Source organism: Pseudomonas sp. BT-42-2 (assembly GCF_025847435.2).
GTDB lineage: Bacteria > Pseudomonadota > Gammaproteobacteria > Pseudomonadales > Pseudomonadaceae > Aquipseudomonas > Aquipseudomonas urmiensis.
In genome coordinates, this window is record NZ_JAOYTM010000016.1 from 1 (window position 1) to 55597 (window position 55597).

Sequence of the window (55597 nt, forward strand, 5' to 3'; positions counted from 1 at the left end):
GGCAAGCCCGCTCCCACAGGTACCGCGCCGTTCTTCCGGCTGGCGGTGAACCTGTGGGAGCGGGCTTGCCCGCGAAGGCTGCGCAGCAGCCCCAATACCTCCGCCTCATGAATGAATCTCGTGATCATCTCAAATTATATGAGTTTGTCTCACGATGCTCGTGCCGCCAAACTTCCCTCATTGAATTTCCACTCTAAGGGACAAGGCACATGGCACTGGCACACAACCTGGGTTTTCCACGCATCGGCCGCGATCGTGAGCTGAAAAAAGCCCAGGAAGCTTTCTGGAAAGGCGAACTCGACGAAGCCGGCCTGCGCGCCGTAGGCCGCGCGCTGCGTGCCGCCCACTGGCAGGCGCAAAAAGACGCTGGCATCGAGCTGCTGCCGGTCGGCGACTTCGCCTGGTACGACCAGGTACTGACCCACTCGCTGACCTTCGGCGTAATCCCGGAGCGCTTTCGTGGCCAAAACGGCGCCAAGCCGACCCTGCACACCCTGTTCAGCATGGCCCGTGGCGCCGTGGCGACAGACCGCAGCGACAACTGCTGCGGCGGCGCCCACGCCCAGGAGATGACCAAGTGGTTCGACACCAACTACCACTACCTGGTCCCGGAATTCACCGCCGAGCAACAGTTCACCCTGAGCTGGGAGCAGTTGTTCGAGGAAGTCGCCGAAGCCAAGGCGCTGGGCCATGCGGTCAAGCCGGTGGTGCTCGGTCCGCTGACTTACCTGTGGCTGGGCAAGACCAAGGGCACTGAGTTCGACAAGCTGGAACTGGTCGACCGCCTGCTGCCGCTGTACGACGAGATCTTCAACCGCCTGGCCGCGCAGGGCGTGGAGTGGGTGCAGATCGATGAGCCGATCCTGGTGCTGGATCTGCCACAGAACTGGAAAAACGCCTACGAGCGGGTCTACAACATCCTTCAGCGTGCGCCGCTGAAAAAGCTGGTCGCGACTTACTTCGGTGGCCTGGAAGACAACCTCGGCCTGGCGGCCAATCTGCCGGTCGATGGCCTGCACATCGACCTGGTGCGCGCCCCCGAGCAGTACCCGACCATCCTCGACCGCCTGCCGGCCTACAAGGTGCTGTCGTTGGGCGTGGTCAATGGCCGCAACGTCTGGCGCTGCGATCTGGAAAAAGCCCTCGACGTGCTGCGTCATGCTGCCGAGCGTTTGGGTGATCGGCTATGGGTCGCGCCGTCGTGCTCGCTGCTGCACAGCCCGGTAGACCTGGCCAGGGAAGACCAGCTCGATGCCGAGCTGAGAAGCTGGTTGGCCTTTGCCGTGCAGAAGTGCCAGGAAGTCGCTGTGCTGACCAAGGCCATCAACCAGCCAGGCGCCGCCGACGTGCACGCCGCACTGGAAGACAGCCGCGCCGTACAGGCCAGCCGCGCTGCCTCGCCGCGCATTCACAAACCGGCTGTGCAGGCCCGTCTGGCGGCGATCAAGCCGGCTGACAGCCAGCGTCTGTCGGCCTTTGAGCAGCGCATCGTCAAGCAGCGGGCGGGGCTGGACCTGCCGGCGTATCCGACCACTACCATTGGCTCGTTCCCACAGACTTCGGCGATCCGTCTGGCGCGTCAGTCGTTCAAGCAGGGCAAGTTGACCGAGGCTGAGTATGTCGAGGCCATGCACAGCGAAATCCGCCACGCGGTGCAAATCCAGGAGCAACTGGGGCTGGACGTGCTGGTACACGGCGAGGCCGAGCGCAACGACATGGTCGAGTACTTCGCCGAGCAGCTCGACGGCTATGTGTTCACCCGCTTCGGCTGGGTGCAGAGCTACGGCTCGCGCTGCGTCAAGCCGGCGGTGATCTTCGGTGACCTGAGCCGCCCCAAAGCCATGACCGTAGAGTGGATCAAGTACGCCCAGGGCCTGACCCGCAAGGTCATGAAGGGCATGCTGACTGGCCCGGTCACCATGCTGATGTGGTCGTTCCCGCGTGAAGACGTCAGCCGCGAAGTGCAGGCCCGGCAGCTGGCGCTGGCGATTCGTGACGAGGTGGTGGACCTGGAAGCGGCGGGCATCAAGATCGTGCAGATCGACGAAGCAGCCTTCCGCGAAGGCCTGCCGCTGCGCAAGAGCGCCTGGGCCAATTACCTGGAGTGGGCCACCGAAGCCTTCCGCCTGTGCGCCTCGGGGGTGCGTGATGAAACCCAGATCCACACCCACATGTGCTACAGCGAGTTCAACGATGTGATCGAGTCGATCGCGGCGATGGACGCTGACGTAATCACCATCGAAACCTCGCGCTCGGACATGGAGCTGCTGGAGGCGTTCGAGAAGTTCGACTACCCGAACGAGATCGGCCCTGGCGTGTACGACATTCACTCGCCGCGGGTGCCGAGCCGTGAGGAGATGGTCAAGCTGCTGCGCAAGGCTGCGCAGCGCATTCCCGCTGAGCGTCTGTGGGTCAACCCCGACTGCGGCCTGAAGACCCGTGGCTGGCCTGAGACTGAGGCGGCGTTGGTGAACATGGTCGCCGCTGCGCGCGAGCTGCGTGGTGCGGCGGTGGCTTGAACAGGTAGTTGAGCAAAACAACGGGACGCGCTGCGTCCCGTTTTGCGTTGTGCGGGCTTAGATCGATTCTGAACTGGGGGTTGTTGGGGCCGCAACGCAGCCCCAAAAATCACTCGCGCTCGATCGCCAACGCCACGCCTTGCCCGCCGCCAATGCACAAGGTCGCCAGCCCCTTCTTGGCATCGCGCTTGATCATCTCGTGCAACAGCGTCACCAGCACCCGGCACCCCGAAGCCCCAATCGGATGCCCCAGGGCAATCGCGCCGCCGTTGACGTTGACCCGCGCAGCATCCCACTCCAGCGATTTACCCACCGCCAGCGCCTGAGCGGCAAACGCCTCGTTGGCTTCGATCAAGTCCAGATCGCCCAGCGTCCAACCGGCCTTGGCCAGGCAACGCTGGGTCGCCGATACCGGCCCGATGCCCATGATCGCCGGATCGACCCCGGCACTGGCATAACCGGCAATTTTCGCCAGCACCGGCAGGCCCAGCGCCTTGGCTTTGTCCGCACTCATCAGCAGCACCGCCGCAGCGCCATCGTTGAGACTGGAGGCATTGCCCGCCGTCACGCTGCCATCCTTCTTGAATGCCGGGCGCAGTTTGGCCAGCGACTCGGCCGTGGTGTCAGCGCGCGGTTGTTCGTCACGGTCGACCACTTTCGGTTCGCCTTTTTTCTGCGCCAGCACGATCGGGGTAATTTCATCTTTGAAGCGCCCAGCCTCGATGGCGGCAATCGCCTTGCGCTGGGATTCAGCGGCAAAGGCGTCCTGCTGCTCGCGGCTGATGTCGAACTTGTCCACCAGGTTCTCGGCCGTGATGCCCATGTGGTAATCGTTGAACGCATCCCACAGGCCATCGCTGATCATGCTGTCGATCAACTGCCCATGGCCCATGCGCTGGCCGCTACGCGCCGATGGCATGACGTAGGGCGACAGGCTCATGTTCTCCTGGCCGCCCGCAATCACCACCTCGGCATCGCCACAGCGAATCGCCTGGGTGGCCAGGTGCAGTGCTTTGAGGCCCGAGCCGCAGACCTTGTTCAGGGTCAGCGCCGGTACTGCGAACGGCAGGCCGGCCTTGACCGCCGCCTGGCGTGCGGGGTTCTGCCCGGCGCCTGCGGTCAGCACTTGGCCGAGGATCACTTCATCGACCTGGGCCGGGTCCAGCCCGGTTTGCTCCAGCAGGCGCTTGATCACCGCAGCGCCCAGCTCGACCGCTGGCACGCTGGCCAGCGCCCCCTGGAAACTGCCAATGGCCGTGCGGGTGGCGGCGACGATGACGACTTCATTCATTTTGTTGTTCTCCATGAAGGGTGGGGCGCCTGGACAGCGGCGCATTCCCACCAGCATCGGCGGGATTGGTTGATTTGTTAAGTTTGTTTTTCTTTGTGATTGATCTGAAATGCAAATGAATGGTCCCCGGGGGCAGCAGCAGTGGCAGCCAGCATCGCCAGGCATTCGCAGCTACGCTAGATGAGCTTGGCCGCGCCGCGTGCTGTTTCACTCTCACTGGAGCTTATCGTCATGCGTACCCTGATCCTGCTCACGTTGCTGCTTGTCAGTGGCCTTTCCCTCGCCTCGCCGCAATGCACCACCGCCGAGAAAAGTACCTGGCAAGACCCAGAGAAATTCCAGACCCAGCTCAAGGAGCAGGGCTACAAGATCAACAAGTTCAAGGTCACCAAAGGCAACTGCTACGAGATCTATGGCTTCGACAAGGATGGCCGCAAGGTCGAGATCTATCATGACCCGGTCACTGGCAAGGCGGTGAAAACCGAGATCGAAGACTGATGCCAGCCGCCAGGGTGCGGCTGTGGGATCCGCTGTTGCGCGCCTGTCACCTGTCGTTTGCCGCGGTGTTCTTCGCCAATTATTTCTTCAATGAAGAAGGCGACGATTGGCATCAGTGGCTGGGTTATTACGCGCTTGGCTGCCTGCTGCTGCGGCTGCTATGGGGTTTCGTTGGCCCGCGCAGTGCCCGTTGGGTGGACTTTTGGCCGACCCGTGCGCGCTTGGCGGCGCACGCTCGGGCGCTGCTGCGGGGCGAGCCGTATCACCGGTTGGGGCATTCGCCGATTGGCGCGTTGGTGATGCTGGCGATGCTTGGCTGTATCGCCGGGCTTGGGCTGACTGGGTGGTTGTCGCAGGAAGTCGACGCGCTATGGGGCGCGGATTGGCCGGTGGATGTGCACAGTGTGCTGGCTAATGCCTTGTTGGCGCTGGTGTGTGTGCATGTGCTGGCGGCACTGGTCGAGAGTGTGCGGCTGGGTGAGAACTTGCCCTGGTCGATGATTACCGGGTGGCGACGGGGGCCTGGGGATCGGTGAATGGGGCTGCTCTGCAGCCCTTCGCGGGCAAGCCCGCTCCCACAGGGATAGCGCAGACCTTGAGGGTAGCGCAGTACCTGTGGGAGCGGGCTTGTCGGGACGCCGAACCGCCGCGAAGGGCCGCAAAGCGGCCCCATTCACCGCTCCCACAGGGATAGCGCAGACCTTGAGGGTAGCGCAGTACCTGTGGGAGCGGGCTTGCCCGCGAAGGGCCGCAAAGCGGCCCCATTCACCAATCCCACAGGGATAGCGCAGATCTTGAGGGCAGCGCTATACCTGTGGGAGCGGGCTTGTCGGGACGCCGAACCGCCGCGAAGGGCTGCAAAGCAGCCCCATTGACCATCAGTCACACAGCGGGACACTGATGGGTAACGCAGTGAATCCCGCCACCCCCAGCCGCAATCGCCTCGATATCCAGCTGCACCACTTCGCGCCCTGGATACAGCTTCACCAGCAAGTCACGCGCCTTGCCGTCCGCACGCTTGTCGCCAAACTGCGGCGCGATCACCGCTCCGTTGATCACGAAGTAGTTGATATACCCCGCCGCAAAATCCGGATTGCCGCAGCTGTACTTGCTGCGCCTGGGCGCCAGCGGCGGCGATACGGTGTGAATTTCAAGCGGGCGGCCGTCGGCATCGGTCGCGCCCTTGCGCCTGCCTGGGCCTGCCTGGTGCATCGCGATAGCCAGGATGATCCGCTGGCGCGGCAGTTTCTGGCGTGGTTGCGGGTGGGCTGGCGGGCTGAGGGTGTCTGGGCTGGCCTCATCGCGGGGCAAGCCCGCTCCCACAGTTGCTGCGCCGCTGCGACATGTCCCGCGATGTGGCCGGCAGCCTTTTGCATCACTCAATCACCCCGTAATATGTGTCGGATAACCTGCGGGGGTAGTCTCACCCTCTGATCAACGGATCCGGCCCATGCGGCGCGGCTCCTCAGCATAAACCTGACGAGGTACAGACATTGGCCATCATTCATCCCAAGGTTCGCGGTTTCATCTGCACCACGACTCACCCCAAGGGCTGCGAGCTCAACGTCCGTGACCAGATCGAAGCCACCCGCAAGCTGGGCGTGCGCGAGGATGGTCCGAAGAAGGTCTTGGTGATCGGTGCTTCCAGCGGCTACGGCCTGGCAGCGCGCATCACCGCCGCATTCGGCTTCAAGGCCGACACCCTGGGCGTGTTCTTCGAAAAGCCGGGCACCGAAACCAAGCCAGGCACCGCCGGCTGGTACAACGCCGCCGCGTTCGACAAGTTCGCCAAGGCCGAAGGCCTGTACAGCAAGTCGATCAATGGTGATGCCTTCTCCGACGAAGCCCGCGCCAAGGTCATCGAGCTGATCAAGAACGAAATGGGCGGCAAGGTCGACCTGGTCATCTACTCGCTGGCCTCGCCTGTGCGCAAGCTGCCACAGACCGGTGAGCTGGTGCGCTCGGCGCTCAAGCCAATCGGTGAGCCGTACAAGTCGACCGCGATCGACACCAACAAAGACACCATCATCGAAGCCAGCATCGAGCCTGCCACCGAGCAGGAAATCGCCGACACCGTGACCGTCATGGGTGGCCAGGACTGGCAGCTGTGGATCGACGCTCTGTCGCAGGCCGACGTGCTGACCGACGATGCGCGCACTGTCGCCTTCAGCTACATCGGCACTGAAATCACCTGGCCGATCTACTGGCACGGTGCGCTGGGCAAGGCCAAGCAAGACCTGGACGAAACCGCCAAGCGCCTGAACAAGCAGGTCGGTGGCGGCGCCAACGTGGCCGTGCTCAAGTCGGTAGTGACCCAGGCCAGCTCGGCCATCCCGGTGATGCCGCTGTACCTGTCGATGGTCTTCAAGATCATGAAAGAGAAAAACGTCCACGAAGGCACTCAGGATCAGCTCGATCGCATGTTCCGTGATCGCATGTACCGCGCCGATGGCCAGCCGGCCGAGCTGGACAGCGAAGGCCGCCTGCGCCTGGACGACTGGGAGCTGCGCGACGACGTTCAGGACGCCTGCAAGGCCCTGTGGCCGCAAGTGAGCACCGAGAATCTGTTCGAGCTGACCGACTATGCCGGTTACAAGAAGCAGTTCCTCAACCTGTTCGGTTTCGAGCGTCAGGATGTTGACTATGATCAAGACGTAGCCACCGACGTACGGTTCGACTGCGTCGAGCTGTAAGCAAGCCATTGACCGTGCACCTGTTTTCCACAGGTGTACGGTTCCCGCCTGGGCTTGTTAACATCTTGCAACACATTATCTGCTGGCCATTTGATATGGCCGCCATCTATACCGCAGTTATTGGCCGGGCAATTTCGCCGTGGCCTGGGAGGCGGTATGAGTGCACTGCAAAAACTACAAGAACGCATAAGGCGAAAAGGTCTCAAGCGCACCTTCAAGACGCTGTTCGAACGTTACGTGTTTTTCCACTGGGAACTGCTGTGGATGGAACGCGATTTGATCAGCCCCGTCCCCCCTTGCAAGCTTAAAGAGCACCCGCCGGTCACCTTGGTGGAAATCACCACCGACAATGCCGATGCCTTCGCTCGCCACTTTGGCGACCGCGTCGAAACCATGCGCGAACTGGCCGCTGCCGGGCATACCGGGCACATGTACCTGGACGAGCAGGGCGATGCGATCGCCTTCATCTGGGCCAGCGTGGTCGACTATCACGACAAGCACTATTACGGCTGCACCTTCCCGGTCAAACCGGGGGAATTCTTCGAGTTCGGCGGTGAAATGATCCGCCGCTACTTTGGCAGTGAGCTATCGGTGACCGCCCAGGTCGCACTGTGGAACATCATGCGCGAGAAGGGCTGCCACAAGGTGGTGGATGTGGTCGAGACGCACAACGTGCCGGCGATGAAACTGCACCTGCGCATGGGCTACCACGAGCAGGGCCGGGTGATGCATGTGTACGGCCTGTTCGGCCGCTTCAAACTGTTTCGTGAGAGCCGCTATCACGGTTCGCGCCTGGAAGTGCTGCGCAAGCCAGGCGTGGCTCGCGCCCTGTCGACGACCTGAGGGGATGGCTTGGTGCTGATTTTTTGCTAGCGTTGGCGGACAACAATTCGTGTGTCCGCCTTTTCCTGTAGGCGCGACGCCGCAGGGAGCGCGCCATGAGCAGCCTCACTCAACCCGCCAGTGCCTTTCGCCAGCCAGCCGCCGATGGTTACAGCCTCGGCGGTTTCCAGTGGCGTCATGCCCAACCCGATCCCCAACGTCCGCTGGTGATCATCAATGCCGCGACCTCGGTGCGCTGTCGTTACTACTCGCGTTTTGCCGACTACCTGTTTGCCCAGGGCTTCGATGTGCTGACCTACGATTACCGTGGTATCGGCGAGTCACGGCCGGCGTCGTTGCGCGGGTTCAGTGCTTCGTGGAGCGACTGGGGGCGGTTGGATTTCGAAGCCATGTTGCAGCGCGCATCCGAGCAGTTCGCAGGGCAGCCCGTGGATGTGGTGGGGCATAGCTTTGGCGGCTGGGCGGTGGGCCTGGCGCCGTCTGCCGAGCGGGTGCGGCGGGTGGTGATGGTCGGCGCGCAGTTTGCCTACTGGCGCGACTATGCGGCGCAGCAGCGCTGGCAGTTGTTTGGCAAGTGGCATGTGCTGATGCCGTTGTTGACGCGGGTCTATGGCTATTTCCCGGGCAAGCGCCTGGGCTGGCTGGAGGATACCCCGGCAGGGGTGGTGGAGGACTGGAGCACGCGCACGCCGCGCTTTGAGCACAGGCCCAGTGGACGCTCGCTGGACAGCTTGCCGTTTGCCCAAGTGCGGGCAGCGACATTGGCAATCAGCCTGACCGATGATCCGTTTGGCACGGTGGCGGCGACTGAGCGTCTGCTGGGGTATCTGACCCACGCCGAGCGGCTGCATCTGCGGGTGGCGCCTGGGGATATCTCAGTGGATGAGATCGGCCATTTTGCGTTTTTTCACGATCGTTTTCGCGAGGCGCTGTGGCCGATTGCCCTGAGGTGGTTAGGGCAGGGGGAGCTGGGGGCTGAGGTGCCGGGGCAGATCATCAGCTGATGGAGGCAGCTCTGGCCTCTTCGCGGGCAAGTCGCAGCGGCGCACCGCCGCTCCTACAGAGCACTGTTGGAGCGGGATTTACCGCGAAGCGAATCAGGCCAGACGCTTGAGCGGCTGCTCAGCGAACTTGACCCCGGCCAGACCATGGGCGATCAGCGCGCGGATATTGCCGTGGTCGCTGCCATCAGGCGTGGCCACTACGCTGCGGTAGTGCTCACCAAACGCCAGCAGCGCCTCTTGGTCGCTCAGGCCTTCGAGCAATGCCAGGCCCAGGGTCTTGCAGGAGCCTTCGTTTTGCCCGGCAGCGTTCTCCACGCCGCCATTGCTGAACGCTTGAGGCTGGTAGCTGTAGTGCTCGGCAATGAACGCCAGGGTATCGGCAAAAACGTGTTCGCCGCTGGCAAGGCTGGCGCGCAGGGTGTTCAGATCAGTCACGAGGTTTTCCTTGTTCGAACGCCGCTTGCTGCTCGGCGCTGGCTTCTTTCTGGTATTGGGCTTTCCACTGGGCATAGGGCATGCCGTACACCGCTTCGCGGGCGTCATCCATGCTCAGCTCGATCTGCTGCTCGTCGGCTGCGGCCTTGTACCACTTGGACAGGCAGTTACGGCAGAAACCGGAGAGGTTCATCAGGTCGATGTTCTGCACGTCGGTACGTTTTCGCAGGTGTTCGACCAGGCGCCGGAACGCGGCGGCTTCGAGTTCGAGTTGTTGTTGCGCGGTCATGGGAGCTTCCCTCAGGTCATGCGGTTCTTCAGATGGCGGCCACCATTGATGACCACCTGGCTGCCAGTGCTGTACTGGCTGTCGAGCAGGTATTTGACCGCCTCGATCAGCGGCCCGGCGCCGGGTTCGAACTCCAGCAGGGCTTTTTTCAAGGTTTGCTGGCGGTAGGCTTCGTCGCCACCTTCCTTGAGGATCAGCAAGCCCGGCAGGATACCGTTGACGCGCACCTTGGGCGCGTATTTCTCGGCAAACGACAGCACCATGTTCTGCAGCGCAGCCTTGGTCGCGGCGTAGCCGATGTGGCTCTTGCTGCCGCGTGAGGAGGTTTCGTCGCAGATGTGAATGATATCGGCCTTGTCGACCTTGGCCAGCAGTTCACCCAGGGCCAGGTTGAGGTGGTAGGGCGCCTCGACATGCAGGCGGAACATCATGTCGAGGTTATCCAGGCCGTCATCGAGCCACACCGAGGCGTTGTGGATGATCGCCCGCAGCCCGTCGTAGTGGGTGTGCAGGTGCTCGATCAGCGCCTGGCGGTCGGCCTGCTGGCAGAGGTCGGCGCGGAACTGGACGATGTTCGGGTGCGCCGACTGCGCAAGAATGCTGCGACTGGCACTGACCACCGTATGGCCGGCCTGTGCCAGTTCAAGCGCCAGGGCCAGCCCTACGCGTTGGCTGGCTCCGGTTACGAGGATAGGGCTATTCATGTTCGGGGCAGTCTACTTGTCTGTGCGTGCAGTGATGCACCAGCATACCCGAACTGTCTGCCTCTTGCGTGGCGTGCCTCAGCGGCTGCGCAGCCCTCGTGCCGGTTGGCTGGCGTTGGCCGGCGTCGGGTGCAGCCAGGGGGCCAGCAGACGGGTCGACAACGGGATGAACAGGTAGACCATCACCGGCGTCAGGGCCAGGGTGCTGAGCAGCACTCTGGGCACCAGGTCGAGTGGCGCCAGCCAGTGGCCGAAGACCACGTTGAACAGCAGCGAGACCGGAAAGAACGCCAGCCAGATGGCGACCGCTTGCTTCCAGCGCGGCGGTTTTTGCACCATATTAGTGCCAAACCAGTCATCAATGCCGCTGACGCGCGTCTCTTTGGGGCGTTCGAACAAGCCATCACCGCGTTGCAGCCAGGCGCGCCGCGACGCGGAATGCTCCCAGCTGTGCAGGGTCTGCTCGTTGGTGAAACGGAAGATAATCTGGAATTCATCGCCCTCGGCGGGCGGTGCGAGAATGCCCGAGCCCAGGTAGCCGGGGAAGTCGGTGGCCAGCTGCTCGCCTTCATGCAGCCAGGTCAGTAGGTCCTGGTAGCGGCCATGGGCGGCGCGGCGCGACACCATCAAGGTGACGGGTGGGGTAGACATCGTGTATCTCCTGGCGACGGGGCTGGCGGGTAGCTGGCCCCTTGGCTTCGTCGCCCGGGGTGGTGGGCGACGCAAGCAGGCTTGCAAGAATCGGGCGCGATTATCGCGGATATTTCATGACCCGTCAGTTTCAGGCGGCGAACGGGATACACTGAACACTGTGTGCAAGCGGGCGTAAAATGCCTTTCAATTACCTGAGACAGGGCATCTGGGCGCATGAACAAGCAGCTATCGACCTCAACCAGCGCAGCTGATCTGGACTACCAGCAGCTGTATCCGATCCGCGAGGTGGCGAAGTTGACTGGCGTTAACCCTGTGACCCTGCGCGCGTGGGAGCGCCGTTACGGATTGATCCAGCCGACTCGCACCGACAGCGGCCATCGCCTGTATTCCCAAGCGGACATCGACGATATCCGCAGCATCCTAGGTTGGCTGGAACGCGGTGTGGCAGTGAGCAAGGTCGGCAGCATCCTGGCCCGCGGTCAGGCGTTGGCGCAGGACGGCTGGGCTGCTAGCAACGCCGATGAACGCGTGCGCTGGCGTACCGAAGTGCGTGAAGCTGTGCAGCGCTTTGACGGCGCCAGCCTCGATCGGCTGTTTGACCAGGTGTTTGCCAGCAATGCCCTGGATCCGGTGTTCGATGAGGTGTTCATGCCGGTCTGGCACAGCCTGCGTGCAGGTCACGCAAGTTTTGGACAAATGAGCGAGTGGGCGTTTCTCGACCAGTTTCTGCGGGGGCGGGTGCTGATGCGCCTGCAACTGTCACGTGGCCCGCGTAATCGGCGCATAGTGCTGGCGCCGCTGAGCAGCGGAGCGCTGGAGCTTGAGCTGCTGGTCGCAGGCTTGCTGCTGAGCAGTGATGAAGTGAGCGTGGTGGTGCTGGCGCCAGGGCAACCCCTGGATGAGCTGACGCTGGTTTGCGAGCGCTTGAGCCCGGATGCCTTGGTGCTGTTTTCCAACCAACGGCCTACCGCTGAGTTGGGCAAGCGACTGGCGCGATTGGTGTTGGGCCTTAGCTGTCCGCTATTGCTGGCTGGAGAAGTAGCAGAAATGGCCCAGGATCATCTGGCCGGCAGTCCAGTGGCTTGCCTGGGCGCCAACGGCAGCCTGATGCGCAAGCGCCTACGCCAGTACCTGGCGGGTCAGCTCGATACCTGAGTATGCAGCTCGGGGTGGGCCAGGCGATGGGCCTGGAGGATGTACTCACGCAGGCGCTCGATCTCGTGCGCTGGGCTGCGGCTGAGGTCGTAGGCGGCCAGGTCACGGCCAATGCGTCGGCGCAGCACGCCATGCAGGCCGATCGCCGGGATGCCTTCGGGGGCGAAACGCAGGTCGAAGCGTGATGGCGCTTGGGCCAGACCACGGATTTCCACCAGTGCGCCCTTGAACGAGATGTCCCTGACCCACAAGCCGCTGGGTTCGCCATGCTCGCCCAGCAGCGCCGAAGGCTGTTCCATCGACAGCCGCCAAGGGCGCAGCATCGGGCCATCTTCGTAGATTTCCGGAGAACCTACCTGCAAGTGCAGGGCGTGGAATTCGTCCTCGACCAATTGCAGCGGGAAGCTGATCTGCTGGTTGTTGAACTGCGCCTGCAGGGTGACCTGTTCATTGGCCACCAGGCGGGTCAGCAACTGCTGGATCTGCGGGTCGCCATTGACCAGCAGGCTCGACATGGAGTCGGCCAGGTTCAACTGCGGCGAATGCTGCATATCCTGGATGAAATCCATTTCGTCCTGGGTCAGGAGGGCGTTTGCGTGCATGATCGAGCTCGAGAGTGGCGATTTCTTCAACGTGATTGACCGCGTCCGAGGCGCTTGGTTCAAGTGTGCAGTTGAGATTCCAGTTCAGCCAGGCGAGCGCGCACGCTATCCAGCTCACGTTGCAGCTCGACCTGACGGCTGACGTCCTTCTGGATACCGATGAAATAGGTACGTTTTTCAGCGGCGTTGTGCACCGGGGTGATCGACAGTTCGTTCCAGAACGCGCTGCCATCCTTGCGGTAGTTGCGCAGCACTTCACGGCACGGCTGGCCTTCTTTCAAGGCTTTGCGAATGCGCGAGCGGGCAATCTGGTCGCGATCGTCACCCTGCAAGAAGCGGCAGTCCTGATAGAGAATCTCATCGCGCGCAAAGCCTGTGAGGCGCTCGAATGCCGGGTTCACGTAGATCAGGATGGTGTCTTCATCGCCTTCTTGTTCAGCGATGACGATCCCGTCGTTGGAGGCATCGATCATGGATTGCAGCAGGTGCGCGTTGATCATCTTTGGACCATTGGCAGAGGAGGGGACTTTTGGCTTAGGCGGCCTTTTGCTATCGCCGGATGCTAGTATCCTACGTTTTCACTCAGTTTCGGAATCCTCTTTCAGATGAAAGTCGCCATTATTTCCGGGTCGGTGTATGGCACCGCCGAAGAAGTTGCTCGTCATGCCCAAGCGTTGCTCAAGGCGGCAGGCCATGAAGCCTGGCACGCCGCGCGGGCTACCTTGCAGGATATTCAAGGGTTTGCCCCGGAGGCATTTTTGGCCGTCACCTCGACCACCGGCATGGGCGAGCTGCCGGATAACCTGATGCCGCTGTACAGCACCCTCCGCGACACCTTGCCGGCAGCCTGGCGTGGCTTGCCAGGTGCGGTGATCGGCCTGGGTGATTCGAGCTATGGCGACACCTATTGCGGCGGTGGCGAGCAGATGCGCGAGCTGTTTGCTGAATTGGGCGTGCGTGAGGTACTGCCGATGTTGCGCTTGGATGCCAGCGAAACCGTGACGCCGGAAACCGATGCCGAGCCGTGGTTGGCGGAGTTTGCCGCTGCCCTCAAGGGCTGAGTCTGGTGCTGGCCTCAAGCCTGCTCGCGCAATAGGTTCAACCAGGCCTGCGCCGCCCGTGACAGGTATGCCCCGCGGCGCCAGATAAAAGCGATATCCCAACGCAAATAGTCCGGCGCCAACAGCGGCAAACGCACCACCCCAGGGCGTTCCAGCGCCCGTGCCACCACCCGGGGCAGCAACACCACCCCCTGGCCAGCGGCAACCAGCGCGGCAAGAAAGTCCGCCTGGCCGCTGCGCCCGCCTTCTTTAGGGGTGAACCCCACCTGCTGGCAGGCGCTAAGCAAGCGGTCATTGAGCACGAAACTGCGCTGATACAGCAAAAACGGCGTATCGGCCAGTTGGCGCAACTCGACCTGAGCCAGCCCGGCAAGCGGATGATCCGCCGGCAGCAGGGCATCCAGCGGTTCATTGCAGAATGGCTGATACTCAAAGTCGCCATCGCTCGGCGTCAGGCTACCGCCCAGCTCCAGCTCGCCGCTTTTGACCGCCTGCTCCACCGTGCGGCTGCCGCCTTCCAGCAATTGGATGGCGATGTTCGGATGCCGGCGCCGGTATTCGGCGAACAATCCGGCGAACAGCGCATCGCTACCCAGCAGTGGCAAGCCCAGGCGCAGTTCGCCACGGGCCATCTGGCTCAGGTCATCCAACTCGCTTTGCAGTTCCTGACGCTGGCGCAGCAGCGCCTCGCCGCGCTCCAGGACAATTCGCCCAGCCGCTGTCAGGTGCAATTGCGAGCCCTGCCGCTCAAGCAGCGGCTGGCCCACATCTTGCTCCAGCTGGGCGACCTGCTTGCTCACGGCTGACTGGCTGATATGCAGGGTCAGCGCGGCCTGGGTGAAGCCACCGCGGTGCACCACCTCGATGAAGCTGCGCAGTTGTTTGAATTCCATGTGCTGAATTCCATTTTGGAATGGGCTTAAGTCTAACAATTCGCTTCTGGCCTAGGCAGGCAAATTTTACAATGGGCACCTGCTCGAGGAACCCCGCCCCATGAACGCCCTGTTGTTGAAGAAATTCGCCCGCCTGCTGATTGAACTGGCGGTGCTGCTCGTTTTGTTTCTGCTCGGCGGCCAGCTCGCCGTGTGGTTCGGCTGGCCCATCCCCGGAGGGGTGATGGGGCTGGCGCTGCTGCTGGTGTTGTTTGCCAGCGGCATTCTCAAGCCGGCTATGCTGCAACTGGGCGCCGGCTGGCTGATGGCCGAGATGCTGCTGTTCTTCATCCCTGCGCTGATGAGCCTGCTCGACTACGGAAGCCTGCTGCGCGACGAGGGTTGGCGCATTCTGCTGGTGATCGCCGTGAGTACCCTGCTGGTGATGGTGGTCACGGCGGTGACGGTCGAGCTGGTGTGCCGCTGGAGCCTGCGCCATGAGTCTTGAGCCCATGCCGCTGTTCTGGCTCGCGCTGACCTTGCTGGCCTATCTGGGCAGCCGCTGGCTGTACCGGCGCAGCGGGCGCTATCTGCTGTCGCCGTTGATCCTGGTACCGGCTTTGCTGTTGGCGGTGGCGCTGCCGTTGCATACCGCCTATGCCGAATATGCCCGCAATACCCACTGGCTGATGGGCGTGCTAGGCCCGGTGACGGTGGCCTTCGCCGTCCCCATCTGGCAGCAGAAGGCTTTGCTGGCGCGGCACTGGCCGGCGTTGTTGGTGGGTATGTTGGCCGGTAGCGCCGCATCGATCGCCAGCTCCTGGGGCCTGGCCCATTGGCTGGCGCTGGATGATGCGGTCAGCCTATCGTTGCTGCCGCGCTCGATTACCACGCCTTTTGCCATGCCCCTGGCGCGTGACTTGGGTGGAGTACCGGAACTGACTGCGGTGTTCGTGATGTTCACCGGCGTGCTCGGCGCCATGTTCGGCGGCATCCTGTTGCGCTACCTGCCGCTGCGTACGCCCCTGGCGCGTGGTGCGTTGTTCGGGGTCGGTGCGCACGGCGCCGGGGTCAGTCGGGCACAGGAAGTGGGCCGCGAAGAAGGTTCTGTGGCCGGCTTGGTCATGGTCTTGACCGGGCTGCTCAACCTGTTTGCCGCGCCCTTGCTGGCGATGCTGCTCTGACCGTTCATACACCTGACCTGTTAGGTCATCAAGCTGGCTGCCAAGGTAAGTTCCGCCACTGCTCGCGCTGACTAGACTGTGCCTCGACGCGACATAGAGAGCACATGTAAGTGCCGAGGTGACATGCAATGACCGCAGCCTTGCCGTATTCCTTCACCCCCTACCTCCCGGGACCACTGTGATGCCTTTGGCCGAAATTCCATTGTGCGTCTGGCGAACCCGGGGTCAGAGTTTCTCATTCCGGGGCCAGAGCATCCGCTACTGGACAGCAGGGCAAGGAGAGCCACTGCTACTACTCCACGGTTTTCCTACCGCCAGTTGGGACTGGCACTACTTGTGGGCGCCCCTTGCGCAGCGTTTTCGCGTTATCGCCTGCGACATGATCGGCTTCGGCGATTCCGCCAAGCCCCTGGGGCACAGCTACAGCCTGATGGAGCAGGCTGATCTGCAATTGGCGTTGCTGGCTCATTTGAAGATCGATCAGCCTGTGCATCTGCTGGCCCACGACTACGGTGGCAGCGTGGCCCAGGAGCTGCTCGCGCGCCATCATGAAGGGCGTGCCGAGATCGCCAGCTGTGTGTTCCTCAACAGCGCCTTGTTCCCCGAGCGCTGCCCGTTGCTGCTGGTGCAGAAGCTGCTGCTCAGCCCCCTGGGGTGGCTGGTGGGGCGCTCGTTTGGCCGCGACGATCTGGTGCGCAATGTCACCCAGGTGTATGGCCCTTGCACCCACCCTAGCGAGAGCGCACTGGATGACAGTTGGAGCCTGATCGTTTCCAACCGAGGCACGCGGATCCTGCACAAGTTGATGAGCTTCGTCCCGGAACGGCGCTTTTACCGCGAGCGCTGGGTGGGGGCGCTGCAACATGACGGGGTGCCGCTGCGCTTTATCAACGGTGCCGTCGATCCGTTGTCCGGCGCGCACATGGTCGAGGCTTACCGCCAGCAGGTCCCCGATCCGGACACCGTGCTGCTGCAGGGCATAGGCCACTATCCGCATATCGAAGCACCGGTACAGGTGCTGCGCCACTACCTGGCCTTTCGTGAGCAGCCGATGAGCTATCTGCCGCAGAAGGTCGCCTGGTCGTAGCGCCAGCGTGCAGGCCGGTGGCAACCATCGGCCTGTCTTATCGCTCATCATTCAGCCCCAGTGCGCTTGATTGTTCCGGGCACTTGGCTGGCCGACACTGCCTTAAATCCAATCACCCTGTGGAGCCATGAGCATGAGCGAGCCCGTACGTCTGCAAGATCGAGTGGTGATCGTCACAGGGGCCGGTGGCGGTCTGGGCCGGGCCCATGCCCTGTTGTTCGCCGCGCACGGCGCCAAGGTGGTGGTCAATGACCTGGGCGGCAGCACCCATGGCGAAGGCGCCAGTGCCTCGGCGGCTGATCGGGTGGTCGAGGAGATTCGCGCCGCCGGTGGCACTGCGGTGGCCAACCACGATTCGGTCACCGATGGCGGGCGCATCGTCGAGCAGGCCCTGGACAGCTTTGGCCGGATCGATGTGCTGGTGAACAACGCCGGCATCTTGCGCGACAAGACCTTCCACAAAATGGACGACGCCGACTGGGACCAGGTCTATCGGATTCATGTCGAAGGCGCCTACAAGGTCACTCACGCCGCCTGGCCGCATATGCGCGAGCAAAACTGGGGGCGAGTGATATTTACAGCTTCGACCTCGGGCATCTATGGCAATTTTGGCCAAGCTAACTACGGCATGGCCAAGCTCGGTCTGTATGGCCTGACCCGAACGTTGGCCATCGAAGGGCGCAAGCACGGCATCCTGGTCAATGCCATCGCCCCTACCGGTGGTACCCGGATGACCGAAGGGCTGATTCCCCAGCAGGTGTTCGAGCGCTTGAAGCCCGAACTGATCAGCCCGCTGGTGGTGTACCTGGGCAGCGAGCACTGCCAGGACAGTGGCCAACTGTACGAAGTAGGTGGTGGCTGGATAGGCAAGCTGCGTTGGGAGCGCAGTGTGGGCGTAGGGTTCGATCCGCGTGAAGGCTTCACTCCCGAACAGGTCGCCGATCACTGGGCGCAGATTGGTGATTTCGAAGGCGCGCTGCATCCCGAAGACAGCTTGCAGGCGTTGCAGCAAATGATGGCCAATCTGCAAAAATATCCGCTGAGTTGAACAGCAGATTCTTGCAGGCATAAAAAAGGCCGCTGCAAGCGCAGCGGCCAATCGAGACGTTAGATCAAGGAGCTTCAAAATCAACGTCGGTGAACCTGGGGTGGCGCGAAAGGCGGGGGGGAGGGCCCTTCGCGCTAACCAGTGAGATAAGAATAAGCGCTTGATCCTGTGGGAAAAATAGTCGCTTCTGACATTCTCTATTACATCATGGGTGATAATCGCGCGGCTCTGGGTCGCGATTATCCAACAGTGCTTCAACCGCAGGCGCGTATCGCGCAGACGCCTATTCCTGGATCCAGGAAGGGTTTCCCCTTTCTGTGTCGTACAGCTCGAAAAGCAGACTGCAACTCCACACAACCTTCGGAGTTCGCCATGCTTTCCGATACTTTGTTTCCAGACCTGTCGTTCCTGAAAACAGCTACTTCTCCTACCTCATACGAAGAAATGTTGGCGCAGGTGTCGTTGCTTGCTGTCGCCATTCAGGGGCAGCTTGCAGATGCACCGCGTTTTGCCGCAGAGCCGCAGGCTGAATCTACGGAGCCCGCGCTGCTTACGGTTGAGCAATTCGACGAGCGTTGGGGGGAGTGGCGAGACGCCAATGACCAGTGGTGGCAGGAGCAAGCGCATTTTTCCTCAGGCCGTCTGCGTAACCAGTTGAGGGACTTGTTCGAACTGGAAGTGGCCATACTGGCAATAACTGAGCCGTCGATCCGGGAGCGGATGGAAGCGCTGTGGAGTGTGCAGGCGGATATCGACCTTGGTCAGGTCATTGCCGAGGCGGGCGAGATCAAGGTGCGTTTGCCGGGTTGCTTCGTTTATACCGCTGATTTCGACGTTGCCAGTCACGGTGGTGAAGATTTCCTCGTGTATGGCCTGGGTTGGGGGGCCTGGTTCAGTGCTGAGCCGGTAACGCTCGCGGCTCGGGTGCAGCAAGCCCTGCTGGCGGGCGAGCCATGGACGCTGACGATCCCGGCTGCGCTACGCACTGCTGTACGGGAGGGCGCCGCGCTGGAGTTGAGCTTCGAGGAGGTTGATTACTCGGTATCGCGCAGAATGCTCGAAGACCTGCAGGACTTGCAGATTCAGCTACTGGGCGAGGTATCCCGGCACCCCTCCAACGATCAGCTGTCGCTCAGCAGGCTAAACGCCGCTATTCGTCTGGATAGCTGGGTTAGCCAGGTACAGGACCGCGTGGCCAGCTATCTCAAAGCCTACCGACTCAGCACCCAGGTGCAGTGGGTGACTGAGCTTGAAGGTGACGAGCTGGCTCACTATGCGGCGCTGGAGCAAGCCAAAATCGATGCACAGACAACGTTCGACGACCATTTGGGCAGTCTTGCGGACTATCGGACGTTTGCCGCAGCGCGGATCAGGGCATGGCTGGAGGCAAATGCCGACGGCCTGCGGATCGCCCCGGAAAAAACCCAACTGACAATTCATCGACTCTTCAGCAACGCCCGAGGACAGCGTAAATCCACGGTGCTGGACTGGGTTATCAGTGGCGGCTATGAAGGCTATGACCTGTTCGTCGAGCCTTCGGCCCCGGATCTGGAAGAGGTTTTAACCCATGCTGTGCTGCAGAGAATGATCAATCAACTCAATCTGCGCGAGAGCTACTACCGCGAAGTCAGCGCGGCTTATCAGGATGCACAAACCCAGGCGCTGCTAGGTGAGCTTATCCGCGCCGAGATGCTGTTTGCGGCATTGGCTGCGTTGCACGCTGAGGTGTTGCCTGCGCCGACCCACGCCAACCTCATCGCCCTGCTCGAGGATGATCAGCCCACGGCTGAGCTGCAGGTGCACCGGCTGCAACTGCGCGAGCACTATTTAGATGGCGTAGTTGCCTTTGCCACTGACGAGTCCTTCATTCTTTATGCCCCAGGCTCGCCAGGCGGTCACTTCCAGCGCTTCGCCAATGAGCGGGAGCTGGTCGAGGCGGTCTTCGAGATGCTCAATAACCCTGTTGGCATTGCCTACCTGCTGGAGCGTATACCTGTGCAGCACCGGCAACCGGTGCAAGAATTTGTCCATCGGGTAGAACCCATCACCTGGCGTCCGACTATCATCGGCCTGCAGCCACACGACGGTGGTTTGCGCCAGGTGCTGCTTGAGGGGCGGCTCTCGGTCCATCGCAGCAATCGGCTTCAGGCAACACCTCAATGGTATCTCAAGGCGAGCCAGGAAGACCGACAGCACTTGGACTTCCTGGACAATCAACTGGCTGCCCTGGAGGCGGATTACATCGCCAGTAATGGCATGCAGACGCTGTTGGATTTTGCCCATGATCAAGCCTCTGACCGGATCAATGGGTATCCCGGCAACAGCGGGTTCTGGATTGATCCCGACACGGTCAGGGTCGAGTCATCCGAGGGCGCGCTGAGCTTCACCCAATGGATGGCGTGGGGGTATCCGACAGGCTTCAATTTCGCAGGGTTTTCCACCCTCAGCTCGACCCGCGGACAAGACCTCTCGCACCTGAACCTGTCCTTGTTGGCCAGTGCCATCCGTGGCTTCAGCAGCCAGGTACGGGAGCAATACAGCACACGTCTGGAAAACCGCTACCTGGCCGATGACCGCCCCCAACGCGAGCGTCAGCACAGGTTGCATGGGTTGGTGATGAACGTGAAGCTGCGCCGCGATTTCTTGGCGGCAAGTCTACAGGGCTACCTTAATGACACCGACGCAAGCTGGTTGAAAGAACTCGCTCAGACGCCGGTTGAGATAGACATTCTGGATAACGTCCGGCTAGGCAGGTTGGCCTTCCACCGTGGTGAATACCGATTGGTCGACGGCTGCTATCTGTTAGAAAAAACGGCAGGTGAGCGATTCGTTTACCTCAGTGACCCGGCCAATGGTCAAACTGTACGCACGTTCATGGACATTGCCTCAAGCTGGTACAGGGAAAATCTCGGCCCATACTTTACCAGCCGGGTTATTCACTCCGATAAAGCTGCCATGAGGGCGCTGGATAGCGATCGCTGGGAAAACGGTGAACAAGTGGTGCTCGATACGCTACCCCAGCTGGTCGACTGGATCGATAGCTGGGAAAAGGATCACCAAAGGCGTGTCGAGCATCTGCTTGCCGATGCGCGGTCGCAGACCACCAGCGTGGGTGACCGTGTTTTTGAAACGCTCGACCTGATCGGCAGCAAAGTGGCGAGTGCCTTGACCCTCGGTTTTCCGCCAATCGCTGCTGTTATCAACCTGATTCAGGCAGTCAGGGACTTCTCCAAGAGTTACACCAGTTGGTGGGATGGGGAAAAGCTGACCAGTGCGTTTTACTTCATCCTAGGGATTACTGGCGTCGCGTCGGCGACGGGCGTCACGAGCCTAGTTAGCGCTGGCCTTGCCGCCGCTTGGAGCAAGTTGCGCCCGGGTCCATCGGGACCTGCAGCCGAGTTGCTGAAGGCGTGGTTCAAAGAGCTCGCGTCTCCATACGGTCTCAAGACTGCGAGTGCCGCTAGCAGCCTCTTCACTGATGAGTTTATCGACTTTATCAAGCCGATATTCGCTGAAAATGAACCACCGTCGGTGTTGTCGTCCAAGTAAATCCGCCTAGCGCTGATAACCCATCCGCCTGCTGACTGCCTCCACGGCAGCCAGCAGGCGCTGTGCCGCAGGGCCCTGCTCATCGGCGTGGAAGATCGAAGTCGGGCCGACCACAGTCATCACCGCAGCGATCTGGCCCATGGCGTTGAACACCGGCGCTGACAGGGCATCCACCCCCGGCATCAGCAAGCCGTGCACATGGTGCAGGCCACGCTCGCGTATCCCCTCCAGCAGGGGGGCATAATCACTGGCGCTCTGCTTGAGCATCGCCAGTTCCCGCTCCAGCAAATCCTGCGTCTCGCGCGCCGGCAGATGAGCGGCGAATACCAGCCCGGTCGATGAACTGAGCAGCGGCAGCACCGAGCCGATCTGGGTCACCACGGTTACCGCGCGCACCGCCGGCTCGATACTGACCACCGTTGCCCCCTGATTACCCCACACCGCGATGAAGCAGCTCTCATTGAGCTCGTCGCGCAATTGCGACAGCGGCAGTGCGGCCACCTTGAGCACATCGATGCTGCCCAGCGCCGCCATCCCCACGCGTAGTGCTTCACGTCCCAGCCCATAGTGGTTGGTGCTTGGGTCCTGCTCGGCAAAGCCGCTGGAGATCAGCGCCTGCAAGTAGCGATGGACCTTGCTGGCAGGCATCTGCACGTGTTCGGCCAGGCGCGACAGCGAGGTCGAGGGCGACAGTTCGGCGAGCGCCTTGAGAATGTCGGTACCGACTTCCGCCGAGCGGACCTTCTGCTTGCCGGTGTCGGCAGGGTTGCGGGCGGTGGTCATGGGGCTGGGCATCCGGGGAAGACTGAGGGCGTCTTTATAGCTTGACGCCTTGATCCAATCAAATTACGTTATTCGTAATCTGATTACGATAAAAACAATGCAGACGCGCTACCGGTGCTTGCCGCATGGGCAATTGAGCTGGCAGCAGCTGCCAGCATGGCTCGCTTCGAGCCCGGAGGCATCGATGACTCGCGACACGTCCCCCGCAATCGACTACCTGAGCGGCTTCGGCAACGAATTCGCCAGCGAGGCGCTGCCTGGCGCTTTGCCGGTCGGGCAGAACTCGCCGCAAAAAGCGCCCTATGGCCTGTACGCCGAGCTGTTGTCGGGCACCGCGTTCACCATGACCCGCAGCGAGCTGCGCCGCACCTGGCTGTACCGCATTCGTCCATCGGCGCTGCACCCGCGCTTCGAGCGCCTGGAACGCCAGCCGCTGGCAGGCTCACTTGGCGCGATCACGCCTAACCGCCTGCGCTGGAGCCCGCAGCCGATTCCCGGCGAGCCGACCGATTTCATCGAGGGCTGGCTGCCGATGGTGGCTAACTCGGCGACCGATAAACCTGCGGGCGTGAGCATCTACATCTACCGCGCCAATCGTTCGATGGAGCGGGTGTTCTTCAACGCCGATGGCGAGCTGCTGCTGGTGCCCGAGCAGGGCCGCCTGCGTATCGCCACTGAATTGGGCGTGATGGAAATCGAACCGCTGGAAATCGCGGTAATCCCGCGGGGCATGAAGTTTCGCGTCGAACTGCTCGATGGCCAAGCGCGTGGCTACATCGCCGAGAACCACGGCGCACCGCTACGCCTGCCCGACCTCGGCCCGATTGGCAGCAACGGCCTGGCCAACCCGCGTGACTTCCTCAGCCCGGTGGCACACTACGAAGAGACCAGCGGCCCGGTGCAGCTGGTACAGAAGTTCCTCGGCGAACACTGGGCCTGCGAGCTGCAGCACTCGCCGCTGGACGTGGTCGCCTGGCATGGCAGCAACGTGCCGTACAAGTACGACCTGCGCCGTTTCAACACCATCGGCACGGTCAGCTTCGATCATCCAGACCCTTCGATCTTCACGGTATTGACCTCGCCGACCAGCGTTCACGGTCTAGCCAACATGGACTTCGTGATTTTCCCACCGCGCTGGATGGTGGCCGAGAACACCTTCCGTCCACCTTGGTTCCACCGCAACCTGATGAACGAGTTCATGGGCCTGATCCAGGGTGCCTACGATGCCAAGGCCGAAGGCTTCCTGCCCGGCGGCGCCTCGCTGCATGGGGTGATGAGCGCCCACGGCCCGGACGCCGAGACCTGCAGCAAAGCCATCAGCGCCGAGTTTGCGCCGCAGAAAATCGACAACACCATGGCCTTCATGTTCGAGACCAGCCAAGTGCTGCGCCCGAGCCAGCAAGCCCTTGAATGCCCGCAATTGCAGGCCGACTACGATAGTTGCTGGGCCACCTTGCCGAGCACCTTCAACCCGAACCGGAGATAACCCATGAACCAGACCGCCATCGCCCGTAGCTGGGTCGAGCACGCCAACGGCCATCGCGATTTCCCTCTGCAAAACCTGCCGCTGGGCATCTTCAGCCGCCCGGGTGAAGCCTTGCGCTGCGGCGTGGCCATTGGTGAGGCGATTCTCGACCTGGACGCGGTGCTCGCTGCCGGACTGTTCGAGGGTCCGGCCAAGCAAGCGGCACAGGCGACCCAGGGGGGGGCGCTGAATGCCTACTTCGCCCTCGGCCGTAGCGCCCGGGTAGCCTTGCGTGAGCGTCTGCTGGCGCTGCTCGGCGAGCACAGCGAACACCAGGCTGCGCTCACGTCGGCGCTGTATCCAGCTAGCGAGTGCCAGCTGCACCTGCCGGCCAAGGTCGGCGACTACACCGATTTCTACGTCGGCATCGAGCACGCCAAGAACGTCGGCAAGCTGTTCCGCCCCGACAACCCACTGTTGCCTAACTACAAGTACGTCCCCATCGGTTATCACGGCCGCGCATCGACCCTGCGCCCCTCGGGTACCGAGGTGCGCCGGCCCAAGGGCCAGACCCTGCCAGCCGGCCAGACTGAGCCAGTGTTCGGTCCTTGTGCACGCCTGGACTACGAGCTGGAACTGGGCATCTGGATCGGCCAGGGCAACCCGATGGGCGAGGCGATCGCCATCGGCGATGCCGCCGAGCACGTGGCGGGCTACTGCCTGCTCAACGACTGGTCGGCGCGCGATATCCAGGCCTGGGAATACCAGCCGCTGGGACCATTCCTGTCCAAGAGCTTCATCACCAGCCTGTCGCCTTGGGTGGTTACTGCCGAAGCCTTGGAGCCGTTCCGCTGCGCCCAGCCGGCACGCCCTGAAGGCGATCCGCAGCCGCTGTCGTACCTGCTGGATAAACGCGACCAGGCCAATGGCGCCTTCGACATCGAACTGGAAGTGCTGCTGATCACCGAACGCATGCGCGAGCAAGGCTTGCCGGCGCATCGCCTGACCCTGAGCAACACCCGCAGCATGTACTGGACCGTGGCGCAGATGGTCGCGCACCACAGCGTCAACGGCTGCCAGTTGCAGCCGGGTGACCTGTTCGGCTCGGGCACCCTGTCCGGTGCCCAGCCAGGCTCGTTCGGCAGCCTGCTGGAGATCACCGAAGGCGGCAAGCAGCCAATCGAATTGGCCAGCGGCGAGGTGCGCAAGTTCCTCGAAGATGGTGACGAGATCATCCTGCGTGCGCGCTGCAGCAAGGATGGCGTGGCCAGCATCGGCTTCGGCGAATGCCGCGGCAAGGTCGTCGCGGCCAACTAAGAGGGTAGGGTGATGGAGCTGTTCACTTACTTCCGTTCCACCTCTTCCTACCGGGTGCGCATCGCCCTGGCACTCAAGGGTCTGGATTACCAGGCCCTGCCGGTCAACCTGCTCAAGGGCGAGCACCGCGCGGATGATTATCTGGCGGTGAATCCTCAAGGGCGAGTGCCGGCGCTACGTACTGACAGTGGTGAGGTGCTGGTCCAGTCACCAGCGATCATCGAGTACCTGGAAGAGGTCTATCCGCAGCCGGCGCTGTTGCCCGCCGCGCCTGAAGCGCGGGCCAAGGTGCGCGGGGTGGCGGCGTTGATTGGCTGCGATATTCACCCGCTGCACAACGTCAGTGTGCTCAACCAGCTGCGTCAGTTGGGCCATGACGAAGGGCAGGTCAATCAGTGGATTGGCCACTGGATTGGCCAGGGTTTGGCGGCTGTGGAACAGTTGATCGGAGATAACGGCTTCTGCTTCGGCCAGACGCCGGGGTTGGCCGATCTCTACCTGATACCGCAGCTGTACGCGGCCGAGCGGTTCAATGTCGAGCTCACTGGATACCCGCGAATTCGCCGGGTAGCGGCGCTGGCCCAGCAGCATCCGGCCTTCGTCCAGGCGCATCCCGCCCAGCAGCCAGACACCCCGGCTCAGTGAATCGACGGGTTGCTGGCGGGTAGATGGCCCAGCCGCTCGCTCAGTTTTACCCGCTGCACGGGGTCGTCGGTCAGCAGCAGGGCATGCTCCAGGTCGAAGCGTTCGGCCTGCGGGCAATCCAGGCGCTGATACAGCGTTGCCCGCGCCAGGTAGTCGCTGACTAGCACCGGCCCCAACTGCATCACCCGCTCGGCATCGATCAGTGCCGCCAGGTCGTTGTCGTTGCTGATGTGCAACTGGCGCAGGTTACGCGACAGCCGTTGCAGCATCTGCCTGGGGCTGGCCACTTGCATGTGGTCGGCGCTCAGCGCGACTTGCGGGCCGAACTGACGGGCCAGCAGCTGGCGGCATTCAGCCGGATACAGACGCCTTCCGCCACACGGGTCGAGCAAGTGGTCGGCGCCGGGTACTCGCAGCAGGAAATGACCGGGGAAGTTCACCCCCTCCAGTGGGATCGACAAACGCCTGGCCAGCTCCAGGGCCAGGATCGCCAGCACCAGCGGTTGGCCACGGCGGCGCAGCAAGACCTTGTCCATTAATGCCGCATGCGGTCGCAGCGGGTGGTATTCGTCCTGGGCAAAGCCCAAGGCAGTGAGCTGGCGCAGCAGCGGTTGCGCCAGTTCGCTGACTGGCAGCATCGGCAGACTGGCATTGATCTCCCGTTGCAGGTCATTGAGCCGGGCAAGGCTGTCCGCGGGCTCGACGCTGCGGTCGTGCTCGGCGGCAATCCATAACGAGGCTTCCAGCAGGGCGACCGGCTCGCGTTCCAGGCAGGCCAGGCAGGCTTGGCGTGGCTTCATGAAAATCTCCCAACACGCTTAACTATTAGCTCTGGCGCGCGGTTTCGTCCAGTGGTCCGGCTGCGATACATGGGCTTGCGGGCTGCCTATACTGTGTGGAGCACCTCTTCGGGGAGCCCGTTGATGTTCGCGCTCATGCAAAGCACCCGCACTCAGTCTCTGCACCTGTTCATTGACCCACCTACCGGCCTCAAGGCGGTGGTGGTCATCCACAGCGAGCAGCTGGGCCCGGCTTTGGGCGGCTGCCGCTACTTGCCCTACGCCGATGACGAAAGCGCCATGACCGACGCTATTCGCCTGGCCCAAGGCATGAGCTACAAAGCGGCGTTGGCGGGGCTACCGGTGGGGGGCGGTAAAGCAGTCATCGTGCGTAATCCGCATGTGGAAAACCGCGCGGCGCTGTTTGAGGCATTCGGGCGATTTGTCGACAGCTTGCAAGGGCGTTTCATTACCGCCGTCGACAGTGGTACCTCGACCCTGGACATGGACTGCATTGCCCAAACCACCCCGCATGTCACCAGCACCACTGCCTCCGGCGATCCCTCACCGCATGCCGCCATGGGCGTATTTGCCGGGATTCGCGCGACGTCGATGGCGCGTCTGGGCAGCGACAATCTCGAAGGTTTGCGGGTTGCGGTACAAGGGTTGGGCAATGTCGGTTATGCACTGGCCGAGCAGTTGCATGCGGCGGGTGCGGAATTACTGGTCAGTGATTTGGACCCTGGCAAAGTGCGCCTGGCGGTGGAGCAATTCAATGCCCATCCGGTGATCAATGACGCCTTGATCAGCACGCCCTGCGATATTTTCGCCCCTTGTGGTGTTGGCCCGGTGCTCAATGGCCAAAGCGTGATGCAGCTGCGTTGCGCAGCGGTGGCGGGGGCGGCGAACAACCAGTTGACCACCTTGCAAGTGGCCGATCAGTTGGAAAAACGCGGAATTCTGTATGCGCCTGATTATGTGATCAATGCCGGTGGCTTGATCTATGTGGCGCTGACCCATCGAGGAGTAGACCTGGGCACTATCACTGCACATCTGGCGCGCATTCCTACGCGGCTGACGGAAGTGTTTGCGCATGCCCAGGCGGAAAAGCGCTCGCCGGCGCGGGTGGCGCAGATGTTGGCGGAGCGGTTGCTTTACGGATGATCCGGGTTTGATGTGGTCCGGGCCTCTTCGCGGGCAAGCCCGCTCCCACAGGGATTGCGCTGTTCTCAGGTTAAGCGCTGTACCTGTGGGAGCGGGCTTGCCCGCGAAGAGGCCAGAACAGGCCCCCAAAACTTATTCCTCGCCACCACCCTCAAGCAACTCAGCCAACGCATCCGGCTGGCTCTTGAACGCCCGGGCAAACACATCGCGGTTCTTGGCCATGTAGATACCGGCTTCCTCGACCTGCTGTTCAGTCAACGAAGGCACCGCCTTTTGCAGCACCTCAGCCAGGCGCTCGGCGAGTTCGAGCATCTTGTCGTGACGATCGGCTTCGGCTTTATCCATGAACAAACGCTCCGGGTCGCGGCTGCTGCGGTACACCACTTCGACGGCCATTCATCACCTCTGTGCCTTTTAGCTGGTTGGATTGATCAATTACTGTATCTATATACAGTAATCGCTCTGGCCACCCCAATGCAAGCCAATAGTGGCCATTTATATCCGGGAAAAGCGTAGCCCATAGGTGCCTTGCGGCAATCGGTCGCCTTCCAAGCCAAGGGCCTGGCCCTTTAACTGCATGGCACAAGCGTCACAGGCGTGGCGCATCATCCTTCAGCTCGTATCGGGGAATCGAACATCGTGAACATCAAATGGGCAGAAAAACTGCGCAAGGGCTTGCATGGCTCGGCCGACTCGCTGGGCAACCTGTGCGTCGAGTCGTTCCACTACCTGGCGTTGTTCGGTATCGGCGGGATCACGGCCTGGGCCGCTGTGATGACCTTCCTGGACATGCTCAGCAAAGGTGGGGTCAGCGTCGATGACATCCTGCTGCTGTTCATCTACCTGGAGCTGGGGGCGATGGTAGGGATCTACTTCAAGACCAACCACATGCCCATTCGCTTTTTGCTGTACGTGGCGATTACGGCATTGACCCGCTTGCTGATCGGCGATGTGTCGCACCACAAGGCGCCGGATGTTGGCCTGTTGTACCTGTGCGGCGGCATCCTGCTGCTGGCCTTCGCGATCCTGGTGGTGCGCTATGCCTCCTACCGCTACCCGTCGAGCCGGGTGCTGGACGCCAGCGGCAAGGAAGTCGACGAGGGTCGCTAATGCTCAGTTGGCGATGTGGCTGGTGCTGAAATGCTGCTGGCCTGGGTCGCGGGTGAGGGCCGCGAGCACCTCAAGCGGGTTCTCGCCCTGTTCGATGGCAAGGCCCAGGCGGATGCTGTCGATCACCCGCTGCAAGCGCACGGGGTCGTTGCGCTGGGCTTGGCTGATCAGGCGCTTGGCGACGATGCCGCTGTCATCGGACAAGGTCAGCATGATGCTGCCATCCAGGCGTTCGATGCTCAGGTTGACCCGATAGCGTGGGGCGAAGGCGTCGCTGATTTGATCGAATGGATTGTTCATGGTCGCGCATCTGTAAGTGGCAATGCAGGGGTTGACCGACGGGCAGGCCGGATGGTTCAGGGCCGCTGATCGGGTCAAGGCAGAAAGCAAAACGCCCGGTGCAGTGCACCGGGCGTTTGTGTTCAAGCAACCTCGATCATTCCTCGGGATCATTCACTTCAAGGATCACGCGTTTGCTACGCAGTTTGCCGTAGAAGTGTTCCAGGGCGTTGTTCAGCTTGCTGGCGGCGCCATCGACTGCCTGGTCCAGCGAGGTGGCGGTATGGGTCACGGAAATCGGTTGGTGGCCTTTGGGGCGAGCCTCCATCTGGCAGCGTTTGTCATGCGGTCCGGGCTTGGCGCCGTTTTCGTCGCGCAGGTGGACCTCGATGCGGGTGAGGTCGTCCTCGTAGCGTTCGAGGGTGCTTTCAAGCGTACTGCGGACCCACTCGTTAAGCCGGATGTTGCCTTCGATATGGTTGCTGCTGTTGACCTGGATTTGCATGACTTCAATCCTTATTCAGCTTGCTCGCAAAGAGACGTGCCTAGGCCACTGAGGCCTGTGGAATTTTTTCGCCTCTTGACTCTAAGGTCAGGCATCCGCGCGGCGAATTCAACCCCCCGAGAAAGAAAAATTTCCTGTTGCAATAAATTCGAAATCATCTAGGGCCGTTCAGAACGCAACGGATGTTTGCAGGTATAAAGTTCGAGGTTCGCCGATGTACTTGCCCTTGTTGTTGTCATCGAACGAGCGGGTGTAGTACTCACGATTGAACAGGTTCTTCACCCCCACCGCGACCTTGAGGTTGGACAACTGCGGGCCGAAATCGTAGGCCGCGCGGGTGCTGACCAGCAGGTAGCCAGGAATCCGCCCGGTGCTGCCATCCGCACTCTCTTCGCCGGTGTTGGCGTTGTCGGCGTACTGGCTGCTCTGGAAGCTGCTGTCCAGGTCCAACTGCCACGGACCTTCGGTGTAGCCCACGCCCAGGGTGCCCTTGTGGCGGGACGAGAACGGCACCTGGTTACCTTTGTTCGGCCCATCTTCGCGGATAGTGGCATCGACGAAGGCGTAGCTGGCATGCACATCGAAGCCGGCCAGGGCAGGGCTCAAGCCATCCAGGGCATAACGCACGCTGGTCTCGATGCCCTGGTGACGGGTTTCGCCGCGGGCGATCACCGAGTCGTTGGTCTGGTTGCTTTCGTACTGGTTGTCGAAGTTGATCAGGAACGCGCCGATTTCTGCCTGCAAATCGCCGTTGTCGTAACGGGTGCCGACTTCCCAGGTACGCGCTTTCTCCGGTTTGACCTCACCGCTGCTGACCCGGTTGGGCATCTGGCTGTATTGCACGCTGCCGAACGAGCCTTCGGTGTTGGCGTAGAGGTTCCAGCTGTCGCTCAAGTGGTACATCACGTTAAGCGCCGGCAGGGCGGTGTTGTAGCTGCCCTGGTAGCGCTGGCCGTTGAGCTTGTTGCTCTGCTCGGAATCGATCATCTCGTAGCGCACGCCCGGGGTAATGGTCCAGCGGCCGATGTCGATGCGGTCATCGAGGTAGATGGCATGCGCTTCGGTACTGCCGCGGGTGTCGCGGTCGTTGCGACTGGCAGTGGTTGGCAGCTCGCCATTGACCGGCTCGCGGAAGCGCAGTTCGTGGCCGGCCTCGTTGATGTAACGGTAGCCAACACCCAGTTCGTGCCAGCTGTCGCCCAGCGCCAGGCCTTGCGAGAAACGCGTTTCGATACCACGCACCCAGTACTCGCGCGGCGACAGCGAGACGAAACTGCCTTGGTCCAGATAACCGCTGCGCAGGGTCTTGGTGAAGAAGCTGTTGACGCTGAACTGGCGGTCATCCTGCTTGTAGTCATAACCGACGTTGACCAGCGTGCGACGGCCCCAGAACTTGTCTTTCAAGCGGGTCGACTGATACGGGTCGGCATCGAAGTCGGCCTTGCTCAGGCCGCCAGGCATTTGCGCCTCGCCCTCGTAGTACTGGGCCATGGCGTGCAGGCTGTTGGCCTCGTCGAGCTGCAGCTTGCCCTTGAGAATCAGGTCGTCGATCTGCGTGTCGCTGTGTTCGCGCCAGTCGCCGCCACGGGTGCCGGAGTACAGCAAAGCACCGCCCAGGCCGTTGTCGTTGGTGCCACCAACCAGCAGGTTGGCGCTGTTCTTGAAGCCATCGTGGCTGGAGGAAGGGCTGATCTGGTTTTGCATGGCGGCCTTGAAGGTCGCCTGTTCAGGAATGGCGCGGGTCACGAAGTTGACGATGCCGCCGACGTTCTGCGGCCCGTAGCGCACCGCTCCGCCGCCGCGCACCACGTCTACCGCGTCCATGTTGCCCAGGCTCAGCGGGGCCAGCGACAGCTGCGGCTGGCCATAGGGCGCGAACGGCACCGGGATGCCGTCCATCAGCACGGTCGAGCGCGAGGCCAGGCGTGGGTTGAGGCCACGGATGCCGAAGTTCAGCGCCAGGTCATGGCTGCCGGTGCCGTTGTTTTCCGGGGCATTGACCCCAGGGATGCGGTTGAGCACTTCGCGCGCGCTGCTAGCGCCGCTGCGTTCGAACGCTTCGCGGCGGATCACGTCACGCGCGCCGGGGTGCTCGAAAACGTTGTCCTGCCGGGCTTCGGCCAGCCAGTCGCCGACCACGGTCGAGGCGCCCAATTCTACTGGCGCACCAGCCGCGGGGGCGGCGATGGGTTGCAGGCTGAAGGCGTTGTCAGTCTCCTGGCGGGCTTGCAGGCCGCTGCCGCGCAGCAGGGCATCGAGGCCCTGGCGCACCTCGTACTGACCGTCCAGCCCTGGGCTTTGCATGCCTTGGGTCAACTGCGAGCCGAACGAGATCAGTGCACCGCTTTCGCGGCCATACTGGTTGAGCGCATCTTCCAGCGAGCCGGCCGCGATGTGGTAGGCGCGGGCATCGGCCGCTTGGGTGGCGGGCACAGCGAGGCCAAGGGTGGTGGTGAGCAAGAGCGCCTGAACGAGAGGGCTGGGGCGAAGCAGCATGTGAGTGGTCCTTGAGAAGGGGTTCTGCCTTCTCTGTCACGCGAGCTTTGCTAAATGGCTCAGGTGATTTCGATATTTTTCAAAACCTTTTTATTTCGGTGTCTGTACTGGCCTTTTCGCGAGCAAGTCGCAGCGGCACACCGCCGATCCTACAGGGGATAGCGCTGATCTCAGGGTTGGCGCTGTACCTGTGGGAGCGGGCTTGCCCGCGAAGAGGTCGGTGCTGACAGCCGAGTGACTCAACTGGTCCGGGATTCAACCGTCACCCAGTACCGGGTAAATCGCCTCACCCGCACCGGCAGCGCCACCTCCAGCATCTGCAGAATCCGCTCGCTGTCATCCAACGGGTACGACCCTGAAATACGCAGGTCCGCGACCTGTTCGCTGCACCCCAACTGACCCTGCCGATAACGCCCCAGCTCGTCGAGAAAATCCGCCAGGCGCATCTGCGAGGCCACCAGCATGCCGTCGACCCAGGCGCCAACATTGCGCTGTAGCGGGGCGATCGCCTGCCAACCGCTGCCAGCGAACCTGGCCTGCTGTTCGGCCAGTAATGCGTGCCCGCCCACGCTCGCGCTGCCTTCGAACACCGACACCTGGCTAAAGCCATTGAACTGGCGCAGGTTGAACCGGCCCTGTTCCAGGCGCAGCACGCCTTCGGCACTGCGCAGCAGCAACGGCCGTGGATCCTTGGCCACTTGCAGTTGCAATTCACCTTCGAACAGGCGCACCAGCCGTTGTTGGCTGTCGAAGCGCACATCGGCGGCGCTGCGGGTATTGAGCTGCAGCTCGCTGCCGTCGTCGAGGGTCATGCGCCGCCGCTGCCCCACCGGGCTGCGATAATCGGCCATCAGCCCAGGCAGCGCTGTGTGCTGCTGCAGACCCAAGCCGGCGGCGCTGGCCATGCCCACCAGCAGCAGCGCCTTGAGCGCCCGGCGGCGGGCCGGGGAGGGCGGCGCCTGCAAGGTGGCGTGCACCACCGGTGAGGCGACGCCACGCAGGCGCTGGTTGACCTGTTGGATATGGCTCCAGGCACGCTGGTGCTCGCTGTCTGCGGCCAGCCAGCGCTCCAATGCCTGCTGCTGGGCAGCGTCGAACGTTTCGTCCTGGGACACGATCAGCCAGTGCACGGCCTGTTCGGCCACCTGCGCGCAGAAGGTGCTGTTCACAGGGCGAAGTAACAGCGCATGGCCGCCTTGTGCAGGTAGCGTTTGACCGTGGCCAGGGAAATGCCCAGCTCGCGTGCGATTTCGCCCTGGCTCAGGCCGTCGACCTGAGCCAGCAGGAACGCCCGCTTGACCAAGGGCGCCAGGCCGTCGAGCAAGCGGTCGAGCTCCAGCAACGTCTCGAAGATGATCGCCTTCTGCTCCTCGCACGGCGCGAACTCTTCGGGCACCTGGGCCAAGGCCTCGAGGTAGGCGCGCTCCAGTTCCTGGCGGCGAAAGTGGTTGCACAGCACGCGCTTGGCCACCGTGGTCAGAAACGCCCGCGGCTCTACCAGCTGCGGTACTTCGCGTGCCTGCAAGAGGCGGATGTAAGTGTCCTGGGCGAGGTCCGCAGCGTTTTGCGGGCAACCCAGGCGCCGCCGCAGCCAGCCGGTCAACCAACTGTGGTGGGCGTGATAAAGGCCTTCGACCGTAGAAGAGAGGGCGCTGGGCACCGTCGACACTCCGGCGCCTGATTGCGCAACTGGAAGTAAGAATTGTTCGCATTGTATTCAGGCGATCGATCTACGGCAATCCTTGCCGAGCGACCGATTTTATCAAAACGTGTCGCTTGAACTTTGCTTATGAGAATTGAAATCATTATTATTGCAGCCCCGTTTTCTCGGACCGCGTCATGAAAAGCAAAGCCGCCGGGTTGCCCCTGAGCTATCGACTGGCCGTGACTTCACGCAGCCTGGCTGCGTTGCTGGGCGGTTACGTGCTGGCGTCGATGACCAGTGTCTGCATTGCCTTGCTGGCGCCGATGGCGCAAGTGGACGCGGCCCTGACCGGCCTGTTGTCGTCGTTCGTGTTCTACCTGCTGGCCTTCATCTGGTGCTTTGCCTGTCGCAGCGCCTGGCGCGCCTGGCTTGGCGTGCTGCTGCCGAGCCTGCTGCTGGGGATGATCAATGGACTGGCCTACTGGATGAAAAACCCATGAAAGAGGGCTTCCGCCAGGCCATGGCCTGGTTGCACACCTGGACCGGCCTGATCTTCGGCTGGCTGTTGTTCGCCATCTTCCTGACCGGCACGCTGTCGTACTTCAAGGAAGAGATCAGCCACTGGGCCCAGCCTGAGATCCGCAGCCATCAGCTCGACCCGGTCGCAAGCCTGGGCTTGGCCCAGCAGTACCTGCAGAGCAACGCCGGCAACGCCAGCAGCTGGTTCATCCGCCTGCCCAATGAGCGCGAGGCGGCACTGAGCGTCAACTGGCGCGACCCCAACGCCCAAGGCCGGCGCGGCTTCACCAGCAAAGCGCTGGACGCCCACAGTGGCGAGCCGGTCGAGGCGCGTGACAGCCGCGGCGGCGAGTTCTTCTACCGTTTCCACTTCCAGCTCGAAATGCCCTACCCGTGGGGCCGCTGGCTATCGACCTTGTGCGCTTTCATCATGCTGCTTGGGCTGGTGACCGGGATCATCACCCACAAGAAGATCTTCAAGGAGTTCTTCACCTTCCGCCCGGGCAAGGGCCAGCGCTCCTGGCTGGATGGGCACAATGCAATCGGCGTGTTGGTGCTGCCCTTCCACCTGATGATCAGCTACAGCAGCCTGGTGCTGTTCATGTACATGGTGATGCCGGCTGGCATCCTTGCCAGCTACGGCGATAGCGGCGGTTATTTCAACGATCTGTTCGGCCGCGACGACCCGCCTGCAATGACTGGCGTCGCCGCGCCGATGGCGCCACTGCCCGAGCTTTATGCCAAGGTCCAGACCCTGGCCCCCGGTGCGCGCATGGGCTACATCCAGATTCAGAACCCTGGCGACAGCAGTGCCCGGGTCACCTTCACCCAGGCCGCCGCCGATCATGTGGCCTACAGACGCAGCGCCAACTGGACCTTCGATGGCGTCAGCGGCGAGCTGCTGCGCCAGGGCGCTCCGGAATCCGCTGCGATGATGACCGCCTTCAGTTTCGCTGGTTTGCACATGGGTAACTTCGCAGGCCCTTGGCTGCGCTGGCTGTATTTTGCCTTCGGCATTGCTGGCACTGCGGTGATTGGCACTGGCCTGGTGATGTGGCTGGGCAAGCGCCAGCTCAAGCATGCCAAGAGCGCCAGCCTGCCGGGTGAACTGCGCCTGGTCGAAGTGTTGAACATTGCCAGCATGAGCGGCCTGCTGCTGGGCGTGGCGGCTTTCTTCTGGGCCAACCGCCTGCTGCCGGTTGGCCTGCAGGGCCGCGCCGACTGGGAGGTCAAGGCCTTCTTCCTGGCGTGGGCAGTGTCGCTGGTGCATGCCGTGCTGCGACCCGGGCGTAAGGCCTGGGGTGAGCAACTGGCGCTGGGCGCGCTGGCATTTGCCTTGTTGCCCTTGCTCAACGCGCTGACCACTGGGCAGGGGGTGGATCAGTCGATCGCTGCCGGTGATTGGGCCATGGCAGGCTTTGACCTGACTGCGCTAGGCACCGGCCTGTTCCTCGGCTGGGTGGCGAACAAGATGCTGCGCGCGCCCAAACAGGTCGCCAAGCGCGCCCCGCGCACGGCCAAGGCCAGCGCTGAAGTGGTCGAGGTGAACGGATGCTGAGCATTGCCTTGATCGGTTTTGCCGGGTTCGCCGGCCTGTGCCTGAGCATGGAAAAACACTTCAACGAGCTGCTCAAGCGCAAGCCCAGCGGCGCACAGGTGCGGGCGCTGCGTATCGGCGGCTGGCTGCTGTTGGCGCTGTCGCTGGTGCTTGCCGTGCAACTGCGCGGTTGGGCGTTGGGTCTGGTGGAGTGGATCGCTGTGCTGATGGCTGGCGTGACCCTGTGGGTGTTCGGCTTGCCCTATCAGCCCCGTCTGCTGCTGGGCCTTGCCGCAGCAAGCGTGGTGCTTGGGCCACTGCTGGCCGTGATCGGCGTGTGAGCGCTTGAGCGAGCCGCTGGACATCAGCAAGCCTGAAGCCGACAGCGCCAGTGGCCGCGCGCGCTTCGTGCAAGTGTTCCTCGCTCAACGTGCGCGCATGGAGGCGTTGGTCAGCCGCCGCGTAGGTTGTCGTGCCACTGCGGCTGATCTGGTCCAGGAGTTGTTCCTGCGCTTCTGGCGGCGCCCCGAGGTCAAGGTCGAGGCGCTGGACACCTACCTGCTGCGCTGTGCTGGCAACCTGGCCATCGATCATCTGCGCAGTGAAGGCAGCCGCGGGCGAATCGTTGAAGGCCTGCCCGCAGTGGAGCAAGACTCACCCAGCCAAGCCATGGAGCAAGCGCTGCAAGTCGAGCATGACCTGCAACGGATCGAGGCCGCGCTGCGTGCCCTGCCGGAACGGACGCGGCAGATTTTCCTGCTCAACCGCATCCACGGTTGCACTTACGGCGAGATCGCCACGGCCATGCAACTGTCCCAGAGCGCTGTGGAAAAGCATATGATGCGCGCCCTCGAAGCGTGCAAGGCGAGTATTGCCGAGCCCGCATCCGCCATGCGCAGACCAGGGAGCGCCCGTTGATGAGCCGTACCGACCCGATCTGCGCCGAGTCTGCCCAGGCGGCCCTGAGCTGGCTGAGCCGGATCAACCAGCATCCGGCCGAGGCACAGAGTGCTGCATTCAAGCGTTGGCTGCTGGCCGACCCCGCCCATCGTCAGGCCTATGCCCAGGCTCAGGCACTGTGGCGCCTGAGTGAAGCGCCGGCGGCGAAACTGGCTGGCGAGGAGCAGGACAGCCTGCAGCGCTACCTTGATGCCATCCGCCAGCTACCAGCCCGCAACCCCTGGCGACGCCGTGCTGGCGCCTTCGCGGTTGCCGCGTGCCTGGTGTTGGCACTGGGCACCCTGGGCGGTTGGCAGCCGCAATTCTGGCTCCAGGATATGCAGGCCGACTACATCAGCGCTGGGCAGGTGCAGCAGATCACCCTGGCAGATCAGTCGCGCATGACCCTGGATGCGGGCAGCGCAGTAGCCATCGATTTTGCCCAGGGCGAGCGGCGCGTGCGGTTGTTGCGCGGTGCTGCGTTCTTTGAGGTGACCCATACCGGCCAGCCATTCCTGGTGGATGCCGGCGGTGGCCAGGTGCGGGTGCTTGGCACCCAGTTCGAGGTGCGTGAGCAGGGCGCGGGGGCGCAGGTCACGGTGCGTAGCGGGCGGGTCGCGGTAACCTCCGGGCAGGGCCAGCAGCCTCGCGAGCTAACCGCTAATCAACAACTGGCCTATGCCGATGGCGTGGCCGGGCAGGTGTTGGCGGTGGACAGTAACAGCCGCCTGGCCTGGCGCCAGGGCTGGTTGAATTATTACCAGGTGCCGTTGGCGCAGGTGATCGAGGATCTCAGCCGTTATTACCCTGGGCGGATCGTGCTGCTCGATGGCGAGCTTGGCGAGCGTAAGGTCAGTGGAAGTTTCCCGGTCGAGGAGCCGCTGCTAGCGTTGGACTCGCTGGGCAAGGTCATGGGCTTTTCACGCAGCACCTTGTTAGGGCGGTTGACCCTTTTGAAGTAGCGTAAGCGCCGACACTGACAACGTATTTTTCAACTTTTTTCACAGCACAGGTGAGGTATCAGGGCGTGGCATCCGTGTAGTGCGTGGAAGTGCGATTCATTCGCAAGTAATCACCCTCTCACAGGTCAGCGTCCATGAAGTTCTCCCCGCGTTGCGTGTCTCTCTGGCTCGGTCTTAGCACCCTGTCCGCCGTCGGCGTGGTGCCGGTTGCCAGCGCTGCCCAGCAGACCCAGCTGTATGCCTTCGCCCAGCCCAGCCAGCCGCTGGCCGCAGCCCTCAACGCGTTCAGCCGCACCACCGGCCAGAGTGTGGTCTACACCCTCGAACTGCCCGACCTGCAAGCGCCAGCGCTGAACGGCTCGCTCACTGCCGAGCAAGCCTTGCAGCAGTTGCTCGGCAACGCTGGCCTAAGCTGGCGCCGGCTCGACGCACGTACCCTGACCCTGGAATTGGCCGACAGCGCCGGCGCGCTGAACCTTGAGGCAACCAACGTCAATTCGCAGATGGACGACTACAGCTACCAGCCGCCGGCCAGCGCCTCGATCATGCGCGGCCAGGGGCCGATCCAGGACATTCCCCAGGCGATCAACGTGGTCCCGGCCCAGGTCATCCGCGACCAGGCCCCGCGCAACCTCGACGACGCCTTGGCCAATGTCAGCGGCATCACACAGGGCAACAACTTCGGCGGCACTTCCGACACGGTGATGAAGCGCGGTTTTGGTGACAATCGCGACGGCTCGATCATGCGCGACGGCATGCCGTTGGTGCAGGGCCGCAGCCTCAATGCCAGCACCGAGCGGGTCGAAGTGCTCAAGGGGCCGGCATCGTTGCTGTATGGCATCCAGGACCCGGGCGGGGTGATCAACGTAGTCAGCAAGCGCCCGCAACTTGAGCAGTACAACGCCTTGACCCTGCGCGGCTCGACCTACGGCAGCGGCAAGAACGGTAGTGGCGGTGGCCTGGACAGCACCGGCGCGTTGGGCGATAGCCCACTGGCCTACCGCTTGATCGTCGATCATGAAGACGAAGACTACTGGCGCAACTACGGCGTACACCGCGAATCCCTGGTGGCGCCGTCGCTGGCCTGGTTGGGCGAGGACACGCAAGTGGTGCTGGCCTACGAGCACCGCGAGTTTCTCTATCCGTTCGACCGCGGCACCGCTTTTGGCAGCGACGGGCATCCGCTGAACATTCCTGCCACGCGCCGTCTGGATGAGCCCTTCAACGACATGGAAGGCCGCTCGGACCTGTACCGCCTGGAGGTCGATCATCAGCTGAGCGATGACTGGAAAGCGCATTTTGGCTACAGCTTCAACCGCGAAACCTACGATGCCAGCCAAGTCCGGGTAACCGCCGTCAACGAAGCCAAGGGCACGTTGACGCGCAGCATCGACGGCACGCACAACGCCATGAGTCGCGATCAGTTTGCCACCTTCAGCTTGAACGGCAACGTGCTGGTGGCGGGCATGCGCCATGATCTGCTGGTGGGCGTCGATCACGAGGACCGCAAGGTGTTTCGTGGCGACCTGATCCGCCAGACCCCAAGCTCGACCTTCAGCTATGAGAATCCGCTGTACGGTCAGCAACAGGAAGGCAGCAACGTGCGTGCCAGCGACAGCGACCAGACCGACAAGTTGCGCACGGACTCGCTGTTTATCCAGGATGCGCTGCACCTGGATGAGCACTGGATCCTGGTGGCCGGTGGGCGTTTTCAGCAGTACGACCAATACGCCGGACGCGGCCGCCCGTTCAAGGCCAACACCGACAACAGTGGCCAGACCTGGGTACCGAATGCGGGTGTGGTGTACAAGGTCGATGAGCAGCTGTCGTTGTATGGCAGCTACAGCGAGTCGTTCAAGCCCAATTCGAGCATCGCTCCGCTGAGCATCGGCGGCGGCCAGACCTTGCTGCTCGATGGCGGTATTGCACCTGAAGAGGGCAAGTCCTGGGAGCTGGGCGCCAAGCTCGACATCCCCGGCCAGCTCACCGGCAATCTGGCCTTGTTCGATATCACCAAGCGCAACGTGCTGGTCGCCGACGGCGACAGTAACCCCGGCACGATCATCTACAGCAACGCAGGCGAAGTGCGTTCACGAGGTGTGGAATTGGACCTGACCGGCCAGCTCAGCGAGCGCTGGAGCTTGATCGGCAGCTACGCCTTCACCGACGCCGAAGTGACCAAGGACCCTGAACTGAAGGGCAAGCGCCTGCAGAACGTCGCCCGTCACAGCGGCTCGCTGTCGGCGGTGTACGACTACGGCAGCCTGTTCGGTGGCGACCGCCTGCGGCTGGGGGCGGGCGCTCGCTATGTGGGCGAGCGCGCAGGCAACGCGAGCAACGATTTCGACCTGCCGGCCTATACCGTCGCCGATGCTTTCGCCAGTTACGAAACCCAATTGGATGAGCACAAGGTGCGCTTGCAACTGAACGTGAAGAACCTGTTCGACAAGGTGTACTACACCTCGGCAGTCAACCGTTACTTCGTCGCCCTCGGCGATGCACGTCAAGTCAGCTTGTCGAGCACCTTCGAGTTCTAACGGGCGAACGCTGCACGATACTCGCCAGGGGTCGCGCCGAGCGCCTGGCGAAAGCGGTTGCTGAAGTGGCTGGCGCTGGCAAAACCACACAGCAGGGCGATCTGCACCAGTGCCAGATCGCCTAGGCGCAGCAGTTGGCAGGCCCGCTGCAGACGCCGCGCCAGCAGGTATTGGTGCGGCGGCAGGCTGAAGCTTGCACGAAACATCCGGGCAAAGTGGTATTCGGAAAGGTTGCAGCGCAGCGCCAGGTCCGCCAGGGTGATCGGTTGATCCAGGTGCGCTTCGATGTACTCGACCAGTTGCCGGCGCAGGCTCGGTGCCAGGCCGCCCTTCAGGCGCAGGCCTTGGCGTAGACCGGCCTGGCTGAGCACCGCGTGGTCGACGATATCGTGGGCCAGGCTGCTGGCCAGCAAGCGCTCGCCGGGCTCGTCCCAGTTCAAGCTGATCAGGTGGCGAAACCGCCGGGCCTGCTGCGCATCTTCAAGGAAGGTCGCTTCTTGTAGCTGCATCTCGCGCGGCTCACGATCGAGCAGGCGAATACAGCCGAGGGCGAACTGCTCCTCGCTGATGTACAGATGCGCCAGGCGAATGGCGCCGTTGACCACCCAGTTCGATTCATGGCCGGCGGGCATGATGCACAGCTTGTCGGGGGCGCCTTTTTCGGACGGGCGCTGGCGGCGGAATGTGCCGGTGCCGTCGGCGATGTAGCAGGATAAGGTGTGATGGCTGGGCGCCTGGTAGTCACGGGCATCGTCGCGGTTGCTCCATAACGCAGCAGCCAGCCCCTCGCCCAGTTGCGCGCTGTGTTCCAGGCGAGCGTTGGGCGAGGCGTGCATGGCGTTGAAGACTTGCAGCTGGGTCAGTGGCGGCATGGGCGATTCCTCTGGGTGCCATCCTACTGAGCCTGCACGAAGATGACAGCCGTTGCCGATGGAAAAGCGCAAGATTGTGCAAGCGCACCGGTCATCTGAGGCTCGACACTGGCTCCATGTGATGCCCATCGCGGGGCAAGCCCGCTCCCACGCTGCCTATCCAGCACTGGATATCTGCGTGGGAGCGGGCTTGCCCCGCGATGGGGGCCTAAGCCTTGTCAGAGTATCCAGCCATGAACCTGTCGCTCTACCTGCTCACCGTGCTCATCTGGGGCACCACCTGGATCGCCCTCAAGCTGCAACTGGGGGTAGTCGCCATCCCCGTTTCGATCGTCTACCGCTTCGCCCTGGCCGGGCTGATCCTGTTCGCCATCCTCCTGCTGACCCGCCGCCTGCAACCGATGAACCGCCGCGGCCACCTGATCTGCCTGGCTCAGGGCCTGTGCCTGTTCTGCGTCAACTTCATGTGCTTCCTGACTGCCAGCCAATGGATCGCCAGCGGCCTGATCGCCGTGGTGTTCTCCACCGCGACCCTGTGGAATGCGCTCAATGCGCGGGTGTTGTTCGGCCAACGGATCGCCAGCAATGTTTTGGCCGGTGGGGCGATGGGCTTGCTCGGGCTGGGCTTATTGTTCTGGCCGGAACTGTCCAGCCACGCTGCAACCCGCGAAACCCTCTACGGCTTGGGCCTGGCGCTGCTCGGCACGCTGTGTTTCTCGGCCGGCAACATGCTTTCGAGCATGCAGCAAAAAGCCGGGCTCAAGCCGATGACCACCAACGCCTGGGGCATGGTCTACGGCGGGGCGATGTTGGCGGTGTATTGCCTGCTCAGTGGGGTGCCATTCGCCATGGAATGGAACATGCGCTATATCGGTTCGTTGCTGTACCTGGTGATCCCGGGCTCGGTGATCGGCTTTACCGCGTACCTGACCCTGGTCGGGCGCATGGGGCCGGAGCGCGCGGCTTATTGCACGGTGCTGTTCCCGTTGGTGGCGCTGAACGTGTCGGCGGTTGCCGAGGGCTATCAATGGACGGCGCCAGCGCTGTTGGGGCTGGTGGCGGTGATGGCGGGGAACGTGTTGGTGTTTCGTAAGCCGAAGGTCAAAGTAGTGCAAGGGGCTGTAGTTGCTCGTTGACTGTACTGGCCTCTTCGCGGGCAAGCCCGCTCCCACAGGATTCTATGCAATCCCTGTGGGAGCGGGCTTGCCCGCGAAGAGGCCAGTGCAGCCAACTCCTAACTGTCAGTGCTTCCACACCTGCGGATTGACCAGATCCCGCGGCCGCTCACCGAGCAGGGCCGCACGCAGGTTGTCCAGCGCCCGGTTGGCCATCGCTTCACGGGTCTCGGCAGTGGCCGAGCCAATATGCGGCAGGGTCAAGGCATTGGGCAGCTTGAACAGCGGCGAATCGGCCAGCGGCTCTTTCTCGTACACATCCAGCCCGGCGCCACGAATGGTGCCGGCCTGCAACGCCTCGATCAGCGCCGCCTCATCTACCACCGGCCCGCGGGCGATGTTGATCAGGAACGCGCTGGGCTTCATCAGCTGCAGTTCGCGAGCGCCGATCAGCTTGCGGGTAGCATCAGACAGCGGCACCACCACGCAGACGAAATCCGCTTCGGCCAACAGCTGATCGAGGCTGCGGTACTGCGCGCCGAGTTCCTGTTCCAGCGCCTGCTTGCGGCTGTTGCCGGCATACAGGATCGGCATGTTGAAACCAAAGCGGCCACGCCGGGCGACGGCGGCACCGATATTGCCCAGGCCGATGATGCCCAGCGTCTTGCCGTGCACATCGCTGCCGAAACGGTCTGGGCCCACAGTGGCCTGCCACTGGCCGGCCTTGGTCCAGGCGTCCAGTTCAGCGGTGCGACGGGCACAGCCCATGATCAGCGAGAAACCCAGGTCGGCAGTGCTTTCGGTGAGCACGTCGGGGGTGTTGGTCAGGGCGATGCCGCGCTCGTTGAAGTAGTCCAGGTCGTAGTTGTCGTAGCCGACCGACACACTCGACACCACTTCCAGCTTGGCTGCGCCTTCGAGCTGGGCCCGACCAAGCTTGCGGCCGACGCCGATCAGGCCGTGGGCCTCGGGCAGGGCTTCGTTGAACTGGGCATTGATGTCGCCGAGCTTGGGGTTGGGCAGGATCACGTTGAAGTCGTGCTGCAGGCGCTCGGCCATGGCCGGGGTGATGCGGCTGAAGGCCAGGACGGTCTTTTTCATCGGGCTACTTCTCTGCAAGGCGGGGCATGAATGCCAAGGCCAGGAACGGGGCCACTATGTGGCCCTTCGCGGGCAAGCCCGCTCCCACAGGGACTGCATAAGACCCTGTGGGAGCGGGCTTGCCCGCGAAGGAGGGCAGAGCCCTCCCAATCCTGGCTGGCGCGGATTAATGGATAGCAACCTACCATTGTCCTTCACCGCCGTGCAGCAGGTTTTTCAATTGGCGACCAGTAACTCGTGGGTTTTCAGGTCCGCCTCATGCGCGGCAAGGATCTCCGGCAACGAGTTACGCAGGTATTCGACCCAGGTCTTGATCTTGGCATCCAGGTACTGACGCGACGGATAAATCGCGTACAGGTTAAGCTCCTGCAAGCGGTAATCGGGCATCACCCGCACGATGCTGCCGTCACGCAGGCCATCGATGGCCGAATAGATCGGCAACACGCCCACCCCCATGCCACTGCGGATCGCGGTCTTCATCGCATCGGCCGAGTTGACCTGGAACGGCGAGCTGGTGATGTTGACCACCTCCTGGCCCTCCGGCCCGTCGAACAGCCATTTCTCCAGCGGAATCACCGGGCTGACCATGCGCAGGCAAGCGTGCTTGAGCAGGTCGATTGGCTTTTGCGCAATGCCATGCTTGGCGATGTACTCGGGCGAGGCACAGACGATGCTGTAGGTGATCCCCAGGCGCTGCGAGACAAAACCTGAGTCAGGCAGCTCGGTAGCCAGCACGATGGATACGTCGTAACCCTCGTCGAGCAGATCGGGCACGCGGTTGGCCATGGTCAGGTCGAAGGTTACGTCTGGATGCGACTCGCGGTAGCGGGCGATTGCATCGACGACGAAATGCTGGCCGACGCCGGTCATCGAATGCACCTTCAACTGCCCGGCAGGGCGGGCGTGGGCATCGCTGGCTTCGGCTTCGGCTTCTTCCACGTAGGAAAGGATTTGCTCGCAGCGCATCAGGTAGCGCTTGCCCGCCTCGGTCAAGGCGATGCGCCGGGTGGTGCGGTTGAGCAGCCGAGTTTGCAGATGGGCTTCCAGATTGGAGACCGCCCGCGACACGTTCGCGGTGGTGGTGTCCAGTTGCACTGCGGCAGCGGTGAAGCTGCCGAGCTGGGCCACGCAACTGAAAGCACGCATGTTTTGCAGGGTGTCCATGGGTCACTCTCTAGGTAGAGGCCGAAATTGTGACACGAAGTTACAGATTTGTTCCTTCGACCAAAGCCGGATTATCGCTGTTTTGGTAACAAAGATTCGCAGGATTATGCGCTTATCGCCAGTGCGACGGCCCCCTAGAATTGCCCGGCCTCATCCACTTCTTTCCTCGGGAAATCGCAGCTGTGCCGCGTCGCATCATCAGAGCGCTGAATGCGCTCAGTGCCTGTGCCCTTAGCCTGTCCTTGTCTGGCTGTATCGGAACCTGGGGTATCGCCCCGCAAAGCAAGACGCTGCAAGCCAATACCCTAGCCACCGACCACGCCATCAGCGAGGCCGCCCGCGATGCCCGCTGGCCCGACCAGCAGTGGTGGCGCGCCTATGGCGATGCCCAGCTCGACCGTTGGGTAGCCCTGGCCCTGGCCGGCAGCCCGAGCCTGGCGATGGCCGTAGCGCGAGTGCGCGAAGCCAAGGCCATGGCCGGGGTGGTCGAATCGGCGGAGAAACTCCAGGGCAACGGCCAGGCCAGCCTCAAGCGGCATAACTGGCCAGAGGATCAGTTCTACGGCCCCGGCGCGTTGTCGGGTGCCAACACCTGGGACAACAATGCCGCCCTTGGCCTGAGCTATGCCCTCGACCTGTGGGGGCGCGAGCGCAACGCCAGCGAGCAGGCGGTCGACCTGGCCCACATGAGCGTGGCCGAAGCGCGCCAGGCTCAGCTGGAGCTGGAAAACAACCTGGTCAAGGTCTACATCCAGCTGGCCCTGCACTTTGCCCAGCGCGACATCGTCAAGTCCGAGCTCGAACAGCAGGAGCAGATCCTGGGCCTGGCCAAGCGTCGCCTGGAGGGCGGCATCGGTACTCATTTCGAGGTCAGCCAGGCCGAAGCGCCGCTGCCCGAGACCCATCGCCAGCTCGATGCCCTCAATGAAGAAATCGCCCTGGCGCGTAACCAGCTGGCGGCCCTGGCCGGCAAGGGACCGGGGGAGGGCGCGCAGCTCCAGCGTCCGAGCCTGACCCTTGGCGCAGCGCTGAGCTTGCCTTCGGCATTGCCCGCCGAATTGGTCGGCCAGCGCCCCGACGTGGTCGCCAGCCGCTGGCAGGTCGCGGCGCAGGCGCGGGGTATCGACGTCGCACACGCAGGCTTCTTCCCCAACGTCGACCTGGTCGGCAGCTTGGGCTTCATGGCCACCGGGGGTGGCGCGCTGGAGTTTCTCACCGGGCGCAAGTTCAACTACAACGTCGGTCCGGCCATCAGCTTGCCGATCTTCGATGGTGGCCGCCTGCGCTCGCAGTTGGGCGTGGCCTCGGCGGGGTATGACGTCGCCGTGGCGCGCTACAACCAGACCGTGATCGGCGCGCTGAAGAACATCTCCGATCAATTGATTCGCCGCGAGTCGATGAAAGAGCAGGCGCACTTTGCCCAAGCGTCGGTGGCCGCCGCGCAGAAAACCTACGACATTGCCCTGGTCGCCTTCCAGCGCGGCCTGACCGACTACCTCAACGTGCTCAATGCGCAGACCTTGTTGTTCCGCCAGCAGCAAGTGCAGCAGCAGGTCCAGGCCGCGCGCCTGACCGCCCATGCCGAGCTGGTCACAGCGTTAGGTGGTGGTCTGCAAGCGGGCCAGGATGCACCTGCCGAACAGCGCCAGGCCGCGCCGAAAACCCCAGCCACCCTGGCCATCTTCGACAAGCCGGACCACAGCCAATGAGCACTTCGAGCTTGCCCGTGCGCTGGCTGCAAAGCCTGGAGTGGCGCCGGGGCTTCTTCGCCTGGGCGCGTACCGACGGGGTGACCTGGGTCTACATCTTCAAGGTGCTGGCCGCAGCCTTCATCACCCTGTGGCTGGCCATGCGCCTGGAACTGCCGCAGCCGCGCACGGCGATGATCACCGTGTTCATCGTCATGCAGCCGCAGAGCGGGCATGTGTTCGCCAAGAGTTTCTACCGGGTGCTCGGCACCTTGGCAGGTTCAGCGATGATGGTCGCGCTGATTGCGCTTTTCCCGCAGAACACCGAGCTGTTCCTGCCCAGCCTGGCTCTCTGGGTGGGCCTGTGCTCGGCAGGCGCCATGCGCTACCGGACCTTCCGCGCCTACGGCTTCGTGCTCGCTGGCTACACCGCGGCGATGATCGGCCTGCCGGTGCTGGAGCACCCTGACCAGGCCTTCATGGCCGCCGTGTGGCGGGTACTGGAGATCTCCTTGGGGATTCTGGTGTCGACCATGGTCAGCGCCGCGATCCTGCCGCAGTCGGCCAGCGCTGCCATGCGCAACGCCCTGTACCAGCGCTTCGGGGTCTTCGCAGGGGTGGTGGTCGAGGCGCTACGGGGCGACAGCCAGCGTGATCGTTTCGAAACCAGCAACGTGCGCTTCATCGCCGAGGCCGTGGGCCTGGAAAGCCTGCGTAACGTCACCGCCTTCGAAGACCCGCACATGCGTCGGCGCAGCGGTCGCCTGGTGCGCATGAACAGCGAGTTCATGGCCATCACCACTCGCTTCAATGCCCTGCACCGTTTGCTCGAACGCTTGCGCGCACGCGGGCCATTGCAGATCGTCGGCGCTATCGAACCGGGGCTTGCGACCCTCGCAGAGTTGCTCGAACCCTACGTCGGCCGGGCCCTGACCGATGCCGATGCGCTGCGCCTGACCCTGGAGCTGGCCGCCTACAAGGAGGGCCTGCAAGCCCAAGTGCGCACCTTGCGCGCCGAGTACCTGGAGACCAACCCCAGCGAAGCCGACCTGCTCGACTTCCACACCGCTTTCGAGCTGCTGTACCGCTTCGTCGACGAGATGTTCAGCTACGCTGAGACCCACGCTTCGCTGTCTGCGCACAACCACCAGCGCGAGCAGTGGGACGAGCCCTATGTGTCGCAGACCAACTGGCTGGTGTCGCTGGCTGCCGGGGTACGCGCTTCGGCGGTGCTGCTGTTGCTGGGCAGCTACTGGCTGATCAGCGACTGGCCGAGCGGGGCGATGATGACCCTGATCGCCACGGTCACTGTGGGCCTGTCGGCGGCTTCGCCCAACCCCAAGCGCATGTCGTTCCAGATGGCCTGTGGCACGCTGATCGGCGCCTTTATCGGTTTCTTCGAAACCTTCTTCGTCTTCCCCTGGATCGATGGCTTCCCGCTGTTGTGCATGGTCCTGGCGCCGGTATTCGTGCTCGGCGCGTTCCTCTCTTCACGCCCGGCCTACGCTGGCTACGGGATTGGCCTGCTGGTGTTCTTCGCCATCGGCTCGGTGCCGAACAACCTCACCGTGTACAACCCCTACACCTTCATCAACGACTACATCGGCATGGTCATCGGCATGCTGGTTTGCGCTGCTGCCGGGGCGATCATCCTGCCGCCCAACAGCCACTGGCTGTGGAGCCGTTTGCAGCGCGACCTGCGTGAGCAGGTGCTGTTCGCCATCGGCGGGCGCCTGCGCGGGCTGGGCTCGGCATTCGAAAGCCGCACCCGCGACTTGCTGCACCAAGCCTACGGCCTGGCCGCTGGCAAGCCGCAGGTGCAGAGCGAACTGATGCGCTGGATGTTCGTGGTGCTGGAAGTCGGCCACGCCATCATCGAGCTGCGCAAGGAGCAGGACCGCGCCCCAGTGCACCCGGCCTATGCCGAGTCGCAGCCCTGGCGCCAGGCGATCCGGGTGATGGGCCGGGCGCTGGCGCGCTTGTTCCTGCAACCCAACGCCAGCAACCACGAGCGCGCGCTGGTCGCGGTGGATCATGCGATCAGTCGCGTGCAAGCCACCGACGAGCCGTTCGCCCGCCACTTCGACACCTCGGTGCTGCGCCGCTCGCAAAGCTACCTGCACTTCATCCGTACTTCCCTGCTCGACCCACAGTCGCCGTTGGCCCCGGCGAAAGGATTGCACCATGCCCCGTGAGATCGCCTTCCATGGCGTGTACATGCCCACCATGACCTTGATGTTCCTGTTCGCCGCAGGCCTGGCCTGGGGCTTGGACCGCTTCATCGCAAGCCATGACGGCTATCGCTTCTTTTGGCACCCGGCGCTGCTGCGCCTGTGCCTGTTCATCTGCCTTTTCGGCGCCATGGCGCTGTCTGTCTACTGGTGAGAATCCTTCGATGAAAAAGTTCTTCAGCCTGATTGCCACCCTGCTGGTGCTGGTCGCCGCCGTGGCCATCGGCCGCCAGTTGTGGCTGCACTACATGACCACCCCGTGGACCCGCGACGGTCGCGTACGCGCCGACATCATCAACGTCGCCGCCGACGTGCCGGGCTATGTCACCGACGTGCCGGTGCGCGATAACCAGCGGGTGAAGAAGGGCGATGTGCTGATCCAGATCGACCCCGAGCACTACCAGGTCGCGGTCGATCAGGCCAAGGCCCTGGTGGCTTCGCGCAAGGCCACCTGGGAGATGCGCAAGGTCAACGCCAAGCGCCGCGCCGATATGGACAACCTGGTGATCTCCAAGGAAAACCGCGACGACGCCAGCAACATCGCAAGCTCCGCCCTGGCCGATTACCAGCAGGCCCAGGCGCAATTGGCGGCAGCCGAACTCAACCTCAAGCGTACGCGCATCGTGGCCACCGTCGACGGTTACGTGACCAACCTGAATATTCATCGCGGCGACTATGCGCGTACCGGCGAGCCGGTGATGGCGGTGGTCGATGAAAACTCGTTCTGGGTGTATGGGTTCTTTGAAGAGACCAAGTTGCCGCATGTGAAGGTGGGCGATCAGGCCGAGCTGCAGATGATGAGTGGCGAGCGGATCAAGGGCCATGTGGAGAGCATTGCTCGCGGTATCTATGACCGCGACAACCCGCAGAGCCGCGAATTGATTGCCGATGTGAACCCGACCTTCAACTGGGTGCGCTTGGCCCAGCGGGTGCCGGTGCGGATTCACATCGATGAAGTGCCGGACGGTTTTATGTTGGCGGCGGGAACCACCTGTACCGTGGTGGTCAAGCCTGGCGAGGGTTGATCCAGCACTTGCAGTGAGCGTTCTGGCGTCATCGCGGGGCAAGCCCGCTCCCACGTAGCCCGCTCCCACGCAGTTCTCGGTGTTGAGAAATTGCGTGGGAGCGGGCTTGCCCCGCGATGGCGTCAGTCAATCCACCCAGGTTACGCAGCCCCCACCAACACCGGAATCTGCACCCGATCGATCACCTTGGCGCTGATCGACGGGTCCAGCAGCCGGCCCAGCCGCGACAGGTGGCGGTGGCCTATGATGATCAGTTCGCAGTCCAGCGCCTTGGCCTTGTCGACGATGGCCTCGACCGGATCAGCAGCGATCATGCAGCCCTGCGCATTGAAACCTGCGTTGCGCAGGGTTGTCAGCGCATCGGACACGGCCTGCTCGGCCAGTTGCTGTTCCTCGCAGGCGGCGGGGTATTCCTCCAGCTCGCCTGCGCTGAAGGGAAGGGGTTTGTCGTGCACGGCAAAGCTTGCGTCGATGGCCATCAGCACGTGCAGTTGCTGCTCGTCCGGGCGGCAGTAGCGTAGCGCCAGGTTAAGCAGGGCGCTGGCAGCGGGGGAGGCGTCGATGGCGATCAAGACGGGGCGGGGCATGCAGGCTCCTCGGTCTGGGGCAGGAAATGATGCAGCAACTGCCGGCCTCATCGCCGGGCAAGCCCGCTCCCACGCAATTTCTCTAACACCGAGAACTGGGTGGGAGCGGGCTTGCCCCGCGACGAGGCCGGCAAAGTCTCTGCAGCATTCTGAGCCGATCCACCGATCAGGATAAATAGCCCCCCACGCACGGCGCCGTTGCGTCTGGCGCAATCGGCGACCTGTTAACATCGCGCTTCCCCCAGCCGCCACGGACCACGGCCATGCAACTCCCGGACATGAACCTGCTCGTCGCCCTCGACGCCCTGCTCGATGAAGGTAGCGTGGTTGGCGCAGCCCAGCGCATGAACCTGAGCCCGGCAGCCATGAGCCGAACGCTGGGGCGCATCCGCGATGCACTGGGCGATCCGATTCTGGTGCGTGCGGGTCGCGGCCTGGTCCCCACGCCACGCGCCCTGGCCCTGCGCGAGCAGGTCAGCCTGCTGGTCGAGCAGGCCGGGCAGGTGTTTCGCAGCGCCGAAGACGTCGACCTGCTCAACCTGGATCGGGCCTTCAACATCCGCACCAACGACCTGTTCATCGCCCTGTATGGCGCCCAGCTGTTGCGCATGATGCACGAACAGGCGCCGCGCACGGTGCTGCGCTTCGTGCCGGAGAGCCCTGGCGGTGATGATGACAGCGTGCTGCGCGACGGCCGTACTGACCTGGTGATCAGCTCAAGCATCGACCTGGCGCCAGAGATCAAGGTGCAGAGCTTGTTCCATACCTTTTATGTTGGCTTGGCGCGCCGCGATCATCCGATCTTCGATGCCCAGATCACCCCGGCGCGTTTTGCCGCTTATCCACAGATCAGCGTGTCGCGGCGCGGCCGGGCCAATGGCCCGATCGATGTCGAGCTGGCCAACTTCAAGGTGCAGCGGCGGGTGGCGCTGATTACCCCAAGTTTTCACTCGGCGCTGTTCTCGCTGCCCGATTCGGACCTGATCCTGCCGATGCCGGCCAATATCCTCAACAGCGTTACCAAGCTCGGGCTGCCGCTGCGTTCGTTCGAGATCCCGGTGCCGCTGGAACGGGTCAATGTGATGCAGGCGTGGCACCCGCGTTTTCACAGCGATCCGGCGCACCGCTGGTTGCGCCAGACCTTGAAAGCTTGTTGCAGTGTCGATCCGTGACCTCGGCGGTGTCTTCTTCGCGGGCAAGCCCGCTCCCACACTGAGCGCGCCGGACACAAACAGTGAGTACACACCCATCCCTGTGGGAGCGGGCTTGCCCGCGAAGCAGGCGACGCGGTTAAAGCGGATTGCGCCTGACGCAATTTAAAACTGCCGATAAGTCAGTTTTCGTAAGCATTCGACCTTCTTAGACTTGCTCCAGCCCCAATTATGTTGCTGGAGATGTCCGTCCATGAGTTCTTTGACCGCGCCTACCGCCGCGCTCGCTGCCGCCCCGGCGCCCGCTGCGCCTGCGCAAACGGCGTTCGGCCTGCGGGTGGTGGTCGGCTTGTTTGGCGTACTGCTGGCAGTGCTCTGCGCCGGTCTCAACGAAGCGGTGACGAAGATTTCCTTGGCCGATATCCGCGGCGCCATGGGCATCGGCGCCGACGAGGGCGCGTGGCTGTTGGCGGTGTACGCCGCTGCTTCGGTGTCGGCCATGGCGTTTTCACCCTGGCTGGCCACGACCTTCTCGCTACGCCGCTTCACCCTGACTGCCATCGGCCTGTTCGCCGTGCTCGGCTTGCTGCAACCCTATGCACCCAACCTGCACAGCCTGATGCTGCTGCGCGTTCTCCAAGGCCTGGCCTCGGGCGCCTTGCCGCCAATGCTGATGAGTGTGGCGCTGCGCTTCCTGCCGCCAGGCATCAAGGTCTATGGCCTGGCCTGCTACGCCCTGACTGCCACCTTTGGCCCTAACCTTGGCACGCCGCTGGCGGGGTTGTGGACCGAATACGTCGGCTGGCAGTGGGCGTTCTGGCAGATCATCCTGCCTTCCCTGCTGGCAATGGCCTGCGTCGGCTGGGGCCTGCCGCAAGACCCGCTGCGCCTGGAGCGCTTCAAGCAGTTCGACTGGCGCGGGGTGGTGCTTGGTTTACCGGCGCTCAGTTGCATCGTCCTCGGCCTGTCGCTGGGGGACCGCTGGGGCTGGTTCGACTCGCCGCTAATCTGCTGGCTGCTCGGGGGCGGCCTGCTGCTGTTGGTGCTGTTCATGTACAACGAATGGTCCGAGCCGCTGCCGTTCTTTCAACTGCGCATGCTCTCGCGGCGCAACCTCAGTTTCGCCCTGGTGACCTTGGCCGGGGTGCTGATCGTGCTTTCCGGTGTGGGCACTATTCCATCGGCGTACCTGGCGCAGATCCAGGGCTATCGTCCGGCGCAGACCAGCCCGTTGATGATGCTGGTGGCCATGCCGCAACTGCTGGCCCTGCCGCTGACTGCTGCGCTGTGCAACATCCGCGCAGTGGATTGCCGTTGGGTGCTGGCGGTTGGCCTGGCGATGCTGGCGCTGTCGTGCGTGGGCAGCAGCCTGCTGACCTCGCAGTGGATTCGCGACAACTTCTACGGTTTCTACTTGCTGCAGGTGTTTGGCCAGCCGATGGCCGTGCTGCCGCTGCTGATGCTTTCCACCAACGGCATGACGCCGCAGGAGGGGCCGTTCGCCTCGTCCTGGTTCAACACCGTCAAGGGCTTGTCTGCGGTGATCGCCACTGGCCTGCTCGATGCCCTGGGGACCCTGCGCCGGCATTTTCATTCCAACCACCTGGTGGACAGCCTGGGCAATGCGCCGCTGATCGATGATCGCGCCGCAGGCCTTGCGCAACGCATCCATCAACAGGCCCTGGTGCTGACCTCGGCCGATCTGTACCTGGTCATGGCGGCCATCGCCGTGGCCCTCATCTGCCTTATTCCTTTCGTGCCCACTCGGGTCTATCCACCGCGTGCGGTGGCCTGAACCCCTGGATGAATTCGAGAACACAGAACATGACCAACAATCGCAAGACTCTCGTCATCGGCTCGGTGCTGGCCGTGGCCGTGCTGGCCGGCCTGATTGGCCCGTGGCTGCTCGGCAGCGACCATCAGCAACGGACCAACGATGCCTACGTGATCGCCGACTACACCGTGGTCGCGCCGAAGGTGGCAGGTTTCATCAAAGAGGTCTTGGTCGAGGACAACCAGCAGGTCAAGGCCGGCCAGTTGCTGGCGACGATCGATGCACGCGACTACCAAGCCGCCCTCGATGCTGCGCAAGCGCAGTTGCTGGTAGCCAAGGCGCAAAGCGCCGATGCCCGCGCCACGCTCGATCGCCAAGGCTCACTGATCGCCCAGGCCGAGTCGGCGGTGAAAGCGGCCCAGGCTGAGATGGCCTTCGCCGAGCATGAGGTCAATCGCTACAGCCGTCTGGCCGAGCAAGGCGCCGGCACCGTGCAGAATGCCCAGCAAGCGCGCAGCCGGGTCGATCAGGCCCGTGCGCGCCTGGCCAACACTCAGGCGGCATTGGTCGCCACCCGCAAGCAGGTGGACATTCTCAGCGCCCAGGTGGCCAGCGCCGATGGCCAGCTCAAGCGGGCCGAAGCCGGGGTGGAAAAGGCCGAGCTGGATCTGTCCTATACCCGCATCACCGCCCCCGTCGATGGCATGGTCGGCGAGCGCGCCTTGCGCGTCGGCGCCTACGTCAATCCGGGCGCACGCTTGTTGTCGGTGGTGCCGCTGGAGCAGGCCTACGTCGTGGGCAACTTCCAGGAAACCCAACTGACCCACGTGCAGCCCGGGCAGCCGGTGAGCATCAGCGTCGACACCTTCGCTGGCGAAACCCTCAAGGGCCATGTCCAGAGCATCGCCCCAGCCACGGGCGTGACCTTCGCTGCGGTCAAACCGGATAACGCCACCGGCAACTTCACCAAGGTGGTCCAGCGCATCCCGGTGAAGATCGTCTTCGATGACGGCCAGCCACTGTTGCAGCGCCTGCGCGTGGGGATGTCGGTGGTAGCCACCATCGACACCCAAGGCGACACCCTCGCAGGCAAAGAGGTGACTGCCCGATGAAACCGCTATTGCCCTTGAGCCCCTTGCTGCTTGCCGTACTGCTGGCAGGCTGCACCCTGGGGCCGGACTTCCAGCGCCCTGACAGCCAAGCGCCGCAGGACTGGGCGGCGCTACAAGGCCCGGCTGCGGCTAGCCAGCCGGTGGCCGAACCGCTGGAGCTGCGCTGGTGGGACAGCTTTCACGATGCCCAGCTCAGCGCCCTGATCCAGCGCGTCGCCGAGCGCAACCTCGACTTGCAGATGGCCAGTGCCCGCCTGCTGCAAAGCCGCGCCCTGCGTAGCAGCGTGGCGGCCGAGCAGGCGCCGTCGGTGGATGCCAATGCCGGTTACAGTCGTGCCCGCAATAGCGCCGAAGGCCTCAACGACCCGTCCGGTAAGGCCGGCCAGTCGGCATTCAACCTGTGGCAGGGCGACTTGGTCGCAGGCTGGGAGCTGGACCTGTGGGGCCGGGTACGGCGGCAGGTGGAAGCCGCCGATGCGACGGTGGCCGTGGCCGAGAATGATCGGCGCGGGGTGCTGCTGGCGTTGCTCTCGGAAACTGCCGGTAACTACATTCAGCTGCGCGCCGTGCAGCACACCCTGGAGGTCACCCAGGACAACCTCAAGGTTGCCCGGCACAGCCTGCAGCTATCCCAGGATCGCCAGGCGCAAGGCGTTGCCACCCGTTTGGATGTGGCCCAGGCCGGGGCCCAGGTGGCCTCTATCGAAGCGCGCCTGCCAACGCTGGAGGCGCGCCGCGATGACCTGATCAACGCCCTGAGCCTGCTCGCCGCCGAGCCACCGCGTAGTTTGCAGAACGAGCTGCTGAAGACCGGCGAGTTGCCGGCGCCGCAGCAGAAATTCGCCATCGGCGTGCCGTCTGAGCTGGCTGAGCGCCGCCCGGATATCCGCCAGGCCGAAGCGCGCTTGCATGCCGCCACGGCCAGCATCGGCGTGGCCAAGGCGGATTTCTACCCCAGTATTCGCTTGTCCGGCAGCATGGGGTTCCAGGCCATGCAGCTGTCTGACTTTGGCGCGTGGGACTCACGCCGGTTTGCCTTTGGCCCGCAGTTGTCGCTGCCGATTTTCGAAGGTGGCAGGCTGACCGGGACTTTGCAATTGCGCGAGGCCCAGCAACAGGAAGCGGCGCTGAACTATCGCAAGGTGGTGCTCGCTGCCTGGCACGAGATCGACGATGTGCTGCGTTTGTATAACGCCAGTCAGCTGCGCCGCGACCATTTGGCCGAGGCGGTGCGGGAGAACCGTATTGCCTTGCAAACCGCTCAGCGCCAGTACGTCGAAGGGGCGGTGGACTTTCTCAATGTGCTGAGCGTGCAGTCGGCGTTGCTGGCCAGTGAAGAGCAGTGGATCGACAGCTCGGCAGCGGTTTCGCAGGCCATGGTGGGTTTGTACAAAGCGTTGGGCGGGGGGTGGCAGGCGTTTGACCAAGAGCCGCCCAGGGTGTGAAGCGGGGCCGCTTTGCGGTCGCAAAGCAAGCCCCAACCAACTAACGAGGAGGCCGCAGATGCACCTTCCCCTGAACGGCAAGCGCGCCATCGTCACGGCCTCGACCACCGGGCTGGGTTTGGCGATCGTGATCGGCTTGGTCCAGGCCGGCGCCGAAGTGGT

General features: G+C 63.0%; 54 protein-coding genes and 1 pseudogene (1 of these 55 cut by a window edge). 34 read left to right on the plus strand and 21 right to left on the minus strand.

What is annotated here, in order from left to right; translation table 11 throughout:
• The first annotated feature begins 209 nt into the window (after positions 1-209).
• Positions 210-2519, plus strand: a complete 2310-nt coding sequence (gene metE, locus OIU19_RS19475) for a 5-methyltetrahydropteroyltriglutamate--homocysteine S-methyltransferase (RefSeq protein ID WP_264236393.1) — start codon at positions 210-212, stop codon at positions 2517-2519.
• A 109-nt stretch (positions 2520-2628) separates the two neighbouring features.
• Here the strand turns inward: metE and OIU19_RS19480 are convergent, their stop codons facing one another.
• Positions 2629-3810 (minus strand): acetyl-CoA C-acetyltransferase, encoded by a 1182-nt coding sequence (locus tag OIU19_RS19480; RefSeq protein ID WP_264236394.1) that lies wholly within the window; start codon positions 3808-3810, stop codon positions 2629-2631.
• A 231-nt stretch (positions 3811-4041) separates the two neighbouring features.
• Between OIU19_RS19480 and OIU19_RS19485 the strand changes: the two genes are divergently transcribed.
• Both OIU19_RS19485 and OIU19_RS19490 read left to right on the plus strand, forming a co-directional pair.
• Positions 4042-4308 (plus strand): PepSY domain-containing protein, encoded by a 267-nt coding sequence (locus tag OIU19_RS19485; RefSeq protein ID WP_186553722.1) that lies wholly within the window; start codon positions 4042-4044, stop codon positions 4306-4308.
• Positions 4308-4844: a cytochrome b/b6 domain-containing protein gene (locus OIU19_RS19490; RefSeq protein WP_264236395.1), complete on the plus strand. Its 537-nt coding sequence runs from the start codon at positions 4308-4310 to the stop codon at positions 4842-4844. The genes OIU19_RS19485 and OIU19_RS19490 overlap by 1 nt, the downstream gene beginning before the upstream one ends.
• Positions 4845-5190: 346 nt before the next feature.
• Here the strand turns inward: OIU19_RS19490 and OIU19_RS19495 are convergent.
• A pseudogene (locus OIU19_RS19495) lies at positions 5191-5493 on the minus strand (agmatine deiminase family protein); the annotation flags it as partial.
• A gap of 308 nt (positions 5494-5801) precedes the next feature.
• Between OIU19_RS19495 and fabV the strand changes: the two are divergent.
• From fabV to OIU19_RS19510, 3 genes are all read left to right on the plus strand, one after another.
• Positions 5802-7001 carry an enoyl-ACP reductase FabV gene (fabV, locus tag OIU19_RS19500; RefSeq protein WP_264236396.1) on the plus strand — a complete coding sequence of 400 codons (1200 nt, stop codon included), beginning with the start codon at positions 5802-5804 and terminating at the stop codon, positions 6999-7001.
• 156 nt (positions 7002-7157) lie between these two features.
• Positions 7158-7844 carry a GNAT family N-acetyltransferase gene (locus OIU19_RS19505; protein WP_264236397.1) on the plus strand — a complete coding sequence of 229 codons (687 nt, stop codon included), beginning with the start codon at positions 7158-7160 and terminating at the stop codon, positions 7842-7844.
• Between the two features lie 95 nt (positions 7845-7939).
• Entirely contained in the window at positions 7940-8848 is a 909-nt protein-coding gene (locus OIU19_RS19510) for an alpha/beta fold hydrolase (protein ID WP_264236398.1), read from the plus strand.
• 93 nt (positions 8849-8941) lie between these two features.
• Here the strand turns inward: OIU19_RS19510 and OIU19_RS19515 are convergent, their stop codons facing one another.
• The 4 genes from OIU19_RS19515 to OIU19_RS19530 all read right to left on the minus strand — a co-directional run bounded on the left by OIU19_RS19515 (position 8942) and on the right by OIU19_RS19530 (position 10927).
• Positions 8942-9283, minus strand: coding sequence for a HopJ type III effector protein (locus tag OIU19_RS19515; RefSeq protein ID WP_186553732.1), 342 nt, complete (start codon positions 9281-9283; stop codon positions 8942-8944).
• On the minus strand, positions 9276-9572 hold the full coding sequence (locus tag OIU19_RS19520; protein ID WP_264236399.1) for a DUF1244 domain-containing protein: 297 nt from the start codon (positions 9570-9572) through the stop codon (positions 9276-9278). Before OIU19_RS19520 ends, OIU19_RS19515 begins: the two co-directional genes overlap by 8 nt.
• 11 nt (positions 9573-9583) lie before the next feature.
• The gene (folM, locus tag OIU19_RS19525; RefSeq protein ID WP_264236400.1) at positions 9584-10276 is read right to left on the minus strand and encodes a dihydromonapterin reductase; all 693 of its coding nucleotides are present in this window, start codon (positions 10274-10276) and stop codon (positions 9584-9586) included.
• Between the two features lie 78 nt (positions 10277-10354).
• Positions 10355-10927: an antibiotic biosynthesis monooxygenase gene (locus tag OIU19_RS19530; protein ID WP_264236401.1), complete on the minus strand. Its 573-nt coding sequence runs from the start codon at positions 10925-10927 to the stop codon at positions 10355-10357.
• Between the two features lie 216 nt (positions 10928-11143).
• Between OIU19_RS19530 and OIU19_RS19535 the strand changes: the two genes are divergently transcribed.
• Positions 11144-12085 carry a MerR family transcriptional regulator gene (locus OIU19_RS19535; protein WP_264236402.1) on the plus strand — a complete coding sequence of 314 codons (942 nt, stop codon included), beginning with the start codon at positions 11144-11146 and terminating at the stop codon, positions 12083-12085.
• On the opposite strand, the gene OIU19_RS19540 is transcribed toward OIU19_RS19535, so the two are convergent.
• Together OIU19_RS19540 and OIU19_RS19545 are read right to left on the minus strand one after the other, a co-directional pair.
• The gene (locus OIU19_RS19540; protein WP_264236404.1) at positions 12070-12687 is read right to left on the minus strand and encodes a hypothetical protein; all 618 of its coding nucleotides are present in this window, start codon (positions 12685-12687) and stop codon (positions 12070-12072) included. The two genes, OIU19_RS19535 and OIU19_RS19540, sit on opposite strands and share 16 nt — an antisense overlap.
• A gap of 59 nt (positions 12688-12746) precedes the next feature.
• A complete protein-coding gene (locus tag OIU19_RS19545) occupies positions 12747-13187 on the minus strand; it encodes a PAS domain S-box protein (protein WP_264236405.1) in 441 nt (146 codons plus the stop codon).
• Between the two features lie 105 nt (positions 13188-13292).
• On the opposite strand from OIU19_RS19545, the gene OIU19_RS19550 reads away from it, so the two are divergent.
• Entirely contained in the window at positions 13293-13748 is a 456-nt protein-coding gene (locus OIU19_RS19550; RefSeq protein WP_264236406.1) for a flavodoxin, read from the plus strand.
• 14 nt (positions 13749-13762) lie between these two features.
• Here OIU19_RS19550 and OIU19_RS19555 read toward each other — a convergent pair whose 3' ends face one another.
• The gene (locus OIU19_RS19555; protein WP_264236407.1) at positions 13763-14641 is read right to left on the minus strand and encodes a LysR family transcriptional regulator; all 879 of its coding nucleotides are present in this window, start codon (positions 14639-14641) and stop codon (positions 13763-13765) included.
• A gap of 100 nt (positions 14642-14741) precedes the next feature.
• On the opposite strand from OIU19_RS19555, the gene OIU19_RS19560 reads away from it, so the two are divergent.
• From OIU19_RS19560 to OIU19_RS19580, 5 genes are all read left to right on the plus strand, one after another.
• Positions 14742-15128: a CidA/LrgA family protein gene (locus OIU19_RS19560; protein WP_186553741.1), complete on the plus strand. Its 387-nt coding sequence runs from the start codon at positions 14742-14744 to the stop codon at positions 15126-15128.
• The gene (locus OIU19_RS19565; RefSeq protein ID WP_264236408.1) at positions 15118-15804 is read left to right on the plus strand and encodes an LrgB family protein; all 687 of its coding nucleotides are present in this window, start codon (positions 15118-15120) and stop codon (positions 15802-15804) included. Before OIU19_RS19560 ends, OIU19_RS19565 begins: the two co-directional genes overlap by 11 nt.
• A 181-nt stretch (positions 15805-15985) precedes the next feature.
• Positions 15986-16891, plus strand: coding sequence for an alpha/beta fold hydrolase (locus OIU19_RS19570; RefSeq protein WP_264236409.1), 906 nt, complete (start codon positions 15986-15988; stop codon positions 16889-16891).
• A gap of 133 nt (positions 16892-17024) precedes the next feature.
• Positions 17025-17939, plus strand: coding sequence for an SDR family oxidoreductase (locus OIU19_RS19575; RefSeq protein ID WP_264236410.1), 915 nt, complete (start codon positions 17025-17027; stop codon positions 17937-17939).
• 372 nt (positions 17940-18311) lie between these two features.
• The gene (locus OIU19_RS19580) at positions 18312-21488 is read left to right on the plus strand and encodes a hypothetical protein (RefSeq protein WP_264236411.1); all 3177 of its coding nucleotides are present in this window, start codon (positions 18312-18314) and stop codon (positions 21486-21488) included.
• A 6-nt stretch (positions 21489-21494) separates the two neighbouring features.
• On the opposite strand, the gene OIU19_RS19585 is transcribed toward OIU19_RS19580, so the two are convergent.
• Entirely contained in the window at positions 21495-22271 is a 777-nt protein-coding gene (locus OIU19_RS19585) for an IclR family transcriptional regulator (RefSeq protein WP_264236412.1), read from the minus strand.
• Positions 22272-22455: 184 nt separating this feature from the next.
• Between OIU19_RS19585 and hmgA the strand changes: the two genes are divergently transcribed.
• The 3 genes from hmgA to maiA are packed head-to-tail and all read left to right on the plus strand — an operon-like array spanning position 22456 to position 25698.
• Positions 22456-23757, plus strand: a complete 1302-nt coding sequence (gene hmgA / locus OIU19_RS19590; RefSeq protein WP_264236413.1) for a homogentisate 1,2-dioxygenase — start codon at positions 22456-22458, stop codon at positions 23755-23757.
• Between the two features lie 3 nt (positions 23758-23760).
• Positions 23761-25053, plus strand: a complete 1293-nt coding sequence (gene fahA, locus OIU19_RS19595; RefSeq protein ID WP_264236415.1) for a fumarylacetoacetase — start codon at positions 23761-23763, stop codon at positions 25051-25053.
• Positions 25054-25065: 12 nt separating this feature from the next.
• Positions 25066-25698: a maleylacetoacetate isomerase gene (gene maiA / locus OIU19_RS19600; protein WP_264236416.1), complete on the plus strand. Its 633-nt coding sequence runs from the start codon at positions 25066-25068 to the stop codon at positions 25696-25698.
• Here the strand turns inward: maiA and OIU19_RS19605 are convergent.
• Positions 25692-26498, minus strand: coding sequence for a SirB1 family protein (locus OIU19_RS19605; protein WP_264236417.1), 807 nt, complete (start codon positions 26496-26498; stop codon positions 25692-25694). The genes maiA and OIU19_RS19605 overlap by 7 nt on opposite strands.
• 123 nt (positions 26499-26621) lie before the next feature.
• Here OIU19_RS19605 and OIU19_RS19610 point away from each other — a divergent pair, with 123 nt between their 5' ends.
• The gene (locus tag OIU19_RS19610) at positions 26622-27641 is read left to right on the plus strand and encodes a Glu/Leu/Phe/Val dehydrogenase dimerization domain-containing protein (RefSeq protein ID WP_264236418.1); all 1020 of its coding nucleotides are present in this window, start codon (positions 26622-26624) and stop codon (positions 27639-27641) included.
• Between the two features lie 132 nt (positions 27642-27773).
• On the opposite strand, the gene OIU19_RS19615 is transcribed toward OIU19_RS19610, so the two are convergent.
• Positions 27774-28037: a YebG family protein gene (locus tag OIU19_RS19615; RefSeq protein ID WP_264236419.1), complete on the minus strand. Its 264-nt coding sequence runs from the start codon at positions 28035-28037 to the stop codon at positions 27774-27776.
• Positions 28038-28280: 243 nt separating this feature from the next.
• Here OIU19_RS19615 and OIU19_RS19620 point away from each other — a divergent pair, with 243 nt between their 5' ends.
• Positions 28281-28751: a phosphate-starvation-inducible protein PsiE gene (locus OIU19_RS19620; RefSeq protein WP_186553783.1), complete on the plus strand. Its 471-nt coding sequence runs from the start codon at positions 28281-28283 to the stop codon at positions 28749-28751.
• 3 nt (positions 28752-28754) lie between these two features.
• Here the strand turns inward: OIU19_RS19620 and OIU19_RS19625 are convergent, their stop codons facing one another.
• The 5 genes from OIU19_RS19625 to OIU19_RS19645 form a co-directional block, all read right to left on the minus strand.
• Positions 28755-29051 (minus strand): DUF3509 domain-containing protein, encoded by a 297-nt coding sequence (locus OIU19_RS19625; protein WP_264236420.1) that lies wholly within the window; start codon positions 29049-29051, stop codon positions 28755-28757.
• A 136-nt stretch (positions 29052-29187) separates the two neighbouring features.
• Positions 29188-29535: an HPF/RaiA family ribosome-associated protein gene (locus OIU19_RS19630; RefSeq protein ID WP_264236421.1), complete on the minus strand. Its 348-nt coding sequence runs from the start codon at positions 29533-29535 to the stop codon at positions 29188-29190.
• 168 nt (positions 29536-29703) lie between these two features.
• Complete coding sequence (gene fecA, locus OIU19_RS19635; protein WP_264236422.1) at positions 29704-32031, minus strand: TonB-dependent Fe(3+) dicitrate receptor FecA; 2328 nt, start codon at positions 32029-32031, stop codon at positions 29704-29706.
• Positions 32032-32270: 239 nt separating this feature from the next.
• Positions 32271-33200: a FecR domain-containing protein gene (locus OIU19_RS19640; RefSeq protein ID WP_264236423.1), complete on the minus strand. Its 930-nt coding sequence runs from the start codon at positions 33198-33200 to the stop codon at positions 32271-32273.
• Positions 33197-33691 (minus strand): sigma-70 family RNA polymerase sigma factor, encoded by a 495-nt coding sequence (locus tag OIU19_RS19645; RefSeq protein WP_264236424.1) that lies wholly within the window; start codon positions 33689-33691, stop codon positions 33197-33199. Before OIU19_RS19645 ends, OIU19_RS19640 begins: the two co-directional genes overlap by 4 nt.
• 179 nt (positions 33692-33870) lie before the next feature.
• Here OIU19_RS19645 and OIU19_RS19650 point away from each other — a divergent pair, with 179 nt between their 5' ends.
• The 6 genes from OIU19_RS19650 to OIU19_RS19675 all read left to right on the plus strand — a co-directional run bounded on the left by OIU19_RS19650 (position 33871) and on the right by OIU19_RS19675 (position 40170).
• Positions 33871-34176, plus strand: coding sequence for a DUF3649 domain-containing protein (locus tag OIU19_RS19650; protein ID WP_264236425.1), 306 nt, complete (start codon positions 33871-33873; stop codon positions 34174-34176).
• On the plus strand, positions 34173-35753 hold the full coding sequence (locus OIU19_RS19655; RefSeq protein ID WP_264236426.1) for a PepSY domain-containing protein: 1581 nt from the start codon (positions 34173-34175) through the stop codon (positions 35751-35753). The genes OIU19_RS19650 and OIU19_RS19655 overlap by 4 nt, the downstream gene beginning before the upstream one ends.
• On the plus strand, positions 35747-36073 hold the full coding sequence (locus OIU19_RS19660) for a DUF3325 domain-containing protein (protein ID WP_264236427.1): 327 nt from the start codon (positions 35747-35749) through the stop codon (positions 36071-36073). Before OIU19_RS19655 ends, OIU19_RS19660 begins: the two co-directional genes overlap by 7 nt.
• A 4-nt stretch (positions 36074-36077) precedes the next feature.
• Positions 36078-36650, plus strand: coding sequence for an RNA polymerase sigma factor (locus OIU19_RS19665; RefSeq protein WP_264236428.1), 573 nt, complete (start codon positions 36078-36080; stop codon positions 36648-36650).
• The gene (locus OIU19_RS19670) at positions 36650-37633 is read left to right on the plus strand and encodes a FecR family protein (protein WP_264236429.1); all 984 of its coding nucleotides are present in this window, start codon (positions 36650-36652) and stop codon (positions 37631-37633) included. Before OIU19_RS19665 ends, OIU19_RS19670 begins: the two co-directional genes overlap by 1 nt.
• A gap of 134 nt (positions 37634-37767) precedes the next feature.
• On the plus strand, positions 37768-40170 hold the full coding sequence (locus OIU19_RS19675; protein WP_264236430.1) for a TonB-dependent siderophore receptor: 2403 nt from the start codon (positions 37768-37770) through the stop codon (positions 40168-40170).
• Here the strand turns inward: OIU19_RS19675 and OIU19_RS19680 are convergent.
• Positions 40167-41042, minus strand: a complete 876-nt coding sequence (locus OIU19_RS19680) for a helix-turn-helix domain-containing protein (RefSeq protein ID WP_264236431.1) — start codon at positions 41040-41042, stop codon at positions 40167-40169. The genes OIU19_RS19675 and OIU19_RS19680 overlap by 4 nt on opposite strands.
• Positions 41043-41275: 233 nt before the next feature.
• Here OIU19_RS19680 and OIU19_RS19685 point away from each other — a divergent pair, with 233 nt between their 5' ends.
• Complete coding sequence (locus OIU19_RS19685; protein WP_264236432.1) at positions 41276-42178, plus strand: DMT family transporter; 903 nt, start codon at positions 41276-41278, stop codon at positions 42176-42178.
• Between the two features lie 105 nt (positions 42179-42283).
• On the opposite strand, the gene OIU19_RS19690 is transcribed toward OIU19_RS19685, so the two are convergent.
• Together OIU19_RS19690 and OIU19_RS19695 are read right to left on the minus strand one after the other, a co-directional pair.
• Positions 42284-43258 carry a D-glycerate dehydrogenase gene (locus OIU19_RS19690; protein WP_264236433.1) on the minus strand — a complete coding sequence of 325 codons (975 nt, stop codon included), beginning with the start codon at positions 43256-43258 and terminating at the stop codon, positions 42284-42286.
• Positions 43259-43474: 216 nt separating this feature from the next.
• A complete protein-coding gene (locus OIU19_RS19695; RefSeq protein ID WP_264236434.1) occupies positions 43475-44422 on the minus strand; it encodes a LysR family transcriptional regulator in 948 nt (315 codons plus the stop codon).
• Positions 44423-44604: 182 nt separating this feature from the next.
• On the opposite strand from OIU19_RS19695, the gene OIU19_RS19700 reads away from it, so the two are divergent.
• The 4 genes from OIU19_RS19700 to OIU19_RS19715 are packed head-to-tail and all read left to right on the plus strand — an operon-like array spanning position 44605 to position 49366.
• Positions 44605-46131 (plus strand): efflux transporter outer membrane subunit, encoded by a 1527-nt coding sequence (locus OIU19_RS19700; protein ID WP_264236436.1) that lies wholly within the window; start codon positions 44605-44607, stop codon positions 46129-46131.
• On the plus strand, positions 46128-48305 hold the full coding sequence (locus OIU19_RS19705) for an FUSC family protein (RefSeq protein WP_264236437.1): 2178 nt from the start codon (positions 46128-46130) through the stop codon (positions 48303-48305). The genes OIU19_RS19700 and OIU19_RS19705 overlap by 4 nt, the downstream gene beginning before the upstream one ends.
• Positions 48295-48495, plus strand: a complete 201-nt coding sequence (locus OIU19_RS19710; RefSeq protein WP_043207396.1) for a DUF1656 domain-containing protein — start codon at positions 48295-48297, stop codon at positions 48493-48495. The genes OIU19_RS19705 and OIU19_RS19710 overlap by 11 nt, the downstream gene beginning before the upstream one ends.
• Before the next feature lie 10 nt (positions 48496-48505).
• A complete protein-coding gene (locus OIU19_RS19715; protein WP_264236439.1) occupies positions 48506-49366 on the plus strand; it encodes an HlyD family secretion protein in 861 nt (286 codons plus the stop codon).
• A 140-nt stretch (positions 49367-49506) separates the two neighbouring features.
• On the opposite strand, the gene OIU19_RS19720 is transcribed toward OIU19_RS19715, so the two are convergent.
• The gene (locus tag OIU19_RS19720) at positions 49507-49953 is read right to left on the minus strand and encodes a universal stress protein (RefSeq protein ID WP_264236440.1); all 447 of its coding nucleotides are present in this window, start codon (positions 49951-49953) and stop codon (positions 49507-49509) included.
• 263 nt (positions 49954-50216) lie between these two features.
• Here OIU19_RS19720 and OIU19_RS19725 point away from each other — a divergent pair, with 263 nt between their 5' ends.
• From OIU19_RS19725 to OIU19_RS19745, 5 genes are all read left to right on the plus strand, one after another.
• Positions 50217-51125, plus strand: a complete 909-nt coding sequence (locus OIU19_RS19725) for a LysR family transcriptional regulator (protein WP_264236442.1) — start codon at positions 50217-50219, stop codon at positions 51123-51125.
• A gap of 232 nt (positions 51126-51357) precedes the next feature.
• Positions 51358-52899 carry an MFS transporter gene (locus OIU19_RS19730; RefSeq protein ID WP_264236443.1) on the plus strand — a complete coding sequence of 514 codons (1542 nt, stop codon included), beginning with the start codon at positions 51358-51360 and terminating at the stop codon, positions 52897-52899.
• Between the two features lie 29 nt (positions 52900-52928).
• Positions 52929-53990, plus strand: coding sequence for an HlyD family secretion protein (locus tag OIU19_RS19735; protein WP_264236444.1), 1062 nt, complete (start codon positions 52929-52931; stop codon positions 53988-53990).
• Positions 53987-55435 carry an efflux transporter outer membrane subunit gene (locus OIU19_RS19740; protein WP_264236445.1) on the plus strand — a complete coding sequence of 483 codons (1449 nt, stop codon included), beginning with the start codon at positions 53987-53989 and terminating at the stop codon, positions 55433-55435. The genes OIU19_RS19735 and OIU19_RS19740 overlap by 4 nt, the downstream gene beginning before the upstream one ends.
• 58 nt (positions 55436-55493) lie before the next feature.
• Positions 55494-55597: the 5' end (the start) of an SDR family NAD(P)-dependent oxidoreductase gene (locus tag OIU19_RS19745; RefSeq protein ID WP_264236446.1), read on the plus strand. Its footprint extends 406 nt past the window's final position; 104 of the gene's 510 nt are visible here — the first part of the coding sequence; it begins with the start codon at positions 55494-55496; the stop codon falls past the right edge of the window.

Bases quoted from the DNA above. Each gene is read 5' to 3' on its own strand.
- metE (WP_264236393.1), top strand. From the start codon at position 210: ATGGCACTGGCACACAACCTGGGTTTTCCACGCATCGGCCGCGATCGT.
- OIU19_RS19480 (WP_264236394.1), bottom strand. From the start codon at position 3,810: ATGAATGAAGTCGTCATCGTCGCCGCCACCCGCACGGCCATTGGCAGT.
- OIU19_RS19485 (WP_186553722.1), top strand. From the start codon at position 4,042: ATGCGTACCCTGATCCTGCTCACGTTGCTGCTTGTCAGTGGCCTTTCC.
- OIU19_RS19490 (WP_264236395.1), top strand. From the start codon at position 4,308: ATGCCAGCCGCCAGGGTGCGGCTGTGGGATCCGCTGTTGCGCGCCTGT.
- OIU19_RS19505 (WP_264236397.1), top strand. From the start codon at position 7,158: ATGAGTGCACTGCAAAAACTACAAGAACGCATAAGGCGAAAAGGTCTC.
- OIU19_RS19510 (WP_264236398.1), top strand. From the start codon at position 7,940: ATGAGCAGCCTCACTCAACCCGCCAGTGCCTTTCGCCAGCCAGCCGCC.
- OIU19_RS19520 (WP_264236399.1), bottom strand. From the start codon at position 9,572: ATGACCGCGCAACAACAACTCGAACTCGAAGCCGCCGCGTTCCGGCGC.
- folM (WP_264236400.1), bottom strand. From the start codon at position 10,276: ATGAATAGCCCTATCCTCGTAACCGGAGCCAGCCAACGCGTAGGGCTG.
- OIU19_RS19530 (WP_264236401.1), bottom strand. From the start codon at position 10,927: ATGTCTACCCCACCCGTCACCTTGATGGTGTCGCGCCGCGCCGCCCAT.
- OIU19_RS19535 (WP_264236402.1), top strand. From the start codon at position 11,144: ATGAACAAGCAGCTATCGACCTCAACCAGCGCAGCTGATCTGGACTAC.
- OIU19_RS19540 (WP_264236404.1), bottom strand. From the start codon at position 12,687: ATGCACGCAAACGCCCTCCTGACCCAGGACGAAATGGATTTCATCCAG.
- OIU19_RS19545 (WP_264236405.1), bottom strand. From the start codon at position 13,187: ATGATCAACGCGCACCTGCTGCAATCCATGATCGATGCCTCCAACGAC.
- OIU19_RS19550 (WP_264236406.1), top strand. From the start codon at position 13,293: ATGAAAGTCGCCATTATTTCCGGGTCGGTGTATGGCACCGCCGAAGAA.
- OIU19_RS19555 (WP_264236407.1), bottom strand. From the start codon at position 14,641: ATGGAATTCAAACAACTGCGCAGCTTCATCGAGGTGGTGCACCGCGGT.
- OIU19_RS19560 (WP_186553741.1), top strand. From the start codon at position 14,742: ATGAACGCCCTGTTGTTGAAGAAATTCGCCCGCCTGCTGATTGAACTG.
- OIU19_RS19565 (WP_264236408.1), top strand. From the start codon at position 15,118: ATGAGTCTTGAGCCCATGCCGCTGTTCTGGCTCGCGCTGACCTTGCTG.
- OIU19_RS19570 (WP_264236409.1), top strand. From the start codon at position 15,986: ATGCCTTTGGCCGAAATTCCATTGTGCGTCTGGCGAACCCGGGGTCAG.
- OIU19_RS19575 (WP_264236410.1), top strand. From the start codon at position 17,025: ATGAGCGAGCCCGTACGTCTGCAAGATCGAGTGGTGATCGTCACAGGG.
- OIU19_RS19580 (WP_264236411.1), top strand. From the start codon at position 18,312: ATGCTTTCCGATACTTTGTTTCCAGACCTGTCGTTCCTGAAAACAGCT.
- OIU19_RS19585 (WP_264236412.1), bottom strand. From the start codon at position 22,271: ATGACCACCGCCCGCAACCCTGCCGACACCGGCAAGCAGAAGGTCCGC.
- hmgA (WP_264236413.1), top strand. From the start codon at position 22,456: ATGACTCGCGACACGTCCCCCGCAATCGACTACCTGAGCGGCTTCGGC.
- fahA (WP_264236415.1), top strand. From the start codon at position 23,761: ATGAACCAGACCGCCATCGCCCGTAGCTGGGTCGAGCACGCCAACGGC.
- maiA (WP_264236416.1), top strand. From the start codon at position 25,066: ATGGAGCTGTTCACTTACTTCCGTTCCACCTCTTCCTACCGGGTGCGC.
- OIU19_RS19605 (WP_264236417.1), bottom strand. From the start codon at position 26,498: ATGAAGCCACGCCAAGCCTGCCTGGCCTGCCTGGAACGCGAGCCGGTC.
- OIU19_RS19610 (WP_264236418.1), top strand. From the start codon at position 26,622: ATGTTCGCGCTCATGCAAAGCACCCGCACTCAGTCTCTGCACCTGTTC.
- OIU19_RS19615 (WP_264236419.1), bottom strand. From the start codon at position 28,037: ATGGCCGTCGAAGTGGTGTACCGCAGCAGCCGCGACCCGGAGCGTTTG.
- OIU19_RS19625 (WP_264236420.1), bottom strand. From the start codon at position 29,051: ATGAACAATCCATTCGATCAAATCAGCGACGCCTTCGCCCCACGCTAT.
- OIU19_RS19630 (WP_264236421.1), bottom strand. From the start codon at position 29,535: ATGCAAATCCAGGTCAACAGCAGCAACCATATCGAAGGCAACATCCGG.
- fecA (WP_264236422.1), bottom strand. From the start codon at position 32,031: ATGCTGCTTCGCCCCAGCCCTCTCGTTCAGGCGCTCTTGCTCACCACC.
- OIU19_RS19650 (WP_264236425.1), top strand. From the start codon at position 33,871: ATGAAAAGCAAAGCCGCCGGGTTGCCCCTGAGCTATCGACTGGCCGTG.
- OIU19_RS19655 (WP_264236426.1), top strand. From the start codon at position 34,173: ATGAAAGAGGGCTTCCGCCAGGCCATGGCCTGGTTGCACACCTGGACC.
- OIU19_RS19660 (WP_264236427.1), top strand. From the start codon at position 35,747: ATGCTGAGCATTGCCTTGATCGGTTTTGCCGGGTTCGCCGGCCTGTGC.
- OIU19_RS19670 (WP_264236429.1), top strand. From the start codon at position 36,650: ATGAGCCGTACCGACCCGATCTGCGCCGAGTCTGCCCAGGCGGCCCTG.
- OIU19_RS19675 (WP_264236430.1), top strand. From the start codon at position 37,768: ATGAAGTTCTCCCCGCGTTGCGTGTCTCTCTGGCTCGGTCTTAGCACC.
- OIU19_RS19680 (WP_264236431.1), bottom strand. From the start codon at position 41,042: ATGCCGCCACTGACCCAGCTGCAAGTCTTCAACGCCATGCACGCCTCG.
- OIU19_RS19685 (WP_264236432.1), top strand. From the start codon at position 41,276: ATGAACCTGTCGCTCTACCTGCTCACCGTGCTCATCTGGGGCACCACC.
- OIU19_RS19690 (WP_264236433.1), bottom strand. From the start codon at position 43,258: ATGAAAAAGACCGTCCTGGCCTTCAGCCGCATCACCCCGGCCATGGCC.
- OIU19_RS19695 (WP_264236434.1), bottom strand. From the start codon at position 44,422: ATGGACACCCTGCAAAACATGCGTGCTTTCAGTTGCGTGGCCCAGCTC.
- OIU19_RS19705 (WP_264236437.1), top strand. From the start codon at position 46,128: ATGAGCACTTCGAGCTTGCCCGTGCGCTGGCTGCAAAGCCTGGAGTGG.
- OIU19_RS19710 (WP_043207396.1), top strand. From the start codon at position 48,295: ATGCCCCGTGAGATCGCCTTCCATGGCGTGTACATGCCCACCATGACC.
- OIU19_RS19715 (WP_264236439.1), top strand. From the start codon at position 48,506: ATGAAAAAGTTCTTCAGCCTGATTGCCACCCTGCTGGTGCTGGTCGCC.
- OIU19_RS19720 (WP_264236440.1), bottom strand. From the start codon at position 49,953: ATGCCCCGCCCCGTCTTGATCGCCATCGACGCCTCCCCCGCTGCCAGC.
- OIU19_RS19725 (WP_264236442.1), top strand. From the start codon at position 50,217: ATGCAACTCCCGGACATGAACCTGCTCGTCGCCCTCGACGCCCTGCTC.
- OIU19_RS19730 (WP_264236443.1), top strand. From the start codon at position 51,358: ATGAGTTCTTTGACCGCGCCTACCGCCGCGCTCGCTGCCGCCCCGGCG.
- OIU19_RS19735 (WP_264236444.1), top strand. From the start codon at position 52,929: ATGACCAACAATCGCAAGACTCTCGTCATCGGCTCGGTGCTGGCCGTG.
- OIU19_RS19740 (WP_264236445.1), top strand. From the start codon at position 53,987: ATGAAACCGCTATTGCCCTTGAGCCCCTTGCTGCTTGCCGTACTGCTG.